Genomic DNA, 55,713 nt, shown 5'->3' on the forward strand with positions numbered 1-55,713 from the left:
CCTGATGCTGGTGCGAGCCTGCTTCTCGATCGATCCGTTCTTTCCGAACGTCGGACTGGGCCTCCGGCTGGTCTCCGGTCCGGACGGCGAGATCCGCATCGCCACCGCGTCGGCCTTCGTCCAGGAGCCGGAACTGCGGATGACGGGAACAGGCCGATGACGCCGCGTTTCACGCTGCGTCGCTTCCTTCGCTGCGAACGGGGGGCCCAGAACATCGAAGCGGTGGTGATGTTCCCCGCCCTGATCCTGTTCTTCCTGATCACCTTCACCTTCTACGACGCCTACCGCACGCAGACCGTCGTCACGAAGTCGGGCTATGTCATGGGGGACCTGCTGTCGCGCGAAACGGGCACGCTGGACACGACCGATCTGGACGGGATGCGGGACGTCTTCTCCTATCTGACGTTCACCCAAGGAGACGGGACGCAGATCCGCGTGTCGGAGGTGACGCGGCGCGTGGATGTCGTGAACGGAATAGACGAGTACATGATCTGCTGGAGCCATGGCACCGGCACGCTCGTCGATCTCCTGGACACGGACCTGCCGCAGATCATCGGACGCATCCCGGTGCTGACGCCCAACGAGCGCATCACTGTGCTGGAAACGTTCACCCCCTACCGGCCGCCCTTCAAGGTCGGCATCAGCCCCTTCGTGATGGAAAGCTTCGTGGTCACGCGGCAACGCTACGCCGGACAGCTTCGCTTCGGGGGCGGCGGAAGGACGGTGTCGCCCGGATGCACCTGATCGCCGCGCGTCGCTGGACACCGCGGCGGCGGGGACCGATATTCGGTCGATGCGCCTGCCGGATTCCTTTCTGGACGAATTGCGGAACCGCCTGCCCCTGAGCCAGGTGGTCGGCCGCAAGGTCATGTGGGACATGAAGAAGACCAACCAGGCCAAGGGAGACTGGTGGGCCCCCTGCCCCTTCCACCAGGAGAAGACCGCATCGTTCCACGTCGACGACCGCAAGGGGTTCTTCTATTGCTTCGGCTGCCAGGCGAAGGGCAACCTGTTCCGCTTCGTCCAGGACACCGAGAACGTGGGCTTCATGGAGGCGGTGGAGATCCTGGCGGGCGAGGCCGGGATGACCATGCCCGCCCGCGATCTCCAGGCGGCGCAGCGGTCGGACCGCAGGAAGCAGTTGTCCGACTTGTGCGAGGATGCGGTCCGGTGGTTCCGCCTGCAGCTGTCGCGCAACGGGGGCGCGGGCGCGCGCGACTATCTGCGCGGGCGCGGCCTGACCCCCGAGACGGCGAAGCGGTTCGAGATCGGGTTCGCGCCCACGGAACGCGATGGCCTGCGCCGGCATCTGATCGACAAAGGCGCGGCTCCCGACCTGATAGAGGCCGCAGGCTTAGCGACCCCCGCCGCCGACGGCGACGTGCGGGATCGGTTCATCAATCGCCTGATCTTCCCCATCCGCGACGGACGGGGCCGCGCCATCGGCTTCGGCGGGCGGGCGATGAACCCGAATGCCAAGGCCAAGTACCTGAATTCGCCGGAAACGGAACTCTTCGACAAGGGCGCCAACCTCTACAACCTGGGCCCCGCGCGGGAGGCCGCGGGCAAGGGTCGGCCCCTGCTGGTCGCCGAAGGCTACATGGACGTCATCGCGTTGGCGCAGGCGGGGTTCGAAGCCGCCGTCGCACCCTTGGGCACCGCGATCACCGAACGCCAGCTGCGTTTGCTATGGCAAGTGTCGCCCGAACCCCTGATCGCGCTCGATGGGGATGCCGCGGGCCGCCGTGCGGGCCTGCGCGTGGCCGACCTCGCCCTGCCGGCGATGGAAGCGGGGCAGGCGCTGCGCTTCGTGCTGCTGCCCGAAGGGCAGGACCCCGACGACCTGATCCGCGACGCGGGCGCCGATGCGTTCACTGCCCTGATCGACCGCGCGGTGCCGATGGCCACCCTTCTGTGGGAACGGGTCACGGCGAACCGCGTCCTGGACGCGCCGGAGCGCCGCGCCGCCTTCGATCGGGACCTGCGGGCGCTGATCAAGCAGGTGGCCGACCCCGCCCTGCGGCGCGCCTATGCCGATGACTTCGCCCGGCGGCGCCAGGAACTGCTCGGCCCACAGCCGCGGCGGGAGGTATCCGGATCCGATCGCCCCTGGCCCGGCAAGGGCCGCCCCTGGCAGCCCCGCGGTCCACTGCCCCCCAGCCCCACGGCGCGCGCGTCCGCGATGGCGACGGGCCAATCGCCTGACGCAATGATGGAGCAGGTTATCCTGGCGACCCTGGTCCTACGGCCCGCCCTGATCCCGTCCTTGCGCGACACGCTGGATGGGCATCCCTGGTCCCGCCCCGACCACGCCACTTTGGCCGCGGCCGTCCTGGCGGCGCCCGACACCGCTGACAGCGCGGCGTTAAGGAAGAATTTATCCGATCGGGGGGATACACCCTCCCTTGAACCGATGCTGTCGCTGCCTCATGTGCGCATCACTCCCGCGGGACGGCCCGGAACGGACGACGCGGCGGCGGCCGAGTGCATCGAGGACATGCTGAACCGGTTGGACGCTCGGCGAGGCGCGGACCGGGAGCGTCGGGAGGCGCTGGAAGATTACGACCTGGGTGGCGACGAGACCCTGACCTGGCGTTTGGCCGAAGCGAATCGCCGCCGCGATGCCGTCGCTCGCGCCGCCCGCGACGAGGGCGGTGACGAGGATGCGGACGAGGCGGAGCGATCCGCGCACTTGCAGCGCCTCCTGGACACACGTGTCTGGGAGAAATCGAAGACGAGGTGATTCGGGGTGCGGCCCCAGGTGATTCGCGGTATTGATTCGCGCGGATGACCCAAGAATCACTCCGAACCATGGAGCGGCCGATGGCGAAGGACACCGACGACCGGAAGGACGGGGAGGAGGAACACTCCCTCGACATGAGCCAAGCCGCCGTGAAGCGCATGATCGGCGAGGCCCGGACGCGCGGCTACATCACCTACGACCAACTGAACCAAGTCCTCCCCCCGGATCAGGTTTCCTCCGAGCAGATCGAGGACGTGATGTCGATGCTGTCGGAGATGGGCATCAACATCGTCGAGGCCGAGGAGGCGGAGGAGGATCCCGACGCCGCGGACGCGAAGGATGCGAAGTCGACCGCCGTGGTCGAAACGAAGGGCAGCCGCGACGTGGCCCTGGGCTCCGGCGAGACGGAGAAGCTGGACCGCACCGACGACCCCGTCCGCATGTACCTGCGCGAGATGGGCAGCGTCGAGCTCCTGTCCCGCGAGGGCGAGATCGCCATCGCCAAGCGGATCGAGGCCGGGCGCAACACGATGATCGCGGGCCTGTGCGAGAGCCCGCTGACCTTCCAGGCCATCACCATCTGGCGCGACGAGTTGCTGTCCGAGGACATCCTGCTGCGCGACGTGATCGACCTGGAGACGACGTTCGGCAACCAGATCGACGAGGACGACACCACGCCCGTCGTGGGCCAGCAGCCCCCTGCCAACGACAACGAGCCGAAGGACAAGGCCGTCGAGGTCGATGCCGACGGCAACCCGCTGTCCACGGACGACGACGAGGACGAGGACGACGGCGCCAACATGTCGCTGGCCGCGATGGAGGCGGCGTTGAAGCCCCGCGTCCTGGAGATCCTGGACCGCATCGCCGACGACTACACCCAACTTGCCGAGATGCAGGATCTGCGCATCTCCGCCACGTTGAACGAGGACGACAGCTTCGGCGACGGGGCGGAGGCGACGTACCAGAAGCTGCGGGGCGAGATCGTGGAGCTGGTGAACAGCCTCCATCTGCACAACAACCGGATCGAGGCGCTGATCGACCAGCTCTACGGCATCAACCGCCGGATCATGTCGATCGATAGCGGCATGGTGAAGCTGGCCGATCAGGCACGGATCAACCGGCGCGAGTTCATCACCGAGTATCGCGGCTACGAGCTGGATCCGGGCTGGGTCGATCGCATGGCGGACAAGCCGGGACGCGGCTGGCAGGCTTTGTTCGACCGCTCCCGCGACAAGGTGGAGGAGCTGCGTTCCGACATGGCGCAGGTCGGCCAGTATGTCGGCGTGGACATCAACGAGTTCCGCCGCATCGTCCAGCAGGTCCAGAAGGGCGAGAAGGAGGCGAGGCAGGCCAAGAAGGAGATGGTCGAGGCCAACCTGCGCCTCGTGATCTCGATCGCCAAGAAGTACACCAACCGCGGGCTGCAGTTCCTGGACCTCATCCAGGAGGGCAACATCGGCCTGATGAAGGCCGTCGACAAGTTCGAGTATCGCCGGGGCTACAAGTTCTCGACCTACGCGACATGGTGGATCCGTCAGGCGATCACCCGGTCTATCGCCGATCAGGCCCGCACGATCCGCATTCCGGTCCACATGATCGAGACGATCAACAAGCTGGTGCGCACGGGTCGCCAGATGCTCCACGAGATCGGCCGCGAACCCACGCCCGAGGAGCTGGCCGCCAAGCTCCAGATGCCGCTTGAGAAGGTCCGCAAGGTGATGAAGATCGCCAAGGAGCCAATCTCGCTGGAGACGCCGATCGGCGACGAGGAAGACAGCCAGCTCGGCGACTTCATCGAAGACAAAAACGCGGTGCTGCCGCTCGACTCTGCGATCCAGGAGAACCTGAAGGAGACGACGACCCGCGTGCTGGCGTCCCTGACCCCGCGCGAGGAACGCGTCCTGCGCATGCGCTTCGGCATCGGCATGAACACCGACCACACCCTGGAGGAGGTCGGCCAGCAGTTCTCCGTCACCCGCGAGCGCATCCGACAGATTGAAGCAAAGGCGCTGCGCAAGCTCAAGCACCCCAGCCGGAGCCGGAAGCTGCGGTCGTTCCTGGACCAATAGGATGGCGGGCTTCCTGTCCAAGCTGTTCGGCGGGGCCGGCGCGGCCAAGCCGAAGGCGCCCGCCTTCGACCCCGTCGAATACGAAGGCTTCACCATCACGCCGGCCCCCGAACCCCAGCCGGGCGGCCACCGCATCGGTGCGGTGATCGAGAAGGACGGGAAGTCCCATCACCTGATCCGCGCCGATGTGATCTCCGGGCGGGACGCTTGCGTCGACGCATCGGTATCGAAGGCGAAGCAGATGATCGACGAACAGGGCGACGGGATCTTTCGCTGAGGCATGGCGCCATAAGGCGGGGTGCGGGGCATTCCAGGGCTTGACGACTCGGGTCGCCGTGCCGGAACGATAAGGGAACGTGCACGTCCGGAGCTTTCTCCATGCCCGATCCCCTGATCCTCGCCATCGTCGGATGGGCCGCGGCCATCGTGTTGCTGGGGTTGTGGTTTTCCGCTCGCGCACACCTGCCCCGTGCGAATGCCGCCGAGGGGGCCTTGGCCGATGCGCGCCGCAAGGCGGACGCTGACGACGCCGAGTTGCGGCGCCTGACCGGCGAGGCGGGCGGCCTGCGGGAAGGGACGAGCCGATTGGAGGCGCAGATCGAATCGCTGCGCCAGGAACGCTTGCAGGCGGACGACCGTGCGCGGGCCGAACGCGCGGACCTGTCCGCCAAGCTCGACGCCGCCCGCGCGCAGGTGGAGGATCTGAAGGTCCGCAACGAAGGCCTGGACCAGGCCCTGATCGCGCGCGCCAAGCAGCACGACGACGAGGTGGCGCTGCTGACGCAGATCCGCGACGACATGACGGACCGCTTCAAGGCCCTGGCCGACGACACGCTGAAGGTCCACGGCGAGCGGTTCGGTGCCCTCAACAGGGAACGCATGGACGCGCTGATCGGCCCCATGCGCCAGCAGGTCGATCAGTTCCAGACCGAGCTTCGCGCCGCGCATACCGGGGCCAAGGCCGACCGCGCGGCGCTGAAGGCCGAGATCGACGGCCTGTCCCGACGATCCGAGCAGGTCTCGAAGGAAGCCGTCGCACTGACCAATGCGCTGAAGGGCGAGAAGCAGAAGCAGGGCGCATGGGGCGAGATGATCCTGGAACGCGTCCTGCAGGACAGCGGCCTGCGCGAAGGGTCCGAATACCGCACCCAGTTCTCCGTCACCGATGCCGACGGCCAGCGACGGCGCCCCGACGTCGTGGTGGACCTGCCCGGCGGCAAGGCGGTGGTGATCGACTCGAAGGTCTCGCTCAACGCCTACGAATCTGCCGTGAACGCGGAAACGGAAGACGACCGCACGCGGTACATGCGCGCCCACGTCCAAGCCATCCACAGGCACATCGACGATCTGCAGGCCCGCGACTATTCGGGCATGGTGGACGGCGCGGTCGATTACACGGTGATGTTCCTGCCCGTCGAAGGTGCACTTGCGGCAGCACTCGAACACGACCCCCGCCTGTCTGGCAACGCCATGGCCAAGGGCGTCACCATCGCCACGCCCACCACGCTGATGATGGCGCTTAGGACGGTCCACCACGTCTGGACCATCGAGCGTCGCGAATCGAACGCCGCCGAGATCGCAAAGCGTGCGGGTCTTATGTTCGACAAGATGGCCGGGGTGGTCGAGGCGTTCGAGAAGGTCGGCGCGCATCTGTCGTCGGCACAGAAGAGCCACGGGGACGCCTTCGACCGTCTGAAATACGGCAACGGCAACCTGATCGGCCAGTTCGACGAGCTCCGCAAGTTGGGCGCGCGAACCAAGAAGGCCATGCCAGTGACATTCGACCCCACGGACGACACCCCCGACGCGCCCCGCATCGAGGCCGCGGAATAAGCGTGCCCCGCCCCGCGATCCTGACCGTCCGCACGCATGGTCCGGGCCTTACCGACATCACCGACTGCGTCTCCGCCGCGCTTCCGCCGGGGGACGGGGTGGCGACCGTGTTCCTGCGCCACACCTCCGCCAGCCTGCTGATCCAGGAGAACGCCGATCCGGAGGTTCAGACCGACCTGCTGGCCTGGCTGTCCCGCCTGGTGCCGCCCACGACCGACCCGTCGATGGCCTATCTGACGCACACCTACGAAGGGCCGGACGACATGCCGGGTCACATCAAGGCGGCGCTGCTACCGACCAGCTTGTCCATCCCCGTGATCGACGGGCGGATGGCCCTGGGCACCTGGCAGGGGCTCTATCTGTTCGAGCATCGCGACCGGCCCCACGACCGCCAGATCGTCGTCGCCAAGACTTGACGGCCGACGCCGCCCGGATTCGATCCGGACGCCGGACCCGGGGGGCCGGACTCCCCCGGCAGGGCAAGCCTTGGAAGGACCTCGTTCCGTAGGCCCCTGTCCCATTCGACCGATCGGGTTGCATCCGCGTGGCCCCGCAACCCATAGAAGGCATCGACGGCCCAACCGGGGGATACGAATGCGCTGCCCGTTCTGCGGAAATACCGACACCCAGGTGAAGGATTCCCGCCCCGCCGAGGATCACGCCGTCATCCGCCGCCGCCGCCACTGCCCCGCCTGCGAGGGTCGGTTCACCACCTACGAACGGGTGCAGCTGCGCGACCTCGTGGTCATCAAGACCTCCGGCAAGCGGGAGGATTTCGACCGCGGCAAGCTGGAACGCTCGATCCGGATCTCGATGCAGAAGCGCCCGGTCGACCCGGACCGGATCGACCAGATGATCTCCGCCATCGTCCGGCGACTGGAAAGCATGGGCGACACGGACATCCCGTCCAGCAGGATCGGCGAGATCGTCATGGAACGCTTGGCGGGGCTCGACACCGTCGCCTATGTCCGCTTCGCCAGCGTCTACAAGAACTTCCAGGCCGCCGACGACTTCGACCGCTTCGTCGCCGAACTACGCCCCCCGCCCCGGACATGACCGATGACGGGCGCTGGATGGACGCCGCCCTGGCGCTCGGCGCGCGGGGGCTGGGTCGCGTCTGGCCCAATCCGGCGGTCGGTTGCATCCTGGTCCGGGACGGGCGCGTCGTGGGGCGGGGCCGCACGGCCGATGGCGGACGCCCCCACGCCGAAGCCGCGGCTCTTTCCCAGGCGGGGGACGCGGCGCGGGGGGCCACGGCCTACGTCACGCTGGAGCCTTGCGCCCATCACGGCAGGACGCCGCCCTGCTGCGACGCCCTGATCGCGGCGGGTGTGGCCCGCGTGGTGGTGGCCATGACCGATCCGGACGCTCGGACGGACGGACGGGGACTCGAACGCCTGCGCGCGGCGGGCATAGACGTGGCGGTCGGCGTTCGCGAAGGGCGCGCCCGTGCGCTGCAATCGGGCTTCGTGTCGCGCGTCACCCGGGGCCGCCCTGTCCTGACGCTGAAGCTGGCCACGACGCTGGACGGACGCATCGCCACCGCAACGGGGGAGAGTCGGTGGATCACCGGCCCCGCGGCCCGCGCCCATGTCCATGCCCAGAGGGGCAGGCACGACGCGGTGATGGTCGGCGCGGGCACGGCACGGGCCGACGACCCCCGCCTGACCGTCCGCGGTCTGGGCGACCGCCCGCAACCCGTGCGCATCGTTTGGACCACCGCGCTCGATCTGTCGGCGACCCTGAACCTGATCCGCACCGCTCGGGACGTGCCGACCTGGTTTCTGCATGCTGCCGGTGATCCGGCCCCGTTCCAGGACGTGGGCGTCCGAACGATCCTGACCGACACGACCGGTCCCGCCGCCGTCCTGGCCGCCCTCGGCCGGACCGGTCTGACTCGCATCTACTGCGAAGGGGGCGGCACGCTTGCCGCCATGCTGCTGCGCGCGGGGCTGGTGGATCGGTTGGACCTGTACACCGCGGGCGCGGCCGTCGGCGCGGATGGCGTGCCGGGCCTGGGGGGGTCGGGCATCACGGCCTTGGCGGACGCTCCCCGCCTGGCCCTGCGGGACGTCCGTCCCATCGGCCCGGACCTGCTGTCCGTCTGGGAGCCCTGATACCGCTCGCCGGTCAGCCGGTCATCGTTCGTCGCACCGCGTCCTGCCAACCCGCATACAGCCGGTCGCGCCGGTCGCCGTCCATCGCGGGCGCGAACCGACGATCGGCCTGCCACCGTTGCGCGAAGGTGGTCATGTCGGGGCACACCCCCGCCCGCATGCCGGCCAGCCAGCCGGCGCCCAGGGCCGTCGTCTCCAGCACGGCGGGTCGATCGACGGGCGCGTCGAGGATGTCGGACAGGAACTGCATGGCCCAATCGCTCGCCGCCATGCCCCCGTCGACGCGTAGCACCGCATTGCCCAGATCCGGCACGTCGGAACGCATCGCCTCCAGCAGGTCGCGGGTCTGGTAGCCGACGCTCTCCAACGCCGCGCGGGCCATCTCGGCGGGGCCCGTCCCGCGCGTCAGACCGAACATCGCACCGCGCGCATCGGCGTCCCAGTGCGGCGCGCCCAAGCCGGTGAAGGCCGGCACGAGATAGACCTGCTGTCCGTCGTCCGCCTCCTCGGCCAGGGTCTGCGTCTGCGCCGCGGACTCGATCACGCCCAGCCCGTCGCGCAACCATTGCACCACGGCGCCCGCCACGAAGATCGCCCCCTCCAGCGCATAGGTGGGCTTCCCGTCCAGTTGGTACGCCACCGTCCCCAGCAGCCGGTTCGTCGATCGGACCGGCGTGTCCCCCGTGTTCAGCAACGCGAAGCAGCCGGTGCCATAGGTCGACTTCAACATTCCCTTCGAAAAGCACGCCTGCCCCATCGTCGCCGCCTGCTGGTCCCCCGCCACCCCCAAAATCGGAATCCGCGGGCCCAGCACGTCCGTCGTGCCGAAGTCGGCCGCGCAATCCTTCACCTCCGCCAACATCGACATCGGAACGTCCAGCAGGCGGCAGACCTCCCGGTCCCAAGTGCCGTCGTGGATGTTGTACATCATCGTCCGGCAGGCGTTGGTGGCGTCGGTGACGTGGGCCGTGCCGCCGGTCAGGTTCCAGATCAGCCAGGTGTCCACCGTTCCAAAGGCCAGTTGGTCCGCCCGGTCGCGCGCACCCTCCTCCAGGATCCAGCGCAGCTTGGTGCCGCTGAAATAGGGATCGAGCAGAAGGCCCGTGCGATCCGTGACCATGTCCTCGTGACCCGCCGCCTTCAGGTCGCGGCAGTACCCGGCGGTCCGCCGGTCCTGCCAGACGATCGCACGATGCACGGGTTCGCCGGTCTCCCGATCCCAGACGACCGTCGTCTCGCGCTGATTGGTGATCCCGATCCCCGCGATGGCGGACACATCGATCCCGGCCTTTTCCACCGCACCCTTCATCGTGGCCACCGTCGTGTCCCACAGGTCGCCTGGGTCGTGCTCCACCCAGCCGGACCGGGGGAAGTGCTGCGGAAACTCGCGCTGATCGCTGCCGACGACGGTCAGATCCGCGTCGAACACGATCGACCGGGTCGAGGTCGTCCCCTGATCGATGGCGAGGATATAGGTCATGGCGCGGCCCTCCCGTGGCGTTTCGGATGTCGTAACCCGAAGGTCAGGACGCAGCCAGAGGCGCCCGGGACCGCGTTCGGACGGCCGATGTCGCCCGGTTGACATTTGTTAGTCTTGCGGCAACCGTTCGATTGGAACGTAGAAGTCGAAGGCGGACGATGACGCGCGTACTTTCCCATTAATTCAACGACACCACCCCATTGGGTTTCATCGAAACCCCGGACGATCTGGTGAAGAAGAAATACAAGCGCAGCTTCATCAGTTTCTTCGACAGCGAGAACTTCCTTTCGCAGGCCGCGATCGAGGACGTGCCCAGCACGGTGATCGGGCGCAGGGGCTCGGGGAAGACGGCGATTCTTTATCACCTGAAACACCAGGGCCCCTACCCCATCACGGTGGAGATCGAGACGTTCTCCATGTTCGACGAGGTGGTTTCCATCATCGACCGCAAGTTGCGGGAAGTCTCGAATACCCACGAAGCCTTCGTCGAGAATTACGCGAAGATATGGTCGGTGCTCCTTCACACGGCCGCCATCTGCCAGATCTACGATTACCTTCAACGTGATTCCCGCTTCGCGGCGGACCCGGCTCTCGACACGATCGAGGAGTTCCTGCGCGCCTCGGGCCTCGTCAACGTCCGCCGGCCCCACGCCGTGCTGCGAAGCTTGGTCGCCACGGCCAAGCGCGTGGCCAAGGTACAGTTCGACACCGATGCGGAGTTCGACTTCCTGTCGGACTTCATCAATGGCTACTACCTCGATGGCGCCGGATACAATCAAGCACGCGACGCAATGGAGGATCTGCTCGAACGCGCTCAGGTGAGGGCCCTAGTGCTGATGGACTCCCTCGAACAGTTCCCGATCAACCGCGTCGACATGGTGCATTGCTTGGGCGGCCTGCTGCACTTCGCAGGGAAGCTTAAGCGGGCCTTGATGCCGATGGACCTGTGCTTCGCCTTCGCCGCCGAGCTCCACGAGGACCTGAAGCGTTCCGCGAGCAACGACGAGAAGGATTTCAACGCCGTCCTCACACTGCACTGGGACGTTCAGGAGGTGCTGCACATTTGCGCTCATCGCTTTGAGGTGTACCGGGAGATTCACGACGGCGCATGGCAGGAAGGCTTCGCCAAGCTCCCGTTGCGTGCGACGCGTAACAACCTCTGGTCGTATTGGCATCAATTCCTGCCGTCGCGAATGACGAACCGCCTTGGCTTTCCGGAGGATTCGATCTCGTACATCTCGCGGCACACGCAACTGCTGCCTCGCCATTTCATCAACATCCTGAACGAGATCCTGTCCAGCGCGATCAAGTCGGGCGACAGGGAGTTCCCCGTCTCGTCGGACCGCGTCGTGGCCGGCGTTCGCGCGGTGGAGGACAACATCTGCGAAGGGATCCTCAGCGGCTTCGAGCAGAAATTCCCCCTGGCGGAGGAGATTTGCCGCGTCTTGATTCCACATCTGCCAAATGTGTTTACGCGCCAATTCCTCGCGAAGGTCATCCGGGATCATGGCAAGGGGATCGAGCGGGGGTCGGACGACGTGCTGGCCATGCTGATCCGCATCGGTGCCGTAGGCGCGGTTTCGCAGACCACCGACGTCTACGTCGAGTGCCGGTTCGACTACACATACAACGGTCAGATGCCCTATAACGTCGACGGCACATTCGGCCTTCATCCGGCCTTCGCGGGAAAGTTCCGCGGCGAGGCCTGGAACCCGACGGATCGGGACCTGGCGAAACCGATCTATCCTTTGGAGCAGTTCGTCGGGAAGCGACCGGGTGCCACCCGGCTGGCATGACCGACAGGCGTTCGGCCGGCGGGCGCGCGGCGAAGCCCGGACGTCGGATGCCTGCGGGGGCCGTCGGACGGGGACGCCTCCGGCCCCTCAGACCCCGAACGGCACCCAAACGGTCTGAACCTCCGTCGCGGCGGCGAGCCAGGGGGAATCGTCCGCGGCGGACCAGTCCCGCCCGCGCCCGTCGTTCACCCAGGTCCGCTTCAGGTTGCCCGCGGCCTCCCGCTCGATCGTGGCCGAGATGCCGGCGGTCGAGAACGACCACACGGCGTCCACCCCCAGATGTCCCGCGACGTGCGGTGCCAGTTCGGCGTGGTCACCCGTCAGGATGTTGACGACCCCGCCCGGCACGTCCGACGTGTCCAGCACCTGGTACAGATCGGTGGCCGACAAAGGGGCGTGCTCGGGCGCGATCAGCACCAGGCGGTTGCCCAGCGCCATCGACGCGCCCACGATCTGCGCGACGCCGGCCAGCGGCGACTCCTCCGACGCGAAGGCCGCCACCACGCCGACGGGCCGGTTCAGCGCCAACGCCAGACCGCCCATCGGCACGCCCACGACGCGGCCGTCGTGCTTGTCCGCCCAGGCCGCCCAGCGGAACAGGTGGCGGACAGCCAGATCCACCTCCGCCGCGCCCTCGGTTCCCGTCTGCGCGGCGACGCGGTCCACGAACTCGTCCCGCCGCGCGGACAGGTTCTCCGCCAGATAGAACAGGATCTGCGCCCGCAGATGCGCCGTCGTCGAACCCCAGGACGACGCCTTTTCAGCGGCTTCCACCGCGTTCCTCACGTCCTTGCGGTTGCCGACGCCGACGTGGCCCAGGACGGTGCCCTTCGGTCCCGTCACCGCGCGCGTGTATCCCCCGTCGGGCCGCGCCTGCTTTCCACCCACGTACATCTTCGGCGTCCGGTCCACCGGGTCGGACGCGCTGCCGGAGGCCGCCCGCCGGGGCGCGGGGGCCTTCAGCCGCGGTCCCCGAGCCGGCCGCAGATACGCCCCGAGCCCGGCCACGCCCCCTTCGCGTCCGAAGCCGGATTCCTTCATCCCCCCGAAGGGCGCGGCGGCGTCCAGCATGTTGGCCCCGTTGACCCAGATCACGCCCGCGCGGATCTTCGGCGCGATGTCCAGCGCGTGGTCGATGTCCTGGCTCCACACCGACCCGGCCAGGCCATAGTTCGTGTCGTTCGCCAGCTGCACCGCCTCCGCGGGCGTGCGGAACGTGGTCATCGCCAGGACGGGCCCGAACGCCTCCTCTTGCATCAGGGGGTCCGCGCCGTGCAGGCCCGTGACCAGCGTGGGCGGCAGGAAGCAACCGTCCGGCGCGGTGCCCCGATGCACGTCGCCCGACGTGCGCGCCAGCAGCGCCTCCACCCGGGCCTTGTGCTCGGGATGGACCATCGCGCCCATGTCGGTGGACTTGTCCAACGGGTCGCCCACGCGCAGCTTCGCCATTCGGTCGCGCAGCTTCGCGGTGAAGGCGTCCGCCACGCCCTCCTGCACCAGGGCCCTGGCACCCGCGCAGCAGACCTGCCCGCCGTTGAACCAGATCGCGTCGACCAGCCCTTCGACCGCGCTGTCGAGATCCGCGTCCTCCAGCACGACATAGGGGGACTTGCCCCCGAGCTCCAAGGTCAGGCCGATGCCGCGACCCGCCGTGTCGCGACGCAGGATGCGCCCGACCTCCGTGCTGCCGGTGAAGGCCAGCTTGTCGATGTCCGCCCGCGCCAGGGCCGCGCCCGTGGCGCCGTCGCCGGCGACGACGTTGACCAGCCCGGCCGGCACCCCCGCCCGGTCGCAGATGTCCGCGAAGGCCAGCGCCGTCAGCGGCGTCCATTCCGCGGGCTTCAGCACCACGGCGTTGCCCGTGGCCAGCGCGGGCGCGACCTTCCACGCCAGCATCAGCAGCGGGAAGTTCCAGGGCACGATCTGCCCGCACACCCCCCAGGGCGCCGCCCCCGGATGGGTCTGGTCCAGCAGCGCGGCATGGCCCGCATGGTGATAGAAGTGACGCGCCGCCAGCGCCACGTCGATGTCCCGCGCTTCCCGGATGGGCTTGCCGGTATCCAGGACCTCCAGCACCGCCAGCAGGCGCGCATCGCGTTGGATGCCCCGGGCGATCGCGTACAGCACGCGGGCACGCTCGTGCCCGTCCCGTTTGGCCCAGGCGGCCTGCGCGCGGCGCGCGGCCTTCACCGCCGCCGCCACTTCGGCCTCCGTGCCCTGCGTCACGCGCGCCAGCACCTCGCCCGTGGCGGGGTTCAGGACGTCGAACGCATCGCCGGGCGCCTGCCGCTTGCCGTCGATCCAGTGCCCGAAGGCCCGCCCGTGCCCATCCAGCCAGGCATCCGCCTCCGCCCGGCTTTCGGGCGCGGTGCCCCAGTCCATGCTGTCGAAGACCTCCCTGACGGTCATGCCCGCCTCCCTATCCGATCGCGTGCCGATAGGCCGCGGAATACCGCCCCGTGACGTGATGCTCCAATTGGCGCTCGATGTCGCCCAGCAGGGACGACGCCCCGAAGCGGAACAGGTCCGGGCGCAGCCAGCGGTCGCCCAGTTCCTCCTTCAGGAGCGCGAGATAGGTGATCGCGTCCTTGGCCTTCGATATCCCGCCCGCGGGCTTGTAGCCCACCTTCCGGCCCGTCATCGCGCCATAGTCGCGGATGGCCCGCATCATCACCAGCGACACGGGCAGGGTCGCGTTCACGCCCTCCTTGCCGGTGGACGTCTTGATGAAATCCGCGCCCGCCGCCATGCACACCATCGACGCCTTGGCCACGTTGCGCAGGCTGCCCAGCTCGCCCGTCGCCAGGATCGCCTTCATGTGCGCGGCCCCGCACGCGTCGCGCATGGCCCGCGTCTCGTCGTAGAGGGCCTGCCAATCCCCCGTCAGGACGTGGCGGCGCGAGATCACGATGTCGATCTCCGCCGCCCCCGCCGCGACCGAATCCTCGATCTCCGCCAGGCGGAGGCGCAGGGGCGACAGGCCGGCGGGAAAGCCCGTGGACACCGCCGCCACCGGGATCCGCCCCGCCACCGCGTCGACCGCCACGGGCACCATCTCGCCATACACGCAGACCGCCCCGCAGCGCAGATCCGGCAGGCCCAGCCCTTCCAGCAGGTCGGCCCGGACGGGGGCCAGCGCCTTGGCGCACAGGCGGCGGACGCGCATCGGCGTGTCGTCGCCCGACAGCGTGGTCAGGTCGATCATCGACACGGCGCGGGCCAGCCACGCGGCCTGGTGGTCCTTCTTCACGGATCGCCGGGCCGCGATGGTACCGGCCCGCCGCAGGATGGCGGGGGTGTTGATCCGGACGGCGTCGACCAGGGCCCGGTCGAACGGGATCCCCTCGTTCCGCGCCAGCGCCGGGTCGGCTTGGATGGTCTCGTCGCGCATGGCTCCAGCGTCGCATGGCGAGAGGTGCGGGGCAATGGCGACGTCGGGTTGCCACGGCCCGCCCCTCAACCGATCACCCGCACCTCCGGGGCATCGCGGGCCAGCGTCGTCCGGATCAGGTCCGCGATGGTTCCGAACGCGCTTCCCTGCACCGCTTGCCGGCGCCAGACCAGGCCGATGTCCCGTCCGGGCTGCGGGGCGGCCAGCGGTCGGGCCACCACGAGGGCCTCGCGCGCGACCTCCGACCGGACGTAGAGCGCGGGCAGGACCGACAGCCCGAGCCCCGTCGCCACCATCTGGCGCAACGTGTCCAGCGACGTCCCCTCGTAGTCCAGCGACAGGTGCGCCCCCGTCGCCTGCGCCAGTTCGGCCACGGTGTCGTGCAGGCGATGGCCGCTCTCCAAGGTCATCAGCACCTCGCCCGCCAGGTCGCCGGGGGCGATGACGTCTCGCCCCACCAGGGGGTGGTCGGCGGGCAGGACGACGTGCAGCGGCTCGTGGAACAGGGGCGCCGCGACCAGGTCCGCGGCCTCCACCGGCAGGGGCAGGAACAGCGCGTCCAGCGCCCCGTCTCGCAGCCGCGTCAGCAGGTCCGCGGCCCAGCCCTCGCGCACGTAGAAGGTCAGGCGGGGATGCGCCGCATGCAGGGCGGGGATCACCAGCGGCAGGAAATAGCCCCCCAGGCTGCCGACGACGCCGACCCGGATCGTGGACGACAGGGGGTCGGACCCCTGCTGCGCCAGCGCCACGATGTCGGCCACGTCGCGCAGCACGGCGCGGGCGCGGGCCGCGATCTGCTCGCCCGGCGGGGTCAGGCGCACGCCGCCGCGCGCACGCTCGACCAACTGCACGCCCAGCTTGCCTTCCAACTCGCGCAGCTGCGCCGACAGGGTGGGCTGCGTGACGTGGACGGCGTCCGCGGCGCGGCGGAAGTGCAGGTGGTCCGCCACCGCCACCAGATACCGAAACTGTTGCAATGTCGGCATGCCTGCCCCGATAGTGCGCCTCTATCGCCGGAAAGGTGAAGCGATTGGTTGATCTGTCAACACAGGCTGCTAACTGACGCGGGACGACGACGAGGGGATACATGGCCGGTTCATCGCACGACGCACCTGCCCTGGGCGGTCCGATCGGAATCGTGTCCATCCTGATCCCCGCCGCCCTGTTCGCCTGGCTGTGCACGCAGATCGGCGCCGTCACGCAGGGGCCGGTGCTTTGGACGATGGACTGGGTTCCTTCGCTGGGGGTCGAGATCGGGTTCCTCCTCGACGGGCTGTCCCTGACCTTCGCCTTGCTGATCACGGGGATCGGCACGCTGATCACCCTCTATTCCAGCAGCTACCTCGGCTATCAGGCGCATTACCCCCGCTTCGTGGCCTACCTGCTGGCGTTCATGGTGGGGATGCTTGGGCTGGTGCTGTCGGACAACCTGCTCGCCCTGTTCGTGTTCTGGGAGGTGACGACGATCAGCTCCTATCTGCTGATCGGCTACCTGGCGGACGACCCAAAGTCCCGGCGCAACGCGCTGCAGGCGCTGCTGGTCACCGGCACGGGCGGGCTGGCCTTCCTGGCCGGCATCATCCTGATCGCCGCCGCGGCGGGGACGTTCAACATCTCCGAGCTGCCCGACCTGACGCAGAGCCTGCTCTATCCCGGCATCTTCGTCCTCGTCGTCCTCGGCGCGTTCACCAAGTCCGCGCAGGTGCCGTTCCACTTCTGGCTGCCCAACGCGATGGCCGCGCCCACGCCGGTCTCGGCCTACCTTCATTCGGCGACGATGGTGAAGGGCGGCGTGTACCTCCTGGCGCGGATGAACCCGTCCATGGGCGGCACGGATGCGTGGTTCTGGACCCTGACGGTCTTCGGCGGCGTCACGGCCGTGTTCGCGTCGGTCGTCGCCTTGAAGCAGACGGACATCAAGCAGGTCCTGGCCTGGACCACGCTGATGGCGCTGGGCACGCTGGTCCTGTTCATCGGGGTCGGCACCCCCTACGCGATCGAGGGCATGGTCGTGTTCCTCGTCGTCCACGCCTTCTACAAGGCGGCTTTGTTCATGGTGGCGGGCCTGATCGACCACGGCACCGGCACGCGCGAGGTCGACCGCCTGCGGGGCTTGGCCGGCAAGATGCCGTTCACCTTCGCCGCGGCCCTCCTGGCGGGGGCCAGCATGGCGGGCCTGCCGCCCCTGTTCGGGTTCATCGGCAAGGAGTTCCTGTACAAGGGCGCGTTGGAATCGCCCGGAACGCTGTGGGTCGCGGGCTGCGCCTTCGCGGCCAGCGCGCTGATGTTCGCGGCCGCGGGCATCGTCGCGTTCCGGCCCTTCACCGGCCCCCGCAGCGTCCCGGCGGAGACCGCGCATGACGGCGACGCCGCGATGCTGGCCGGTCCCCTGCTGCTGGCGGCCCTGGGACTGGGCTTCGGCCTGTTCCCCGACGTGACGGAGCCGCTTCTGGGCGCGATGGCCGGCGCGGTGCTGGGCGAGCCGGTCGCGCTCGACCTCTACCTCTACGGCGGGGTCAACACCGCGCTGATCCTGTCGGGCGCGACCTTCGCCGTGGGCCTGGTCCTGTACCTGCTGCACGGTTCCATTCGCCGCGGGTTGCAGACCTTCGGCGAAGGGGCCGACCCGGCATGGGACCGCCTGATGGACGGCGTGGCCGCGGGCGCGAAGGGCCTGGCGAACTTCGTCCAGGGCGGGCGGCTGCGGGTGTACGTGTTCGTCACCTTCTCCACCCTGGCCGTCATGCTGGCCGCGACCCTGATCCGGGCGGGCACCCTGCCCGACCTGTTCGAGCTTGAGGAGCTGCGCATCAAGCACTGGGCCGTGCTGATCTTCATCGTCGCCGGCGCGGGGCTGGTCGCCGTCACCAACAGCCGCATGACCGCCGTCGCGTCGCTTGGCGTCGTGGGCGTGGGCGTGGCGCTGGTCTTCATCATCTTCGGCGCCCCCGACGTGGCCATCACGCAGCTGCTGGTGGAGGTGCTGCAGGTCGTCCTGGTCGCCGTCGCGATGCTGAAGCTGCCGCACATGAAGCCCGAGAACGTGAAGACCGTGCGCGGCAAGGACATGATCCTGTCGCTGTCGATCGGCGCCATGGTCACGCTCGTCGCGCTGCACGTCATGGCCACGCCGCTCGATCTGCGCATCACCGAATACTTCGAGGCGAACAGCGTCCCACAGGCCTTCGGGCGCAACATCGTTAACGTGATCCTGGTCGACTTCCGCGCCCTGGACACCTTCGGCGAGATCGCGGTCGTCCTGATCGCGGCCCTAGGCGCCTACGGCCTCCTGCGCGGTACGCGCTACAGGGGGGGAAGCCCGCGATGAGCTCCACCTCCCTGATCGTGCGGGCCGCCACCCGCGTGCTGACCGGCCTCCTGCTCGTGTTCAGCATCTACATGCTGCTGCGCGGCCACAACGAGCCGGGCGGCGGCTTCATCGGCGGCCTGATCGGCGCCACGGGCTTCATCCTCTACGCCATCGCGCATGGCTGCCGCGCCACGCGGCAAGCCCTGCGGGTGGAGCCGCAGATGATCGCGGCGGTCGGCCTGGGCGTGGCCCTTCTGGCCGGCGTGATCCCCCTGCTGATCGGGGACCAGCTGTTTCACGGCCTTTGGGCCTTCTGGCGGTACGAGGGCGGCTACGTGCCGTTCAGCACGATCCTGGTCTTCGACGTGGGCGTGTACCTCGTGGTGCTGGGGTCGGTCCTGACGATCGTCCTCGCCCTGGAGGAGGAGGTCTGATGGAACCCCTGGTCGCCATCATGGTCGGCGCGCTGACGGCGGGGGCGGTCTATCTGATGCTCGCGCGCAACGTCCTGCGCTTCCTGTTCGGCCTGATCCTGATCTCGAACGCCGCGAACCTGCTGATCTTCGCGTCCGGCCGCCTGACGCCGGAATCCCCGCCGCTGGTCCCCTATGGCGCCGACGTGCCGCCGCCCGGCGTGGCGAACGCCCTGCCGCAGGCGCTGGTGCTGACCGCCATCGTCATCGGCTTCGGCCTGTTCGCCTTCGCCCTGGTGCTGGTGTACCGGGGCTATCAGAACCTCGGGACCCTCGATTCCGACGAGATGCGGATCGCGGAGCCGAAGGAATGAGCGCCGACATAGCCCTCGTCCTGCCCATCGTGATCCCGTTCGTGGCGGCGATCCTGGCCTATCTGTTCCGCCGCAACGCCGAAGGGCGGTGGATCAGCGTCGTGGGTTCCGCCATCCACCTCGTCGTGGGCCTCCTGCTGCTGATGGCGGTCCTGCAGGAAGGACCCGTCGCCGCGCAGATGGGGGGCTGGCCCGCGCCGTTCGGCATCACGCTCGTGGCCGACACGCTGTCGGCCGTGATGGTGGTCATCACCGGCATCACCGCCCTGGCGGTCGCGATCTATGCCCTGGCCGAGATCGACCGCCCCATCGCGGAACTGGGCTATCACGCGCTGTTCCAGGTGCTGATCGCGGGGGTCACGGGGGCGTTCCTGACGGGCGACCTGTTCAACCTCTACGTCTGGTTCGAGGTGATGCTGATCTCGTCCTTCGGCCTCCTGGTGATGGGGGGCACGCGGGCGCAGCTCGACGCGGGCATCAAGTACGTCGCGCTGAACCTCATCTCCACGATCCTGTTCCTGTCGGCCATCGGCCTCCTCTACGGCGCGACGGGCACCCTGAACCTGGCCGACCTGCGGGGGGCCGTGGCCCTGGCCGATCCCGCGCTGATGACGATGATCGCGGGGCTGTTCCTCGTGGGCTTCGGGATCAAGGCCGGGGTCTTTCCGCTCTTCTTCTGGCTGCCCGCCGCCTACCACACGCCGTCCTTCGCGGTGTCCGCCGTGTTCGCGGGCCTGCTGACGAAGGTCGGCGTCTATGCCCTGATGCGCATGTTCACGCTGGTCTTCGTCCACGACGTCGGCTTCACCCATACCGTGATGCTGTGGGTCGCGGTTGCCACGATGGTGGTGGGCGTCCTGGGCGCGGCGGCGCAAACGGACATGCGGCGCATCCTGTCGTTCCACATCGTCAGCCAGATCGGCTACATGGTCCTGGGGCTGGCGCTGCTGACGCCCTTCGCGCTGCTGGGGGCCGTGTTCTACCTGGTCCACCACATCATCGTGAAGGCCAACCTGTTCCTCGTCTCGGGCGTGGCCGACCGGATCGCCGGCGGGACGGAGATCGACCGCATCGGCGGTCTCTATGCCGGGGCGCCGGTACTGGCGTTCCTGTTCCTGATCCCCGCCTTCAGCCTCGCGGGCTTCCCGCCCCTGTCGGGGTTCTGGGCCAAGTACGTGCTGGTGAAGGCGTCCATGGACCTGTCGATGTGGGTCGTGGCCTTCGCCGCGTTGGCGGTCGGCCTCATGACGATCTACTCGATGACGAAGATCTGGGGTCGCGCGTTCTGGAAGCCCCACCCCGGCGGGATCGAGCCCACGCTGACGTCCCTGCACCCCGCGCAGCGCGGCGCCATGATCGGTCCCATCGCGGGGCTGGCCGTGCTGACCGTCGTCATCGGCCTGTTCCCCGAACCGTTCGTCGCGGTCGCCGAACGCGCCGCGAACGAGCTTCTCGACCCGACCGCCTACGTCACCGCCGTGCTGGGGGCCCCGTCATGAGCGTCTTCCTACTCAACCTGCTGCTCGCCGTGGCCTGGGCCGGACTGACCGGCACGTTCAGCCTGACGGGCCTGGCGATCGGCTACGTCGTGGGCTTCCTGGCGCTGTGGGTCATCTCGCCGCTGTTCCAGGACCAGGGCGGCTACTTCATGCGGGTGTACCGCTGGATCAAGCTGCTCGTCCTGTTCCACTACGAGTTGATCGTCAGCAGCGTCCAGGTCGCCTGGGACGTCCTGACCCCGCGCCACCGCGCCCGCCCCGGCATCGTCGCGGTCCCCCTCGCCGCCAAGGGCGAGGCGGAGGTGCTGCTCGTCACCAACCTCATCTCGCTCACGCCCGGCACGCTGTCGCTGGACGTCACGGAGGATTGCAACACCCTGTTCGTCCACGCCATGTTCGCGGACGACCCCGATCAGATCTGCGCCGACATCCGCGACGGGATGGAGCGATGGGTCAAGGAGGCGCTGACCTGATGTTCGTCGAGATCGAAGGCTTCCCCATCCTGTCCGTGGCCGTGCAGCTGGCCTTCGTCCTGGTGATGGCGGGCGTCGTGCTGGCCTTCGTGCGCCTGATCAAGGGGCCCAGCCTGCCCGACCGGGTCGTGGCATTGGACACGATGACGGTGCTGATCGTGGCGTTCTGCGGCCTCTACACCCTTCAGACGGGCGTGCGGGCCTTCCTCGACGTGGCCGTCGTGCTCGCGCTGATCGGGTTCCTGGCCACCGTCGCGCTCGCCCGCTTCATCGAACGCCGCGTGGCCCGCGCCGCGCCCGACCGCCGGCAGGACGCGGCCTTCCCCTCGGGCGAGGACGCGCCGTGATCCTGGAACTGTTCCTGTCGGCGTCCGTCCTCCTGGGCGGGTTCTTCGCCTTCGTCGCGGGCCTGGGGATCCTGCGGCTGCCCGACGTGCTGATCCGCATGCACGCCACCACGAAGGCCGGCACCCTGGCCTCCGGCCTGATCATGCTGGCGGTGATCTTCGCGTTCGGGGACGCATCCACGGTCGCGCGCGGCGTGTCGATCGTGCTGTTCCTGCTGCTGACCGCACCCGTCGCGGCGCACATGATCGGGCGGGCCGCGTTCCGCGCCGACGTGCCGCTGTGGGGGAAGACCAAGATCGACCCCACCGCCCGGACCAAGCTGGGCGTCCCGCCCCGACCGGGGGGCAAGGTGCGCGCTCAGACCGCCTCCAGCACGGCGATCAGCCCGACCAGGAACACCAACGGCACCACATAAACGACCCCGATCAGCCAGCGCCGGTGGCGCGGCCGCGCCGCGTCCAGGCCGTTCTGCACGAAGCGGTCCCGCGGCAGGGGCGGACGCTCGCGCTCCCACCGCGCCTCCAGCCGCTCGCGCAGGGACGCGCGCAGATAGAAGCCGACGAAGGCGTACACGATCGTCTGCACGACCACGATCAACAGCAGCAGGCGGACCAGTCCAAGCATGGACGTCACATAGGGTGGACCGACCGGGCTGGCCATGGCCCCCGGGACGCGGCAGGGTCGCGCGCATGGACGCCCTCCTGCACCGCATCGCCGACCGCCGCGACGCCATCGTCGCGCTGACCCAGGCCCTGATCCGCATCCCCACCCTGAACCCGCCGGGCCGCCACTACCGCGACGTGTGCGAGGCGTTGGGCGACCGGATGCGCGGCGAGGGCTGGCGGGTCGAGCTGATCCGCGCCGAAGGCACGCCGGGCGACGGCGACGCCCATCCCCGGTGGAACATGGTCGCCCGCCTGGACGGACCCCGCCCCGGCCCCTGCGTCCACTTCAACGGCCATCACGACGTCGTGGCCGTGGGCGAGGGGTGGACCCACGACCCCTTCGCGGGAACGGTGGCGGACGGGCGCGTCTATGGCCGCGGGGCCTGCGACATGAAGGGCGGGATCGCCGCCAGCATCGTCGCGGCCGAAGCCTTCGCCGCCGCCTGCCCCGACTTCGCCGGCAGCATCGAGGTATCGGCCACGGCGGACGAGGAATCGGGCGGCTACGGCGGCGTGGCCTACCTGGCCGAACGGGGCCGCTTCGCCCATGTCGACCACGTCGTCATCCCCGAACCCCTGAACCCCGACCGCATCTGCCTGGGCCATCGCGGCGTCTGGTGGGCGGAGGTGGAAACGAAGGGCCGCATCGCCCACGGCTCCATGCCGTTCCTCGGCGACTGCGCCGTCCGCCACATGGGCGCCGTGCTGGAGGAGATGGAGGCATCGCTCTTTCCCCTTCTGGCCGGCAAGCGCACCGCCATGCCCGTCGTGCCCGAAGGGGCGCGGTCCTCCACGCTGAACCTGAACGCCATCCATGGCGGCGAGCCCGTGCAGGAGGACGGCTATACCGGCCTGCCCTCCGCCTGCGTCCCCGATCGCTGCGTCCTGACCATCGACCGCCGCTTCCTGATCGAGGAGGACATCGCCCAGGTGAAGCGCGAGGTGACGGACGTGATGGAGCGCGTGCGCGCTCGGCGCCCCGACTTCCGCTACGAGATCCGCGACCTGTTCGAGGTCATGCCGACCATGACCCCGCCGGACGCCCCCATCGTCGACGTCGTGCGCGGCGCCGTGCGCGACGTCCTGGGCCGGGAGGCCGAGTTCGTCGTCTCGCCCGGCACCTACGACCAGAAGCACATCGACCGGATCGGACGGCTGAAGAACTGCATCGCCTACGGCCCCGGCATCCTGGACCTCGCGCACCAGCCCGACGAATGGGTCGGCATCGACGACATGGTCAGCAGCGCGCAGGTCATGGGCCTTGCGCTGCACCGATTGCTGGCGCGTTGATCGGACGACGCCCCCGCCTTAGACTGCCCCGACCCCCCGCCCGGAGCGCGCCATGAAACTCGACGTCACCCACATGACCGAACTTTCGGAGGCGCTCGAAGCGATGGCACGGGGCGAGGAGGTCGCGCTCGTGAAGGACGGCCGGGAGGTCGCGCGATTGGCCGGGATCGAAACGACCGAGCATGAGCCGACGATCCTGCCGAACGGCGTGAAGATCGGCATCTTGCCGCCCGGGACACTGGGGAAGGGGCCCGACTGGTTCGAACCCATGGACGATGCGGAACTCGATCTTTGGGACGGTCGCGAAGCCGGATGATCCTGCTCGACACCCATGTCTGGGCATGGACGATTCACGATACGGACGAGTTGAGCGAAACCGCGATCGAACTGATCGGCTCCGCGGAAGTGTTCGTCTCGCCGGTGTCGTTCTACGAGATCGGAAACAAGGTCCGTATCGGCAAGTGGCCGGAGATGACGCCCTACGCCGAAAGGCTCCCGAGGATACTGCGGGAACAGGGCATGAGGGAATCGGTCCTGGATGCGAACGTCATGCAGTGGGCGGCATGCCACGGATGGCGCAACCGCGACCCCTTCGACCGGATGCTCGCGGCCACCGCACGATCGGCCGGGTATCGCTTCGTCACGAAGGACGCGGTCTTCCGCGAACTGCCGGGCCTCGACGTCATCTGGTAGCGCCGACCCGATGCCCTACCCTCGGGCCATGCTCGACGACACCCAGACCCGCGAAGCCTTCGACCGCATCCGGGACGCGTTTCCGGACGCGAAGGCCCCCACGGTGAAGAAGGGGCGCGACCCGTTTCGGTCGGTCGTGTCCTGCATGCTGTCCGCCCAGAGCCTGGACCGCAACACCGCCGCCGCGTCGAAGGCTTTGTTCACGCTCGCCCGCACGCCGAAGGGCATCCTGAAGCTCGACGACGCCGTGATCGCGCAGGCGATCCGGCCCTGCGGCCTCTACAACGTAAAGACCCGCAACCTGAAGAAGATGTGCCGGTTCCTGCTGGACGAATACGGCGGCCGAGTCCCCCGCGACCGGGCCGGCCTGATGTCCCTGCCGGGCGTGGGCCGCAAATGCGCGGACATCGTGCAGCACTTCACCTTCGGGGACGCGGTCGTCGCCGTCGACACCCATGTCCACCGCGTCTGCAACCGCATCGGCCTGGCCCGGGGCAAAACGGAGGCGCAGACCGCCGCGTCGCTCGAAGCGCGCATCCCCGACGGGTACCGCGCGCCCGGCCACGTCCTCCTGCTGACCTTCGGCAAGCGCATCTGCCGGTCGCGCGACCCGTCCTGCGGCACCTGCCCCGTGAACGAGCTGTGCGAGGCGTTCCAGTCCGGCGCGATGGCGCGGGCCCGGCCGCCGGGGAAATCGTGAATTGCCAGACGGCCCCCGCACGGGGCAGGCTTACCTCGCGTCGCAACACCTGGGGAGGAACGCCATGCTACGGACACTCGCACTTCTACTCGCGGTGACCCCCGCGGCCCATGCGGCCACGGGCGAACGCGTCCAGGTCACGGGCGAGGTGATCGACACCTGGTGCTATTTCTCCGGCGTCATGGGCGGGCCCGACGCCGTGGTCGGCAGCGCGCATCACACCTGCGCGCTGTGGTGCAGCGCGGGCGGCATCCCCGTGGGCCTCCTGGCGGAGGACGGGACCGTGTACATGGTCCTGAAGATGGCGGGCGACCCCGAAACGGCGGGCGGCGACACCAGCCTGCGCATCGCGTCTCACACGATAACGGCGGACGGGATGCTCTATGTCCGCGACGGCCTGAACTACCTGGTGGTCGAGGAGGTCCTGGCCGACCAGGACATCGTCAACGCGACCCACGACGATTTCGGGGTCATCCCCGGCTTCGCCATCCCCGAATCGGAGGCGCCGCAATGATCCGCCTCGTCCCCATCGTCGCCGCGGTCGCGGCCCTCGCCCTGCCCGCCGCGGCCCAGGACTTCTCCGAAGGGTCGGAAGCCCGCGAATGGGGCCTGTTCGGCGAACGGAAGGCCACCTTCGCCGCCCGCGTGGCCGACCCCCTGTGCGAGTTCACGGGCGAATGCGCCGCCGATTGCGGCGGCGGCGACCGGCAGGTCGTGCTGATCCGGCAGGCCGACGACGCCATGGTGTTCCCCCTGAAGAACGCGCAGACGGCGTTCAACGGCGCCGTGGCGGACCTGGCCCCCTATTGCGGCCAGACCGTGGACGTGGACGGGCTGCTGATCGAGGACGACTTCGTCGGCGCGACCAACGTCTATCTTGTGCAGCGCATCCGGCCCGAAGGCGGCGAATGGATCCGCGCGAACCGCTGGACGGACGACTGGGCCGAACGCCACCCCGACGCCGCCGGGCCCGGCCCCTGGTTCCGCCGCGACCCCCGCATCCTGTCCGAGATCGAGGACGAAGGCTATCTCGGCCTGGGCCCCGAGGTCGACGAGGCGTTCATCGCGGACTGGTTCTGATGCGCCTCGCCCTCCTTCTGTCGGCCTGCCTGGCCGTTCCCGGGGCGGCGCAGCAGGCGACCCTCCTGGCGCCCGGACCGGACACGGCGTTCCCCGCCGATATCGGCGGCGCCTATGCGCTGACCGACCATCACGGGCGGGCGCGCGACCGGACCGACCCCGACGGGCACGTCCAGCTGGTGTTCTTCGGCTATGCCACCTGCCAGGCGATCTGCACGGTCGCGCTGCCGATCCTGTCGCAGGTGGCGGCCGACCTGACCGAACGCGGCATCGGCGTCACGCCCCTCGTCATCACGGTGGACCCCGACGTCGACACCGTGGCCGCGATGGGCCCCGCCCTGGACGAGTACGCCCCCGGGCTCCTGGGCCTGACCGGCTCGCAGGATGCCCTTGCGGACGCCCGCGCGGCGTTCCACGTCGAGCGCACGGCGCTGTTCACCGACCCGGAAGGCAACGTCGTCTACGCCCACGGCGCGCATATCTACGTGATGGACGGCGACGGCGGGTTCCTGACGTTGCTGCCCCCGATCCTGCCTCCGGACCGGATGGTGGACATCGTCGCGGGCTACGCCGAAGCGCCCGCCTGAACCCGCTTGCCCCGGCCCGGTGCCGGGGCATACCCTCCCCCTCGCGACACCTTTGGGGGAGAACCGCACATGCTCATCCGCGGCACGATCATCGCCACGCTCCTGGCCGGGACGGCGATGGCGCAGGGGACCGACATCACCATCGGGATGCAGCTGGAACCCCCCAACCTCGACCCGACCGGCGGCGCGGCCGCGGCCATCGACGAGGTCGTCTATGCCAACCTGTTCGAAGGGCTGACCCGCATCGGGTCGGACGGCGCGGTGCAGCCGGCGCTCGCCCGCGACTGGACCACGTCGGAGGACGGCACCGTCTGGACCTTCACCCTCCGGGACGGGGTGACGTTCCACGACGGCACCGCGATGGACGCGTCCGACGTCGTGTTCAGCCTGGACCGCGCCCGGGCGGAGGACTCGATCAACGCCCAGAAGGCCCTGTTCGCGGGGATCCAGTCGGTGGAGGCCGTGGACCCGACCACCGTGCGCATCGTGCTCGACGCGCCAAACGGCAACCTGCCCTTCAACCTCGCCTGGGGCGACGCGGTCGTGGTGGCCCCCGAAACGGCGGACGGCAACGCCACGAACCCCGTCGGCACGGGGCCCTTCGCCTTCGGGCAATGGGTCCAGGGCGACCGGGTCGAGCTGGTCGCCAACCCCGATTACTGGGGCGAGGCGCCCGCGCTCGAGTCCGCCACGTTCAAGTTCATCTCCGACCCCAACGCCGCCTTTGCCGCCCTCATGGCGGGCGACGTGGACGCCTTCCCGAACTTCCCCGCCCCTGAAACCCTGGCGGCGTTCGAGGCCGATCCCCGCTTCAGCGTCATCGTCGGCAGCACGGAGGGCGAGACGATCCTGGGCATGAACAACGCCACCCTGGATCCGGACCTGCGCCGCGCGATCACGCACGCCATCGACCGGCAATCCATCATCGACGGCGCGATGTTCGGCTACGGCACGCCCATCGGCACCCACTTCGCGCCGCACAATCCCGACTACGTGGACCTGACCGCCGACAGCGCCTTCGACCCCGAAGCCGCCCGCGCCGCCCTGGAAGCATCCTCCTACGACGGACGGGCCCTGCGCCTGATGCTGCCGCCCCCCGCCTATGCCCGCCGGGGCGGCGAGATCGTGGCGAGCCAGCTGCGCGACGTCGGCATCGAGACCGAGATCCAGAACCTCGAATGGGCGCAATGGCTGGAACAGGTGTTCCGCGGCAAGGACTTCGACCTGACCATCGTCAGCCACACGGAACCCGCGGACATCAACATCTATGCCCGGCCCGATTACTACTTCCAGTACGACAACCCGGCCTTCCAGACCCTGATCGAGCAGTTGGACCGCGAAACGAACCCCGAACAGCGCAGCGCGTTGCTCCGTCAGGCGCAGCAGACGATCGCCGCGGACCACGTCAACGCGTTCCTCTTCCAGCTGGCCAAGACCGGCATCGCCGATGCCCGCATCAAAGGCCTGTGGGAGAACGCGCCGACCCAGGCCAACGACCTGACCGGGGTGCGCTGGACGGAATAGGGGGTCGGACCCCCACCTCGCATCACGCCCCCGCGCTCCCCGCGCGGGGGCCACCGCCCCCAACGGCGCATCTTCGTCCGACGCGGGGCAGACGCTCCGCAGACACGTCGCAGACAGGCCCGGCGAAGCGAATCACCGGCCCATCCGCGGGCCTTCGGATCGGCGACGCGACGCCCACGACCGTCCCGAACGCCAACCCCGCCTGGTCCCGGCCGCCCCGGTGCCCGCCGCTTGCCCCACGCCCCGCTCGGGGGCACACTGACCCCGACCGGCACCCGCCTCGTGACGACCGGCCGAAGGAACGTCGCCGCAGCGCAGCGAAAAGGTTGAGGATGCGGCGGACCCTAAAGCTCGCCTGCAAGGAACAGGTCGACGTCCCCGATGCGGTCCTGCCCCCAGAACCGTTCCTCGCCCACCAGGTAGAACGGCGCCCCGAACGCGCCCTTCGCCACCGCGTCCTCCAGGTTGCGCGCATACGCCTCCGCCCCGCTCAGCAGGCCCGAATCGGCCAGCCCCGGATCGAACCCGTTGGCTGCCAGCACGTCGCGGATCACCGCGTCGTCCGCGACGTCCCGCTCCTCCGCCCAGCAGGCGCGCGTGAACGCATGGGCCAAGGCGCCCACGTCGCCGCCCGCCTCCTTCGCCGCGATGATGGCATAGGACGACGGCGCGGGGTTGGTCGGCCAATGCGCGGGTCGCAGGTTCATGGGCATCCCCAGCTTCCTGGCCTGCCGCCGCAGCTCCTGCAGCCGCCAGGCCTGCCGGTTTGGGTGGCGGTCCTTCGGCGGCGTGCCCCCCGTGCGCGCGAACAGAGCCATGATGTCCAGCGGCCGGTACTCGATCGCCGCGCCGTGCTTGGCGGCCACGGCCTCCAGCCGCGTGCCGGCCAGGTAGGTATAGGGGGACACTGTGGCAAAGAAGTATTCGATGGTGCGCATGCGTAGGCCTTTCAGGTTCACGCGACGCTAGCGCGCGTGTAAGCCCGGGCGCAACGCGGACCGGCCCCGATGGAGCGTGCGGATGCAGAACCCCGACCCCAAGCTGATCTCCGGCAACGCCAACAGGCCCCTGTCCGACGGCATCGCGCGCCGCATCTCGATGCACCGCGGCATGAAGGTCCAGCTTCTGAACGCCCGGGTTGAACGGTTCAACGACCAGGAGATCTTCGTCGAGGTCTACGAGAACGTCCGCGGCGAGGACATGTTCATCGTGCAGTCGACGTCGAACCCCGCCAACGACAACCTGATGGAGCTCTTGGTCATCGCCGACGCCCTGCGCCGGTCGTCGGCTCAGCGCATCACCGCCGTGGTCCCCTATTTCGGCTACGCCCGCCAGGATCGCCGCACGAAGGCCCGCACGCCCATCAGCGCCAAGCTGGTCGCCAACATGATGGTCACGGCGGGCATCGAACGGGTGCTGACGATGGATCTGCACGCGGCCCAGATCCAGGGCTTCTTCGACATCCCCGTCGACAACCTCTACGCCTCGCCGATCTTCGCGCTCGACATCCTGCACCACTTCCCCGGCGCGATGGACGAGGTCATGGTCGTCAGCCCCGACGTCGGCGGCGTGGCCCGCGCGCGCGAGCTGGCCCAGCGCATCGGCGCGCCGCTGTCCATCGTCGACAAGCGCCGCGAGAAGGCCGGCGAAGTGTCCGAGATGACGGTGATCGGCGACGTCACGGGCCAGAAATGCGTGATCGTGGACGACATCTGCGACACCGCCGGAACGCTGTGCAAGGCGGCCGACGTGCTTCTCGACGCCGGCGCGCTGGAGGTTCACGCCTACATCACCCACGGCGTCCTGTCGGGCCCCGCCGTGGACCGGATCGAGGCGTCCAATCTCGCGTCGCTGGTCATCACCGACACGATCCAGGCCACCCCGGCCGTCCGGGACTGCGCCAACATCCGCATCATCCCCACCGCGCCCCTGATGGCCCAGGCCATCCTGAACATCTGGAACGGCACCTCCGTGTCCAGCCTGTTCGACCAGCAGACCCTGGAGCCGATCTACGAGAACCTGTATCCCGCCGGATACGACGGGCGCTCGCTGCTCGAACGGGCCTGACGCGACGGGGTCGGCCCCGGGCGTGGGCGGGCGTTAACCTCCCGTTTACCCCGTCCGCCTAGGCCCCCGCCATGGACGATCCCACCGCCTACCCCCTGCCGCCGCCCTTCGCCGTCGAACTGTTGGAGGACGCGGCCCCCCTGGCCCGGGCCGCCCCCGCGGACAGCCCGGCGGAACGCCTGGCGCGGCTGCGCCTGATCCGGTCCCGCCGCGTGGGGCCCGTGACATGGCGCCGCCTCATGGCCCTGCACGGCAACGCGGTGGCCGCGCTCGACGCGCTGCCCGACCTGGCCGCGCAGGCGGGCGACGCGCGCTATGCCCCCGCCCCCGAATCCGCCGTGCGCGACGAGGGCCGCGCCGCCCGCGCCCTGGGCGCGCGCCTGGTCACCCGCGGCGACCCCGACTATCCGACGCGCCTGATGGACCTGGACGACGCCCCGCCCGTCCTTTGGCTGGCGGGGGATGCGGACCTGTTGCGCCGGCCCTGCGTGGCCGTGGTGGGCACGCGCAACGCGTCCTCCGCCGGACGGCGCATGGCCCGCGACCTGGCGCGCGACCTGTCCCGCGCGGGCGTCGCGGTCGTGTCGGGCTTCGCGCGCGGCATCGACGCCATAGCGCACGACGCCGCCCTGCCCCTCACGGTCGCCGTCCATGCGGGCGGCCTGGACAAGCCCTATCCGCCGGAGAACGTCGACCTCGCCGGGCGCATCATCGTCGAAGGGCTGTCCCTGACCGAACGACCCTTCGGCCACGCCCCCGCCGCGCGCGACTTTCCCAGGCGCAACCGCATCGTGTCGGGCCTGTCCGACGCCGTCGTCGTGGTGGAGGCCGCGACCCGGTCGGGCAGCATGATCACCGCGCGGGACGCCCTGGACCAGGGGCGCGAGGTGATGGCCGTCCCCGGGCACCCGTCGGACGCGCGCCTGTCGGGCTGCAACGCGCTTCTGCGCGACGGCGCCACGCTGGTCCGCAACGCGGGCGACGTGCTCGACCTGCTCGACGCCCGGCCCGCCGCGCCGGCGCCCGAACCGCCCCCGGACCGCGTCCCGGCCCAGTCATCGGCCCCCATCGTCGCGACCGCGGACGACCTGTCCGCGCGCCTGCTGGACCTGCTCTCCGCCACGCCCGTGTCGGAGGATCAGCTGGCCCGCGACGCCGACGCGGCCCCCCACCGCGTCGCCGCCGCCCTGTCGGAACTGGAGCTGCGGGGCCACGTCAACCGCCGTCCCGGCGGGGGCCTGACGCGGACCTAGGGGCAGCCGGACGGCCCATTGACATCGCTCGGGCCGTCGCCACATTCCCCCGCCAGACCGCCGCCCGCCGCCCTGAAGGATCACGCCATGCCCGTCGTCGTCGTCGAATCCCCGGCCAAGGCCAAGACCATCAACGGCTATCTCGGCAAGGACTACACGGTTCTGGCCAGCTACGGTCACGTCCGCGACCTGGTGGGCAAGGACGGTTCGGTCGATCCCGACAACGGCTTCGACATGACGTGGGAGATCCCGACCGACAGCCGCAAGCACATCAAGGCCATCGCCGACGCGCTGGCACAGGACGGCAACCTGATCCTGGCCACCGGCCCCGACCGCGAGGGGCCGGCGATCTCGTGGCACCTGCGCGAGGCTCTGAGCAAGCGGAAGGCACTGAAGAAGGACATGCCCGTCAGCCGGGTGGCCTTCAACGCGAACACGAAGAAGGCCGTGCTCGACGCCATCGCCAACCCCCGCGAGATCGACACCCCCCTCGTGGACGCCTACCTGGCGCGGCGCGCGCTGGACTACCTCGTGGGCTTCACCCTGTCCCCCGTCCTGTGGCGCAAGCTGCCGGGGTCCAAATCGGCGGGCCGCGTCCAGTCCGTCAGCCTGCGCCTGATCGTCGACCGCGAGATGGAGATCGAGGCCTTCGTTCCCCAGGAATACTGGACGGTCCGCGCGACGCTGGAAACGCCGCGCGGCCAGACCTTCGAGGCGCGGCTGGTCACCCTGTCGGGCAGGAAGATCGAACGCCTGACCCTGACCGACGCCACCCAGGCGGAGATGGCCGTCCAGGCCGTCCACAGCCGCGACCTGTCCGTGCGGTCGGTGGAGGCGAAGCCGGGCACCCGCAACCCGTCGCCACCCTTCATGACCTCCACGCTGCAGCAGGAAGCCAGCCGCAAGTTCGGCATGGGCGCGCGCGCCTGCATGGGCACCGCCCAGCGATTGTACGAAGCGGGCCTCATCACCTACATGCGGACCGACGGCATCGACATGGCGCCCGAAGCGGTGGACGGGGCCCGCGACGCCGTGAGGGACCGCTACGGGCCGGACTACCTGCCCGAGAAGGCGCGTCTCTACAAGAACAAGGCGAAGAACGCCCAGGAAGCGCACGAATGCATTCGGCCCACCGACATGGGCCGGTCGGCGGAGGACGCCAAGATCTCCGACGCCGATCAGCGCAAGCTCTACGACCTGATCTGGAAGCGGACCCTGGCCTCCCAGATGGAGGCCGCGCGATTGGAGCGCACGACCGTCACCGTCGCCAGCCCGGACGGCGAGGTCGAGCTTCGCGCCACCGGCCAGGTCGTCGTGTTCGACGGCTTCATGAAGGTCTATACCGAAGGGCGCGACGACGTCGCGGACGATGGCGACGACAAGCGCCTGCCCGCCATCCACGAAGGCGATGCACTGAAGAAGGTCGCGGACGCCTACCGGGACGAGACGTCGGAGAAGGCGCTGCTCCGCTCGGACGACGCCGCCGTCCTGGGCCAGCAGAGCTTCACCCAGCCGCCGCCCCGCTACACCGAAGCCACGCTGGTCAAGAAGATGGAGGAGCTGGGCATCGGCCGTCCGTCGACCTATGCCTCCATCCTGTCCACGATCGTGGACCGCGGCTACGTCCGCAAGGAAGGCAACCGCCTGATCCCCGAGGACCAGGGCCGGCTCGTGACGACGTTCCTGGCGAACTACTTCCGCCGCTACGTCGGCTACGACTTCACCGCCGGGCTGGAGAACGAGCTGGACGAGGTGTCGGCGGGCGACGCAGACTACAAGGAGGTGCTCGCCCGCTTCTGGCGCGACTTCAAGGCCGCCGTGGACGAGACGGCGGAGCTTCGCATCACCGACGTGCTCGAGAAGATCAACGAGGTGCTGGAGCCGCACCTCTTCCCCGACAAGGGCGACGGCAGCGACCCCCGCCTGTGCCCGAATTGCGGGATGGGGCGCCTGTCGATGCGAACCGCGCGCTCGGGCGGCGCGTTCATCGGCTGCTCCAACTATCCGGATTGCCGCTACACCCGCCCCTTCGGCCCCCCGGGCCTGGAGGGCGAGGCCGCGGGCGCCGACCGGATGCTGGGCGTCGAGCCGGAATCGGGCCTGGAGGTGTGGCTGAAGACCGGGCGCTTCGGCCCCTACGTCCAGCTGGGCGAGGCGACGGAGGCGGACCCCAAGCCCAGGCGCGCCAGCGTGCCGAAGTCCTGGCCCACGGACGACGTGGACCTGGAGAAGGCCCTGCGCCTCCTCGACCTCCCGCGCGAGGTCGGGCCCCACCCCGAGGACGGGGAGATGGTCGTGACGAACTTCTACCGCTACGGCCCGGCGGTGAAGTGGAACAAGGTCTATGCCCCCATATCGGAGGACGACGTCTTCGAGCTGGGCATGAACCGCGCGGTGGAGGAACTAGCCAAGAAGCAGGCCGGCGGCGGGCGCGGGCGCGGCGCCGCCAAGCCCCCCCTGGCGGAATTGGGCGAGCATCCCGAACGCGGCGGCCCCGTGGTCGTGATGGACGGCCGGTTCGGCCCCTACGTCAAGTGGGACAAGGTCAACGCCACGATCCCAAAGGACGTCCAGCCCGCCGACCTGACCATGGACCGCGCCGTCGAGCTGATCGCCGAGCGCGAGGCCAAGTCGGGCAAGAAGCCCGCGACACGGAAGAAGGCCGCCCCGAAGAAGAAGCCCGCCGCGACGGCCAAGGCGCCCGCGAAGAAGAAGGCCCCTGCCAAGAAGGCGGGCTGACCCCCCGCCGGACCGCGACCCCCGCCCGGCGAAGTCGCCTTCCGGGCGGGCTGCCGGGCATCCGGGCGCGATGCGGTCCGGTGAACGGATCGTTGCCAGATCGCGCCTTCTCGGGCGATGCTCGGTGCTTTCAGAAGGAAAGCATCATGAGACATCTGCTTCGCTGCCTTTCGATCCTGCTCCTGACCCTGCCCGCCCGGGCCGAGCAACCCCTTCGCGGAGACCTCTTCGCACCGCCCGAGATGACCGCGGAATGGGGCTGCACGATTCCCGGGATGGACTACCACTGGCAGACCCTTTTCCCGGCACCGACCGTGGGGGCCGCGACCCAGTGCCGTCAGCTGTGCATGCGCGACCGCGACTGCGCCGCCTATTCGGTCACGCGCGCGGGCTCGCGTCCCGGTCCGGGCCGGCGCTATGCGGTCTGCTACCTGAAGGACCACCGCGCCCTTCGGCGTCCGAGCGTCGCCGACCCGGACGTGGTGAGCGGACGGAAGATCCGCATCAGCCGCGTGCTGCATCAGACCGATCTGCCCGGCAACGACCTGCCCGTTTCCCCCATCTCCTATGCCCGACGGTCGCATTCCGAAGCCGTCCACCTGTGCCGCAGCATGTGCGCGCGGCGAACCACGCTCTATGGCTATCGGCGCGCGGACACCTGCGGGGCCTTCACCGTGACCGAGCGGAACGCCTGCTGGCTGAAGGGGTCCGGCCTGCCGATCGGCGCCTATCTGCGGACCCGGCGGGCTGCCGGCGGCATGACGTCGGGCGTCATCACAACCTTCGTCGCGATGGAGGCTCCCCTCCCCGGCGGCTCCTACGTGCGGACCTGCGCGGCGTGCAGGTCCACGGGCACCCAGCTGCGCTGCCGCTGCCACGACGGAAGCCGATGGAAGGACACCAGTGTCCGCCTCGACGGGCCGTGCCGCGGCCGATCGATCACGAACCGGAACGGCGCCCTGCGATGTGACTGAAGGCGCGCCCGGACGGGTCCGCGCGGCCCCGGGGGCGCACGCGGTCCGTACGGGGGTGCACATTCCCTGCGCGCCCATCGGGGGGGTCCCCGGCCCGCGTCCGCGCTAACGTCCGGTCGAACCGGAGGGCACGACATGGGCAAGCTGATCGACGGGGTCTGGCAGGACCGCAACGACGTGGGACAAGGCAAGGACGGGGCGTTCGTCCGCGCGGACAGCAGCTTCCGCGACTGGATCGACGGGGACGGCGACCACCCGCCGGAGGCGGGGCGCTACCACCTCTATGTCGGCCTCGCCTGCCCCTGGGCCCACCGCGCCCTGATCGTCAGGGCGTTGAAGGGGCTGGAGGACGCGATCGACGTCTCGGTCGTCCATCCCGACATGCTGAAAGATGGCTGGACCTTCGACACGGACTTTTCCGGCGCGACAGGCGACCGCCTGATGGGCCTGCCCTTCCTGCGCGACGTCTATGTCCGCGCCGACCCCCATGCGACGACGCGCGCCACCGTTCCGATCCTGTGGGACCGCATGCGCGACACCATCGTGTCCAACGAATCGGCCGAGATCATCCGCATGTTCGGCACGGCCTTCGACGACCTGACGGGCAACCGCCTGGACCTCTATCCCCCCGACATGCGGGCGGAGATCGACCGCGTAAACGACCGCGTCTATCACGCCGTCAACAACGGCGTGTACAAGTCCGGCTTCGCCACGAGCCAGTCCGCCTACGACGACGCCGTCACCGCCCTGTTCGACGCCCTCGACTGGCTCGAAGGGCGCCTGGGGGAACGCCGCTACGTCGCGGGCGATTGCATCACGGAAGCCGACTGGCGGCTGTTCACCACCCTCGTCCGCTTCGACCTCGTCTATCACGGGCACTTCAAGTGCAACCGCCGCAAGCTGATCGAGTACCCCCGCCTCTGGGCCTATGCGCGCGAGTTGTACGGGGTCCCCGGCGTCGCCGGCACCTGCGACTTCGGCCACATCTCGCGCCATTACCACTACAGCCACGAATCGATAAACCCGTACCGCATCGTGCCGATCGGGCCGGAGCCGGACTGGACCGAACCGCACGGACGCGGCGACAGCGTCTTCGCGTATCGCGGCTAGGGACGCGCCCCCGACCCGGCCGGACCCGCCGCCCCGTTCAGGCGGCCCATTCCCAGGGCCGGGTGAACGCGCCCAGCGTCTCGGCCACCAGCGCCTCGTCCGCGCCGTCGCGCCCCGACAGTTGCGCCACCAGGCCGCGCTTGCCGTCCTCGACCACACGGGCCACGCGCGCGTCCGACCCCGCCTCCGCCAGCGCCGCGTCGTAGATCCGGGCGATCGCCATGCGGCGCAGGTCGGGCTTGAACACCTTGCCCACCGCGGTCTTCGGCAGCTCGTCCACGATCTCCAGGTGCTTGGGGCGTGCCGCGCGCTCGGGCACGCGCGCCTCGCACCACGCCAGCAACTCCTCCTCCGTCGCGGTGGCGCCCGCCACCAGCTCGACATAGGCGCAGGGCAGCTCGCCCGCGAAGGCGTCCGGCTGGCCGATCGCGCCCGCCACGGCGACGGCCTCGTGCCCGGCCAGGGCCTCCTCGATCAGGGCGGGGTCGATGTTGTGGCCGCCCCGGATGATCAGGTCCTTCGCCCGCCCCGTGATCCACAGGTATCCGTCCCCGTCCACCCGCCCCAGATCGCCCGTCCGCATGTAGCGCCCGTGATGGAACAGCGCCGCGTTCTTCGCCGGGTCGGTATAGGTCCGCCCGTCGTACACGCCGGGGCTGCTGACGCAGATCTCGCCAACCGTGTCGGGGGCGCAGTCGGACCCGTCCCCGTCCAGGATCCGCACGTCGGTGAACATGAACGGCAGGCCCACCGAGCCGATCTTCTTCTGTCCGTCCGTGGGGTTGCACGACACCAGACAGGTGGCCTCCGTCAGGCCATAGCCTTCGACGATGGTCACGCCGGTCGTCTTCTCGAACCGGTTGAACAGCTCCACCGGCAGGGGCGACGACCCGCTGAACGCCGTCTTCACGCTCGAGATGTCGGCATCGACCTTGCGCTGCATCATCGCGGCGATGGCCGTCGGCACGGTGATGATGAACGTCACCTTGTACCGCTCGATCAGCTTCCACAGGTTGTCGAACACGCCGTCGCCCCGATAGCCCTGCGGCGTCGGGAACACGACATGCGCCCCCGACGCGATCATCGCCATCAGGATCACGTGGCAGGCGAAGACGTGGAACAGCGGCAGGGGGCACAGCACGACCTCCCGCTCGTTGAAAAGAAGTTGCTGCCCGATCCACCCGTTATAGATCATCCCGTCATAGCGATGCTGCGCGACCTTGGGCATGCCCGTCGTGCCGCCCGTGTGGAAATAGGCCGCGACGCGGTCCTCGTCGGGATCCTCGAACGCCAGGTCGGTCGGCTGCTTCGCGATCTCGGTCGCCCAGTTCAGGACGCGCGCCTTGTGCGCGACCGGGTTCTTCGGACGGATCAACGGCACGATCAGCTTCTTGACGCCCGTCAGATAGCGGTGGAGGTCGACCTCGACCACCGTTTCCACGGCGGGGGCCTTGGCGACGGCGGCGGCGACCTTCTGGGCCACGTCCGTCTTCGGGAACGCCCGCAGGGTGACCACCACCTTGGCCTTCGTTTCGCGCAGGATCGCGGCGATCTGGTCGGCTTCGAGAAGCGGATTGATGGGGTTCGCGATGCCCGCGACCGTGCCGCCGACCAGCACGCAGGCGGTCTCCGTGCAGTTGGGCAGCACATAGGCGACGACGTCCGTGGGTCCCACGCCCAGGCTGCGGAACAGGTTGGCGGCCTGCGTCACGCGGCAATGGAACTCGTTCCAGGTCAGCGTCTCGGCGGCGTCCTTCGGCCCCGACGTCAACTGATACGAAAGGGCGGGCCGCGACCCGTGCGCGTCACGGGTCTGCGTCAGGAGGCGATGCAGCGTCCTGGCCGGGCGGGCCTCCTCCCACGGGGCGCGGCCCTCGATCTCGCGGACGTCGAATTCGCCTCTGAAGGCCATGGGCTCCCCCCCTCGTGTCGTTCGGCCCGATCCATCCCATCGGTGGGGGCAGGATGCAGACCCGCCCCCGGATCCACAAGCGTCGCGCCCCGCCGCCCGCCCGGAATGCCGTCACGGCAACGGGGCGCGGAACCGCGCGGACGCGTCGGTCACTCGGCGGCCAGACCTTCCGTGAACTGCAACCGCGCCAGACGCGCGTACAGGCCGTTCTGCGCGACCAGCTCGTCGTGCGTGCCCTGCGCTGCGACGCGGCCGTCCTGCATCACGACGATGCGGTCGGCCGCCTTCACGGTGGCCAGCCGATGCGCGACGATGATCGTCGTGCGGTCCCGCGCCAGCCGGGCGACGGCCTCCTGCACCGCGCGCTCCGATTCCGCGTCCAGGGCGGACGTCGCCTCGTCCAGCAGAAGGATGGGCGCGTCGCGCAGGATGGCGCGCGCGATGGCGACCCGCTGGCGCTGCCCGCCCGATAGCATCACCCCCCGCTCCCCCACATAGGTGTCGTAGCCGTCCGGCAGAGCCGCCACGAAGTCGTGCGCGGCAGCGGCGCGGGCGGCGGCCTCGACCTCCGCGTTGGTGGCGTCGGGGCGGCCGAAGCGGATGTTGTCGCGCGCGCTGGCGGCGAAGATCACCGGGTCCTGGGGCACCAGGGCGATCAGGGCCCGGAACGCGTCGCGGTCCATGTCCCGCAGATCGACGCCGCCCAGCGTGATCCGCCCCTCGTCGGGATCGTAGAACCGTTGCAGCAGCTGGATCACGGTAGTCTTGCCCGCCCCCGACGGACCCACCAGCGCCACCGTTTCGCCGGGGGTCACGGTCAGGTCGATCCCGTCCAGGGCCGCCACCTGCGGCCGGGTCGGATACCGGAAGGTCACCCCCTCGAAGGCGACCGCGCGGTTCAGGTCGGGCACCGGCACGGGCCGGTCCGGGTCGCGCACGTGGTCGTCCACGTCCAGCAGCTCGATCAGGCGCTCCGTCGCGCCCGCGGCGCGCTGAAGCTCGCCCCAAATTTCGGACAGGGCGGCCACGGACCCGGCCACCATGATCGCGTAGATCAGGAACTGGATCAGCTCGCCGATGGTCATAACGTCCGACCGCACGTCGCGCGCGCCGATCCACAGCACGCCCACGATGCCCACGAAGGTCAGCGCGATGACGATCACCGTCATCACCGCGCGGGTGCCGATCCGCTTGCGGGCGGACACGAAGCTGTCCTCCGTCACGCCGTCGAAGCGCCGCCGCGCCTCCCCCTCGAACGTATAGGCCTGGACCGTCTGCGCGCTCAGCAGCCATTCGGACGCGCGGCCCGACGATTCGGCGATCCAGTCCTGGTTCTCGCGGCTCAGGGTGCGAAGGCGGCGGCCAAGGATCACGATGGGCAGCACGACGGCGGGCACGATCAGCAGGACCAGGCCCGCCAGCTTCGGCGCGGTCCACAGCATCAGCGCCAGGCCACCCGCGAAGATCAGGACGTTGCGCAGTGCCACCGACACCGAGGACGAGATCACGGACAGCAGCAGCGTGGTGTCGGTGGTGATGCGCGACAGGACCTCGCCGGTCAGGATGCCGTCGAAGAAGTCGGGCGACATGCCGATCATGCGCGCGAACACCGCCTTGCGGATGTCCGCCACCACACGCTCGCCCACCCGCGTCACCAGATAGTACCGAAGCCCCGTGCCCAGCGCCAAGGCGGCGGCGATGCCCAGCGCGGCCAGGAAGTACTGGTCCAGCAGCGCCGACGTCTCCGTTTGGAAGCCGTCCACGACGCGGCGCACGGCCAGGGGCAGGACCAGGCTGACGCAGGCCGTCAGGACCAGCGCGGCCCCCGCGGCGGCGACCCATGCGCGATAGGGGCGGAAGAACGGCGCCAGGCGCGTCAGGTTGCCCACGCGCTTTGACTTGGCCCGGTCGGCCTCCTTCGCGATGTCGGCCATGGGTCCCCTCCGCGGCGTTCCGGGGCGCAGGGTTAGCGGGGGCGGGGGGGAAGGGCAACGCGGCCGAACGTCATGACCCGGGTCACGACCCAGGGGGCGACGTGGTCTTCTATGAAGGGATCGGAGCGGGCGGCGGGAATCGAACCCGCGTCATCAGCTTGGAAGGCTGAGGTCTTACCACTACACAACGCCCGCGCCCAACCATGTTATCAGCCGATGCGCCCCGGACGCAACCTTGCTATGCGCCATCCCCACGGCTAACGGGCGCCCATGCGCGTGTTCCGTGACCTGTCCGCCATTCCCGACGACGCGCGCGGGGCCGTCGCGGCCATCGGCAACTTCGACGGCGTGCATCTTGGCCACCGTCACGCCATCGACATGGCCCGCCGCCCCGGCCACCCCCTGGGCGTCGTGACGTTCGAGCCGCACCCGCGAGAGGTCTTCGCGCCCGACGCCCCGCCCTTCCGCCTGATGAACGCCGCCGCCCGCGCGTCCCGCCTGGCCAAGATCGGGGTGGACGTCCTGTTCGAGCTTCCCTTCCCCGCGGTCGCGCCCCTGACGGCCGAGGCCTTCGTGGCGGACGTCCTGCACGGCGCGCTGGGCCTGTCCGGCGTGGTCGTGGGCGCCGACTTCCGCTTCGGCAAGGCACGGGCGGGGGACGTGGCCCTCCTGCGGGCCGAAGGCGCGGCCAGAAACATGGACGTCGCGGTCGCCGACCTGCTGGCGCGCCCCGATGGGCCGATCTCGTCCACCGCGATCCGCCGCGCGCTGACCGACGGGCGCCCGCGGGATGCCGCCGCCATGCTGGGTCATTGGCACCGCATCGAGGGCCCCGTGATCCATGGCGAGAAGCGAGGCCGCGCCCTGAACTATCCGACCGCGAACCAGGCGCTGGACGGGCTGCACCTGCCCCGTTTCGGCGTTTATGCGGTCCTGGCCGACGTGTTGGACGGGCCCCATGCTGGGCGCCATCGCGCGGTGGCCAGCCTGGGCGTCCGGCCGATGTTCGGGCAGAACGTCCCCAACCTGGAAACCCATCTGTTCGACTTCGACGGCGACCTCTATGGCGCGTCCCTGTCCGTCGCGCTCGTGGACTTCCTGCGGCCGGAGGCGTCGTTCGACGGCCTGGACGCCCTCGTCGCGCAGATGGACGCCGACAGCGAACGCGCCCGCGCCGTGCTGGCCGGCCTCGCCGATGCCTAGGCTCCGCCCCCGCTTCTGGGAACGCCCCCTGTCCAAGCTGACCCCGGCGGAGTGGGAAGCGCTTTGCGACGGCTGCGGCAAGTGCTGCCTGAATAAGCTGGAGGACGAGGAGACGGGCGAGGTCGCGTTCACCGACGTCGCCTGCCGCCTGCTGGACGACGCGACCTGCCGCTGCGCTCATTACGCGCAGCGCAAGGTCTTCGTCCCCGACTGCGTGGTCCTGACGCCGAAGTCGCTGCCGGACGTCGCCTACTTCATGCCCACCACCTGCGCCTATCGCCGCCTGCACGAAGGCCGCCCGCTACCCCGCTGGCACCCCCTGCTGACCGGCGACCCGGACAGCCCCCACGACGCAGGCGCGTCCCTGCGTTGCCGCACGGCGTCGGAGATGGAGGTCGCGGAGGACGAATGGGAGGATCACGTCATCCCGGAACCGTTGGGCGACGGAAGCTGACGCGGTATGCGGGCCCGGATGGCCGAGCCCGCCATCCAAGCGCTTAGATACGGGCGCGTCGCCGCAAGGCGCCCAGCGCCACCAGTCCGCCCACCAGCAGCACTCCACCCGCAGGCAGGGGCACGACAGGAGGCATGTCATCGTCGTCGTCGCCGTTGCCGCCCATGCCACCACCACCGGTGCCCGGATCTCCTCCGCCAGTGCCAGGATCCCCCATACCGTCCCCCGGCGTGAACGTGTACTCGATCCCATAGACGAAATTCGCCTGGCCGAAGGCAGAAACCGCTTGCGCCGGTGTTCCGTCGACGGCGATGCCCTGGAAATTGATCTCGATCACGCCAGTCCCGACGACCGCATCGAGATCGGTGAAGATCGCCTCGCCTTGGGCCGATCCAGTCGTTCCGAAGAACCCATTGGCTCCGACCACATCGTTGTCACGCACCGCAAGCTCGACCGCGGTGAACGGATCGTCTCCAACGTCCGGGGTCGAGAAGAATGCTGCCTCGAGAAAGACGTTCTGCTGCAGGGAGTCGAGCGGCACCGTCGTGAAGTACTGCGACACGCCGGAGACCGAAACGCTGGCGAAGAACAGCGCCGACGTCAGTGCGCCTTGCGCTGGGTCGAACTGCGGAAGTCCGGCGGACGCCCGAAGCACCTGCAACCCAGGGGCGGCGGCCACGACCGGAATCGTGAAGGCGTCCGATACCGTGGTCGTGGCAGCAGACCCCGCCATGGGGGTCGCGACGGCGACCGCTATGGCGCCGGCGAACGGAAGTTGTTTCAATGACATCATCCTCTCCATCGCAATGAGCATTGCGACGATAGCCGGACGATTCCGGAGCGCCATTAACCTTTCCGCATCGTTACAGGGGATCCGGTCACCTTGGCAGGATCTCGCCGATATCGAAAACCGTCGCGTCACCCCATCACCACCGCGTACCGCGCCAGCCCATAGACGTAGAGCGCGGCGAACAGCACGTTGAGCCATTTCAATTGCGGCTCGCGGTGGAGCCAGGCGCAGTAGGTCCAGATCATGCAAAAGGGCAGGCTCAGGGCCATCGCGCCCAGTTGCCAGTCCTGCACCACGCAGATCGCGCTGCCCAGGCCCAGGAGGACGGCGATGTTCTTCAAACGCCGCTCATAGGCGGCGAATCGTGTCGGTTCCATTCATAGGGTCCATCTGATCGGCGCCGTTGACCCGGCGTTCCGATTGGCGTCGGATATCGCCGCCGGACGCGCGGATCAAGACTCGTTGCCCCCGTTCGGGCGCCGCGCTAGCCCCGGCGCCATGAACCTCAACTTCGCCTCCGACAACGCGGGCCCCGTGCACCCCGCCATCATGCAGGCCCTGGCGGATGCCAACGCGGGCGGGACCATGCCCTATGGCAACGACGACGCCACCGCCGCGCTGCGGGACCGGTTCCGCACCCTCCTCGCCTGGCCGGAGGCGGAGATCGCGCTGGTCGCGACCGGCACCGCGGCCAACGCCATCGCCTTGGCCGCGCTCGTGAAGCCCTACGACGCGATCCTGTGCCACCAGGCCGCGCATATCCAGGACGACGAGGCGGGTGCGCCGGAGTTCTATACCGGCGGCGCCAAGCTCGTCCCCGTGCCGGGACCCCACGGCCGCATCGATCCGGACGCCCTGCGCGCCGCCTGCGCGCGCATCGGCACCAGCGTCCACGCCGTGCAGCGCGGGGCCCTGTCGCTTACGGACGTGACGGAGGCAGGGACCCTCTACACCCCCGACCAGCTCGACGCGTTGACGGCCATCGCCCGCGACTATGGCATGGCCACGCACCTGGACGGCGCGCGCTTCGCCAATGCCTGCGCCGCTCTGGACTGCACGGCGGCCGACCTGGCGCGCGGGTTCGACGTCGTCAGCTTCGGGGGCACGAAGAACGGCTGCATGGGGGTGGAGGCCATCGTCCTTCGCGACCCGGCCGGCCACTGGGACGTGCAGATGCGCCGCAAGCGCGCGGGCCACCTGTGGTCCAAGCACCGCTACCTCGCGGCGCAGATGACGGCCTATCTGGCCGACGACCTGTGGCTGGACCTGGGCGGACGCGCCAACGCCGCCGCCGGGCGCCTCGCCGAAGGCCTGGCCCGGGCGGGCGCCGAAGTCGTCCACCCACCGCAGGCGAACATGATCTTCGCGCGCCTCGACCCTGCCGCCCACGACCGCGCGAAGGCCGCCGGCGCCGCCTACTACGTGATGGACGACGCCCCACGCCCCCTCTGCCGCCTGGTCTGCGACTGGTCCAAGACCGACGCGGAGGTGGACGCCCTGCTCCGCGCGCTCGCGGGCTAGGGCGGCGCCCCCCGGGCGCCTTCCCCTCCGCCACCCGCGCGGCTATGGGGCGCGGCCATGGACCACTTCCTCTATCGCGACGGCGTCTTGCACGCCGAGGACGTTTCCCTGCCCGCGATCGCCGCCGCCGTGGGCACGCCGGCCTATGTGTATTCCGCGGCCACGCTCCTGCGGCACTACCGCCTGTTCGACGACGCGCTGGCCTGGGGGCCGCATCTGGTCTGCTATGCGGTCAAGGCCGCCAGCAACGTCGCCATCCTGAAGCTCCTGGGCGATGCCGGCGCCGGCATGGACGTGGTCAGCGAGGGCGAGTACCGCCGCGCCCGCGCCGCCGGCGTGCCGGGCGAACGCATCGTCTTCTCCGGCATCGGCAAGACGGAAGGCGAGATGCGGCACGTCCTGGAAAACGGCGTCCGTCAGATCAACCTGGAATCGGAACCCGAGATGCGCGCCCTGTCCCGCATCGCCGCCACCATGGGGGTCGAGGTGCCCGTCACTGTGCGCGTGAACCCCGACGTCGATGCCAGGACCCACGAAAAGATCGCCACCGGCAAGGCGGAGAACAAGTTCGGGATCCCCATCGCCCGCGCCCGCGATGTCTATGCCGAGATCGCGGCCCTGCCCGGCCTGCGCGCCGTGGGCGTCGACGTCCATATCGGCAGCCAGCTGACCGACCTCGATCCGTTCCGCCAGGCGTACCGCAAGGTGGCCGACCTGACCCGTGCCCTGCGCGACGACGGCCATGCCATCGAACGCCTGGACCTGGGCGGCGGGCTGGGCATACCCTACGAACGCTCCAACCTCGCGCCCCCCGTGCCGGCCGAATACGGCGAAGTCATTCGACAGGAGGTGGGCGATCTGGGCTGCGAGATCGAGATCGAGCCAGGCCGCCTGATCGCGGGCAACGCGGGCATCCTGCTGTCGCGGGTGATCTACCTCAAGCACGGCGAGGGCCGCGACTTCCTGATCGTGGACGCCGCGATGAACGACCTGATCCGCCCCGCGATGTACGGGGCGCACCACGACATCGTGCCCGTCGCGGAACCCCCGGCCGGCGTGGACCTGTCCCCCGCCGACGTGGTCGGTCCGGTCTGCGAAAGTGGCGACACGTTCGCCAAGGCCCGCCCCCTGCCGCCCCTGGACGGCGGCGACCTGATCGCCTTCCGGGGCGCCGGGGCCTATGCGGCCGTGATGGCGTCCGAGTACAACTCCCGCCCCCTCGTGCCGGAGGTCCTGGTCCAGGGCGACGAATGGTCCGTGATCCGCCGCCGCCCGACCTGGGACGAGATGCTGGAACGCGAATCCATTCCCGACTGGCTCTAGCGGCCCGCCCCCATGGACCCCCGCCACGGGGAGGGCGGGGGTGGGGGCTCGAAGGAACCCGCCATGCGAAGGATCGTCCCGATCCGGGGCGATGGCCCCGCGACGTCCCCCGGGCATGGCCCCACCCCTCGGATCTGTGACCACCCGCCCCTCGCAATCGCCCGTGCCGGACGCTACGTGTCGGGGGACCGCATGACCTGGGGGGCCAGCGCATGACCCGGACGACCGACACCGAACCCGCCCGCCGCGCCCTGCGCCTCACCCGTCTGGGCCTGGGCGCGGAACGCGCCGTTCGCGCCTTCTGGCCCGCCTGGACGGCTGCCCTCCTGGGCGTCGCGGTCTGGTCCACCGACCTCCTGACCGGCACCGCCGCGACCGCCGCCCTGGCCGCCGCGGCCCTCGCCACGCTGGTGCTGCTGGCCTGGGGCCTGTGGCGCTTCCGTCTACCCGCCCGTGCCGACGCCGCCGCCCGACTGGACCGCACCCTGCCCGGCCGCCCCCTGCAGGGGCTGGCCGACGACATCGCCGTCGGGCGCGACGACGCGGACGCCCACGCGGTCTGGCGCGCTCATCGCGACCGGCTGTCGCGCACGCTGGCCGCCGCGCGCCCCGTGTCGCCGGACCTGCGCGTATCGCGCCGCGACCCCTTCGCCCTGCGCTACCTCGCCCTGCTCCTGGCCGCCGTCGGCATCCTGTTCGGCACGCTGCTGCGCGTCCCCGACCTGCCCGGCATCCCGGGGCAGTCCGGCACCGCGCAGGCGGCCGGACCGTCCTGGGAAGGCTGGCTGGAACCGCCCCGCCACACCGGCCTGCCGGGTCTCTACCTGCGCGACGTCGAACCCGGCCCCGTCACCGTCCCCGAAGGCACGCGGATCACGGTTCGCCTGTACGCCGCGCCCGGCGCGATCACCGTCCGGCAGGACGTGGGCGACCCCATTGCCGAGGGGACGGACGCGGCCGTGCAGCAGTTCACCGCCGAACGCGACGGCACCCTGACCATCGCGGGGACCGCCAACGACCCGACCTGGACGCTGGACGTCACGCCCGACGCCGCCCCCGCCATTGCGATGAACGGTGCGCCCGGGTTCGAGCATCCCGACGCGGGCACCCTGCCCTGGCAGGCCACCGACGATTACGGCGTGGCCGCGGCCGGGGTCGCCTTCGCCCTCGACCTGGCATCGGTGGATCGCCGTCACGGCCTCGCCGTCGATCCCGAACCCCGCGACGCCGTCACGCTGCAGATGCCGCTGCCCATCGCGGGGGACAGGGCCGACGTGGCCGATGTGTTCCGCTTCGACCTGACGAAGCATCCCTTCGCGGGCCTGCCCGTCCTGGCCACGCTGACCGCCACCGACGCGATGGACCAGTCCGGCACCACCACCGCGCCGATGATCCTGCCGGGGCGGTCCTTCTACGACACGGACGCCGCCGCACTGATCGAGATGCGGCGCGACCTCCTGTGGTCTCGCGCGAACGCCGAACGTACGGCTCGGTTGCTGCGCGCGGTGACCTGGAACGGGGCCGACGCGTTCGACCACCCCCCCGCCTATCTGCTGACCCGCACCGCGATCCGCCGCCTGGACCGCGCGGGCGACGCCCTGTCGGAGGCGGAGCGCGACCGCATCGCGGAGATGCTGTGGAAGGCCGCCCTCCGGCTGGAGGAGGACAGCCTCGATTCCGCGCTCGAACGCTTGCGCCAGGCGCAGGACCGTTTGGCCGAAGCCATCCGCCAGGGCGCCGACCCCGACGAGATCGCCCGCCTGATGGAGGAGATGCGCCGCGCCATGGACGACTACACCCGCCAGCTGGCCGAACGCGGCGAGCAGGACGGGTCCCAGGCGCAGCAGCAGGCCGAGAACGGCGAGATGCAGCAGGTCACGCCCGACATGCTGGACCAGATGATGCAGCGCATCGAGGAGTTGATGGAGCAGGGCCGCACCGCGGAGGCGCAGGAGCTGCTCCAGCAGCTGCAGGAGATGATGGAGAACCTGCAGGTCACCCAGGGCCAGCCGGGCGGGGGTCAGGGCCAGCAGGGCCAGGGCGGGCCGGGCGAACAGGCCATGGACGAGATGCGCGACACCCTGCGCGAGCAGCAGGGCCTGTCCGACGACGCGTTCCGCGAGTTACAGGAACGGTTCGACCCCAACGCCCAGGCCGGCGAGTCGCAGGAGAACGAGGGGCGCAACGGCGGCCAGGGCCGTGGGCAGGAGCACGAAGGCCAGGCCGGCGAAGGCCAGGCGGGCGACGGAAGCCAGGGCCAGCCGCGCCCCGGCCAGACCCCGGGCGAGTTGGCGCGGCGGCAAGGGGACCTGCGCGAACGCCTGGACGACCTGGATGGCCAGATCCCCGGCAACGAGGCCGGTGACGCGGCGCGCGACGCGCTCGGCCGCGCGGGTCGCGCGATGGAGCAGGCCCGCCGCGACCTGGAGGACGGCAACCTCGGTGGCGCGCTGAACGACCAGGCCCAGGCGATGGACGCCTTGCGCGACGGCATGCAGGAGCTGGGCCGCGCGCTATCGGACCAGCAGCCCGGCGGCGGCCAGCCGGGGGACCGCGACACGGCCGGCTTGCGTCCGGGCGAAGGGGGGCAGCGCGATCCCTTGGGCCGTCGCTCCGGCGACGGGGCGCGCTTGGGAACGGACGAGCAGTTCCTCGACGGACCGGACGCGGCCCGGCGCAGCCAGGAGTTGCGGGACGAGATCCGCCGCCGCTCCGCCGAACAGAGCCGCCCGGAACTGGAACGCGACTACCTCAACCGTCTGCTCGACCGCTTCTGATCGTGCCGCCGGGCCTCGGGGGCCGTCGGCTTCCGGCGGACGACGCGGCGCGCGCCCGCTCGCGGGACGGGTACTCGATCGTCCTATGCTCTTCCGGGGGATGGCGTCGGCACGGATGACGCACGTCCCGATGGAATCGCGCCGGACTGCCCCGACGCCCTGCGCCCCCACCGATCCGACGAAACGGGCGGCATCACGCCTGGAACGACGGCACCCCCTCCCCCCTCGGCGGAGGGTCGGGGTGGGGGCGACCCTTGCCCCTTACGGGCAAATATTGCCGAACACGACCGAAGCCGTCGCTATCATCCCGTCCCGTCGAACCACGCCGTCAGCGCCTGCGCCCCCCGGGCCAGGGCGGCGCGCTGCGTGTCCACGAAACCGACATAGCCCGTCAACGGATCGGCCAGCCCCGGAACCGCCGACGCGATGTCGGCGGCGAACAGGTACAGCGCCGCCAAGACGCCGATCACCGCCAACGCGGCCACGAAGCCCAGCCTGAACCCACGTCCCCGATCGGGCTCCGCCTCCACCGGACGCCGGTCGCGCGCCACCGGCCGCGCGCGGGCGGGCGGATCGGTCCGCACGGCCTCGATCTCGGGCAGGGCATCGCCGCGCCCCTCGCGCGGGGCGGTCGCAGGCGTGACGGCCACGGTCCCCACCGGCTCGACCTCCGCGGGATCGGCGTTCTCGGGCGCGTCGGGATCGGACGCCCCCCCCTTGCGGCGCGCCCGGGCCAGGGCGGCGGCGGCGGCCATGCGCGCGCGCTCCCGCTCTCCCTTCGAGATGGCGGCGTCGCGCTCGGACGGCGGGTCCGCCGCGCCCGCGTCGTCCCCGTCCACGTCCACGTCACCGTCTACGTCCCGCCGGCCGGCCTCCGACGCAGGACGTCCGTTCCGTTCCGCCGCGCGCGCCCGGCTCTCGAAGGCCCGCTCCTCGCGCAGGATGCCCATGACGTCCTCGCCTCCGACGGGGTCCGCGGCCAGGTCCGCGGGGTCCGGTCCCGCCCCGCCCCGCGCGGACCGCGCGGCCTTCAGGTCCGGGAACGATTCGACCGGCGCCGGGCGCTTCGGCTCCCCCAGTTGGAACCACGTCGTGCTACAGTTGGAGCATTGCACGTCCCGCCCGCCCGCGGGGATCATCTCCGACGCGATCTCGTACTTCGCTCCGCAGGAGGGGCAGGTCAGGCGCATGGGGGTTCCGCGTCATACAGATCGCGCGCAACCTGACCCACGCGGCCCCGGTGGGCAAGCCCGCGGCCGCAATTGCGACCGGTCCCGCCCGCTGGCATAGGCACGCGCGGGGGTGCGCGATGATCGAGCTTCGGGACGCGGCATACGATTACGGCGGCGGGGGCCTGGCGCTGCGCGGGCTGGACCTGTCGCTGGCGCCCGGCTCGTTCCACTTCCTCACCGGCCCGTCGGGGGCGGGCAAGACCACGCTCCTGAAGCTGCTCTACGGCGAGTTGCGGCCCACGGGCGGGGCGGCGCTCCTGTTCGGGTCCGACACGCGCGCGATGGACCGCGACGGCGTGTCCGACGCGCGCCGCCGCATCGGCGTGGTCCACCAGGACTGCCGGTTCCTGGACCACCTGCCGGTCCACGACAACGTGGCCCTGCCCCTGCGCGTGGCCGGGGGCGACGTCGCGTCCCGCGCGGACGACGTGGCGCAGCTGCTGGGCTGGGTCGGGCTTGGCGCGCGCATGCACGCCCGCCCGCCGGAACTGTCGGGCGGCGAACGCCAGCGCGCCGCCCTGGCCCGCGCGCTGGTCATGGACCCCGACGTGCTGATCGCCGACGAACCCACGGGCAACGTCGACTGGGACATGTCCCAGCGCCTGCTGACCCTGCTGGCGGAGCTGAACCGCATGGGCAAGGCCGTGATCGTGGCCACCCACGACCTGGCCCTGATCCGCGCGGCGAAGGCCCAGGTCGCCGCGCGTGTCCTGCGCCTGTCGGGCGGCGCGCTGTCCGCGGCGGGGGCGGATCTGTGACCCCCCGCGACCGCCTGGCCGCCTGGGCGGAGGCATGGCTGGGCGACCGCGACGCCGACCGCGTCGTGCCGCCCTCCGGGCAGACGGCGTGGCTGACTGTGGCCTCCGCCGGCGCGATGGCGTTTCTGGCCGTCTTCGCCCTGGCCCTCGCCTTCGCGGCGGGCACCCTGGCCGACCGCTGGTCGCAGGGGCTGTCGGACGCGCTGACGCTGCGGATGCCAACGGACGCCACCGACGCGCAGGTGGACGCGGCACTGACGATCCTGCGGACCACGCCCGGCGTGGCGGGCGCCACCGTGCTGGACGACGCGGCACAGGCCGCGCTGCTGGCGCCCTGGCTGGGCGACGGGGTGCCGGTGGACGACCTGCCGCTGCCCCGCCTGATCGACGTGGCCCTGGGCGATCCCGGCCCCGACGTCGAGGGCCTGCGTCTGCGCCTGGCGGGCGAGGCGCCGCGCGCCGTGCTGGACGACCACGGCCGCTGGCGCGCGCCCCTGGTGGACGCCGCCGCCCGCCTGCGCCTGCTGAGCTGGGCCACGCTCGGGCTGATCGCCGGCGTGACGGCGGCCATCGTCACGCTGGCCGCGCAGGCCGCGCTCGCCGCCAACGCGGAGGTCATCCGCGTCCTTCGCCTGATCGGCGCGCGCGACGCCTTCGTAGTGCGCGCCTTCGCCCGCCGCTTCACCCTGCGCGCCCTCGCGGGGGCCGTTCTGGGCACAGGGCTGGGCGCACTGGCGCTGGCGGCCTTGCCCGGCGCGGGCGACAGGATCGGCCTCCTGGCCGGCATCGGCATCCGCGGCGCGCAGTGGACGGCCCTGCCGCTGGTGCCCATACTGGCCGCTGCCGTCGCGGCCCTGGCCACGCGGGGGGCGGCCGCCCGCATGTTGCGCCGCATCGACTGAAGGACGGACCACCCCATGCAGACGATCCGCTCGCTGATCTTCAACACGGCGATGTACCTGTGGATGGCCATCATAGCCGTCGGCTTCGCCCCCTGGGCCCTGGTCTCGGACCGGGGCGCGCGCGCCGCCTGCCGCGCCTATTGCCGCGGCGTGCTGGCGATGATGACCCCCCTGACCGGCATCGCGCCCGACATCCGCGGCACGCCGCCCGCGGGCCAGGTCATCGTCGCGGCCAAGCACCAGTCGTTCTTGGACATCCTGATGCTGTTCGACGCCCTGCCCCACGCCTTCTTCATCATGAAGGACGTCCTGCGCTTCGTTCCGCTGATGGGCACCTACGCGGTCCGCATGGGCTGCATCCCCGTCAAGCGTGGGCGCCGGGCGGAGGCGATAAAGGGAATGCTCGACGACCTGCGCCGCGGCGACCGCGAGCCGGGGCAGCTGGTGATCTATCCCCAGGGCACGCGCACGGCACCCGGCGCGCGCATGCCCTTCAAGGCGGGCATCTTCGCCATCTACGAGCAGACGGGCCAGCCGGTCGTGCCCGCGGCCACCAATGTCGGCCTGTTCTGGCCCCGCGGCGGCATCCGCCGACGCCCCGGCCGCGCGGTGGTCGCGTTCCTGGATCCGATTCCCCCGGGCCTCGACCGCCCCACCTTCATGGCCCGGCTGGAGGAAGCGGTGGAGGGGGCGTCCAACCGCCTGATGGTCGAAGGCGGCTTCCCCGCCGACCGCCTGACCGCGCCCGACCCGGATGCCATCGCCGCGAGGGAGGCCGTGCGCTGACCGGACCTCGCTTGCCGTTCGGGCCACGATAACTATTCTATGATCGAAGGCTTCCGGAACGAAGCGGAGCGACGAGCGATGACCAAGGCGGAACAATCCCTGGCGGACGACAAGATGCGCGCGGAGATCGCGAACCTCGCGGCGCAGACGGCCCGCATCCAGCAGCAGATGCGCTGGCAGATGCCCATGTGGATGATCGGCTTCATCGGGGCCATCGTCGCCATCGTCAACGTCTACGGGAACTGACCCCACCGCACACGCCATGCCCCGAACGAAGGAGCGCCGCCCGTGGCAGCGGGCGGCGCTATCGCGGTCCGGCGCCCGTCAGGGCAATCGACGGACCACGGTCTCGGGGGGCAGGCGGACGGCTCCGTCCGGCGGCCTGACCCGTTTTCCCACCGGCGCCAGCGCGGGCGTCCGGGCGAAGACGTCCAGCAGGGCGTCCAGCTCCCCCTCCATCGCGGCGCCCAGCGCCACGGGCCGGTCGCCCCAGGACGCCTTGGCCGAGATCACGGACACGATGCGCACCTCGCCGTCCACGTCGGCGAAGACCGGCGCGCCGGACGATCCGAAATCGACCGTGCAGTCCAGCACTAGGACGTCCTGGTCGCGCGTCAGCACCGCGCAGCCGTCCTGCCGGGCCGGCGCGTCGGCCCGGTTCCGAGCATAGCTGACGACCTGCACTGCCTGCCCCGCATCGACCTGCGGCGCGGCCCGGAACGGGCGGACGTGACGCAGCCGCACGGGGCGGTCCAGCTCCAGCAGCGCCAGATCCGCGCCGATGGTGGCCAGGGCGTCGGGCTCGTGGCGGTCGTATCCGGGATGGATCACGATGCGCCGCACGCCGCGCCGCGCCTCCGCGCGGCCGTGGCGCAGGCCGACCTGGAACGCGATGTCGCGGGCGACCACGGGGATCCCGCTCGCGGTGTCGAACAGGCAGTGGGCGGCGGTCAGGACGATCTCCTCCGTCACCAGGGCGGCAGTGCAGAAGCCGGCGCGTCCGAAGTCCAGCCGCCCCACCGCCTCCCACCCGCGCGCCTGGTCGGCCGTGCCCAGCGCCTGCAACGGCGCCGTGTCGGCCCAGGCGGCCGCGGCCAGCCAGGACGCGGCCAGCGCGGCGCACATGCGAACGGGATTGCCGGATGGCATCTGTTTCTCACCCCTCGTGGTCGGGTCGCTTCCGGACCCTTGCGCCACAAGTGGGGCGGATTCGGGGCGCGGCGCTAGCGCAATCGCGGAACGGCCCCGCGATCGCCCCCGGTGCGATGCGCCGGGGACACGAGAGCGGGCGGCACCGGCCCGCCCGTGGCCCAGTCCAGCAGCTCGACCGTGTGGACGACCGGCACGCCCGCCGCGGACCCGATCTGCATCATGCAGCCGATGTTGCCGGCGGCGATCACGTCGGGCTCGCGCTCCATCAGCGTGGCGACCTTGCGCGCCTTCAACTGCGCGCTGATCTCGGGCTGCATCAGGTTGTAGGTGCCCGCCGATCCGCAGCACAGATGCGCGTCGCGCGGCTCCGTGATCTCGAACCCCGCGCGCTTCAGCAGGTCCTTGGGATGGGTCTTGATCTTCTGGCCGTGCTGCAGGCTGCACGCGGCGTGATACGCCACGCGGATCGGCCCCGAACCCACATCGTCCGGCACCCGCCCGGTCGGCACGCCCCCCACGCCATCGCGCGCCGGGCGCGGCGCGCGAAGCAGGTCGTGCCCCTCGGGCAGCAGGTCCATCAACACCTCCGACACGTCCTTGGCGATGGCCGACACCTTCGCCGCTTTGTCCGCCATGGCCGGGTCGGCGCGGAACATGTGCCCGTAATCCTTCACCGTGGTTCCGCAACCGGACGTGTTGATGACCACGGCATCCAGCCCGTCGCCATCCATCTCGCGCGACCAGGCTTCAATGTTGGCGGCCGCGAAGCGGTGCGACTCGTCGGTCTTGCCCATGTGGTGCGTCAGCGCCCCGCAGCAGCCCATTCCTTCAGGAATCACCACCTCCGCCCCCAGCCGCGTCAGCAACCGGATGGTCGCGTCGTTGATGTCGGTGTTCAGCGCCTTCTGCGCGCAGCCCGTCATCAGCGCCACGCGCATCTTCCGCTCCGGCACGGCGAAGACCTGCGGGTCGTCGTTCCGGCTGACCGGCGGCACGGTCGCGGGCGCCATCGCCAGCATCGCGCGCAGACGCGCGTCCGGCATGGCCCAGGCGAAGGGCCGCCCGATCTTCGCCCCCAGCAGCGCCAGGCGGAACCGACCCGGATAGGGCAGCACCTTCGACAAGACCCAGCGCAGCGCCCGGTCGGTGAACGGCCGCTTGTACGTCTTCTCGATATGCTCGCGCGCGTGATCGACCAGATGCATGTAATGCACCCCCGACGGACACGTCGTCATGCAGGCCAGGCAGGACAGGCAGCGGTCGATATGCTTGACCGTCTTCTCGTCCGCCGGCCGGTCGTTCTCCAGCATGTCCTTGATCAGGTAGATGCGCCCCCGCGGGCTGTCCAACTCGTCCCCCAGCACCTGATAGGTCGGGCACGTCGCCGTGCAGAACCCGCAATGCACGCAGGCCCGCAGGATCTGGTTCGACCGCGCGGTCTGCGGATCGGCCAGTTGTTCGGGGGTGAAGGTCGTTTGCATCCTAAGCGTCCCTGTCCGTCCAGCCGCCCACACGCCCCCGCCCCGCGCGGGGGCCTCTTTCACCACACTCGCTTCGCGAACGGGCGGAACGCGGTGAATGCAACCAGCCGAGTCCCCCGCGCACGATGGGGGCGTTGACACACCAACCGCCCATCACGCCGCGAACACCCCCCGCGGATCGAACTTCGCCCGGATCCCATCCGTCAGCGCCGCGACGGCCGCCACCTCCGGCACCACGTCCAGCGCCCCCGTGACCCGCGTCGCGTAGCCCGGCACCCCGTCCAACCACGCCCGCAGGTCCGTCCCCGCCGGCACGGCCAGCCAAACCAACCCACCGCCCCAATCCATCAGCGCCGCGTCCAGGCCCACGGCATCTAGCACCCGGACAGCATGGCTGGGACGGCAATGCACCCGCCAGACATCGCGGCCCGATCCGGCCAGCACACGCACGTCGCGGACCGCCGACCAGATCATGGCGCTCTCGCCCGCATCCAGCCGGGCCACGTCGCCATGCCGCGACAGCACCCCGCCCAACTCGCCCGCCCGATAATCGACCGACCCCTCCAACCCTTCCAGCCGGATCCAGGTCGTGCGCCCCGCGACGTCGTGCGCGGCACCCGTCACGTCGAAGGGCGAGCCCAGCGCCGCCGACATCGCGGCCACCGCGTCCGTCGGGTCCAGCCCGTCCAGCCGCAGCGTCGCCTGCGTCGCCGCCGCGGGCAGCACCTTGAACGCCACCTCCGTCAGCACGCCCAAGCTGCCCCGCGACCCGGCCATCAGCTTGACCAGGTCGTAGCCGGTGACGTTCTTCATCACCCGCCCGCCGTTCTTGATCACTTCGCCCGACCCGTCCACGAACCGCACCCCGATCAAGCTGTCGCGGCACGCCCCCGCCTGCACCCGGCGCGGCCCGCTGACGTTCATCGCCACCGCCCCGCCGATCGTCGGCGTCCCATCGGT

Annotated in this window: 53 protein-coding genes and 1 tRNA gene (2 of these 54 running past the window's edge); 39 read left to right on the forward strand and 15 right to left on the reverse strand. The window is 70.2% G+C overall.

Annotation, left to right across the window (positions count from 1 at the left end):
• The 9 genes from P0084_RS03185 to ribD all read left to right on the forward strand — a co-directional run.
• Positions 1 to 160 carry the 3' portion of a TadE/TadG family type IV pilus assembly protein gene (locus tag P0084_RS03185; RefSeq protein ID WP_308915358.1) on the forward strand. 395 nt of this gene lie to the left of the window's left edge, so only the last 160 of its 555 coding nucleotides appear in the window; its start codon lies off the left edge, out of view; the stop codon is at positions 158 to 160.
• On the forward strand, positions 157 to 744 hold the full coding sequence (locus P0084_RS03190; protein WP_308915359.1) for a TadE/TadG family type IV pilus assembly protein: 588 nt from the start codon (positions 157 to 159) through the stop codon (positions 742 to 744). The genes P0084_RS03185 and P0084_RS03190 overlap by 4 nt, the downstream gene beginning before the upstream one ends.
• Positions 745 to 793: 49 nt before the next feature.
• The gene (gene dnaG / locus P0084_RS03195) at positions 794 to 2,743 is read left to right on the forward strand and encodes a DNA primase (RefSeq protein WP_308915360.1); all 1,950 of its coding nucleotides are present in this window, start codon (positions 794 to 796) and stop codon (positions 2,741 to 2,743) included.
• A gap of 80 nt (positions 2,744 to 2,823) precedes the next feature.
• Positions 2,824 to 4,812, forward strand: coding sequence for an RNA polymerase sigma factor RpoD (gene rpoD, locus P0084_RS03200; RefSeq protein WP_308915361.1), 1,989 nt, complete (start codon positions 2,824 to 2,826; stop codon positions 4,810 to 4,812).
• Position 4,813: 1 nt separating this feature from the next.
• The gene (locus P0084_RS03205; protein ID WP_308915362.1) at positions 4,814 to 5,089 is read left to right on the forward strand and encodes an HlyU family transcriptional regulator; all 276 of its coding nucleotides are present in this window, start codon (positions 4,814 to 4,816) and stop codon (positions 5,087 to 5,089) included.
• A gap of 101 nt (positions 5,090 to 5,190) precedes the next feature.
• Entirely contained in the window at positions 5,191 to 6,645 is a 1,455-nt protein-coding gene (locus P0084_RS03210; protein WP_308915363.1) for a DNA recombination protein RmuC, read from the forward strand.
• Between the two features lie 2 nt (positions 6,646 to 6,647).
• A complete protein-coding gene (locus P0084_RS03215) occupies positions 6,648 to 7,061 on the forward strand; it encodes a secondary thiamine-phosphate synthase enzyme YjbQ (RefSeq protein ID WP_308915364.1) in 414 nt (137 codons plus the stop codon).
• Positions 7,062 to 7,239: 178 nt separating this feature from the next.
• Positions 7,240 to 7,701 carry a transcriptional regulator NrdR gene (gene nrdR / locus P0084_RS03220; RefSeq protein WP_308915365.1) on the forward strand — a complete coding sequence of 154 codons (462 nt, stop codon included), beginning with the start codon at positions 7,240 to 7,242 and terminating at the stop codon, positions 7,699 to 7,701.
• Positions 7,698 to 8,762, forward strand: coding sequence for a bifunctional diaminohydroxyphosphoribosylaminopyrimidine deaminase/5-amino-6-(5-phosphoribosylamino)uracil reductase RibD (gene ribD, locus P0084_RS03225; RefSeq protein WP_308915366.1), 1,065 nt, complete (start codon positions 7,698 to 7,700; stop codon positions 8,760 to 8,762). The genes nrdR and ribD overlap by 4 nt, the downstream gene beginning before the upstream one ends.
• A gap of 13 nt (positions 8,763 to 8,775) precedes the next feature.
• Here the strand turns inward: ribD and glpK are convergent, their stop codons facing one another.
• Positions 8,776 to 10,242 carry a glycerol kinase GlpK gene (gene glpK / locus P0084_RS03230; RefSeq protein ID WP_308915367.1) on the reverse strand — a complete coding sequence of 489 codons (1,467 nt, stop codon included), beginning with the start codon at positions 10,240 to 10,242 and terminating at the stop codon, positions 8,776 to 8,778.
• Between the two features lie 200 nt (positions 10,243 to 10,442).
• Here glpK and P0084_RS03235 point away from each other — a divergent pair, with 200 nt between their 5' ends.
• On the forward strand, positions 10,443 to 12,038 hold the full coding sequence (locus P0084_RS03235) for a P-loop ATPase, Sll1717 family (protein WP_308915368.1): 1,596 nt from the start codon (positions 10,443 to 10,445) through the stop codon (positions 12,036 to 12,038).
• An 87-nt stretch (positions 12,039 to 12,125) separates the two neighbouring features.
• On the opposite strand, the gene P0084_RS03240 is transcribed toward P0084_RS03235, so the two are convergent.
• From P0084_RS03240 to P0084_RS03250, 3 genes are all read right to left on the reverse strand, one after another.
• A complete protein-coding gene (locus tag P0084_RS03240; RefSeq protein WP_308915369.1) occupies positions 12,126 to 14,447 on the reverse strand; it encodes an aldehyde dehydrogenase family protein in 2,322 nt (773 codons plus the stop codon).
• A 10-nt stretch (positions 14,448 to 14,457) separates the two neighbouring features.
• The gene (gene deoC / locus P0084_RS03245) at positions 14,458 to 15,429 is read right to left on the reverse strand and encodes a deoxyribose-phosphate aldolase (RefSeq protein WP_308915370.1); all 972 of its coding nucleotides are present in this window, start codon (positions 15,427 to 15,429) and stop codon (positions 14,458 to 14,460) included.
• Between the two features lie 65 nt (positions 15,430 to 15,494).
• Positions 15,495 to 16,415, reverse strand: a complete 921-nt coding sequence (locus P0084_RS03250; RefSeq protein WP_308915371.1) for a hydrogen peroxide-inducible genes activator — start codon at positions 16,413 to 16,415, stop codon at positions 15,495 to 15,497.
• A 101-nt stretch (positions 16,416 to 16,516) separates the two neighbouring features.
• Between P0084_RS03250 and mbhE the strand changes: the two genes are divergently transcribed.
• From mbhE to mnhG, 7 genes are read left to right on the forward strand one after another with little or no spacing between them, the layout of a single operon-like run.
• Complete coding sequence (gene mbhE, locus P0084_RS03255) at positions 16,517 to 18,757, forward strand: hydrogen gas-evolving membrane-bound hydrogenase subunit E (protein ID WP_308915372.1); 2,241 nt, start codon at positions 16,517 to 16,519, stop codon at positions 18,755 to 18,757.
• Positions 18,754 to 19,173 (forward strand): Na+/H+ antiporter subunit B, encoded by a 420-nt coding sequence (locus P0084_RS03260; protein WP_308915373.1) that lies wholly within the window; start codon positions 18,754 to 18,756, stop codon positions 19,171 to 19,173. Before mbhE ends, P0084_RS03260 begins: the two co-directional genes overlap by 4 nt.
• Positions 19,173 to 19,526: a Na+/H+ antiporter subunit C gene (locus P0084_RS03265; RefSeq protein ID WP_308915374.1), complete on the forward strand. Its 354-nt coding sequence runs from the start codon at positions 19,173 to 19,175 to the stop codon at positions 19,524 to 19,526. Before P0084_RS03260 ends, P0084_RS03265 begins: the two co-directional genes overlap by 1 nt.
• A complete protein-coding gene (locus P0084_RS03270) occupies positions 19,523 to 21,025 on the forward strand; it encodes a Na+/H+ antiporter subunit D (RefSeq protein WP_308915375.1) in 1,503 nt (500 codons plus the stop codon). The genes P0084_RS03265 and P0084_RS03270 overlap by 4 nt, the downstream gene beginning before the upstream one ends.
• Positions 21,022 to 21,498 carry a Na+/H+ antiporter subunit E gene (locus P0084_RS03275; RefSeq protein WP_308915376.1) on the forward strand — a complete coding sequence of 159 codons (477 nt, stop codon included), beginning with the start codon at positions 21,022 to 21,024 and terminating at the stop codon, positions 21,496 to 21,498. Before P0084_RS03270 ends, P0084_RS03275 begins: the two co-directional genes overlap by 4 nt.
• Positions 21,498 to 21,845: a cation:proton antiporter gene (locus tag P0084_RS03280; RefSeq protein ID WP_308915377.1), complete on the forward strand. Its 348-nt coding sequence runs from the start codon at positions 21,498 to 21,500 to the stop codon at positions 21,843 to 21,845. The genes P0084_RS03275 and P0084_RS03280 overlap by 1 nt, the downstream gene beginning before the upstream one ends.
• A complete protein-coding gene (mnhG, locus tag P0084_RS03285; RefSeq protein ID WP_308915378.1) occupies positions 21,842 to 22,261 on the forward strand; it encodes a monovalent cation/H(+) antiporter subunit G in 420 nt (139 codons plus the stop codon). Before P0084_RS03280 ends, mnhG begins: the two co-directional genes overlap by 4 nt.
• Here the strand turns inward: mnhG and P0084_RS03290 are convergent.
• Positions 22,204 to 22,470, reverse strand: coding sequence for a hypothetical protein (locus P0084_RS03290; RefSeq protein WP_308915379.1), 267 nt, complete (start codon positions 22,468 to 22,470; stop codon positions 22,204 to 22,206). The genes mnhG and P0084_RS03290 overlap by 58 nt on opposite strands.
• A 65-nt stretch (positions 22,471 to 22,535) precedes the next feature.
• Between P0084_RS03290 and P0084_RS03295 the strand changes: the two genes are divergently transcribed.
• The 8 genes from P0084_RS03295 (at position 22,536) to P0084_RS03330 (ending at position 28,385) form a co-directional block, all read left to right on the forward strand.
• On the forward strand, positions 22,536 to 23,801 hold the full coding sequence (locus tag P0084_RS03295) for an acetylornithine deacetylase/succinyl-diaminopimelate desuccinylase family protein (RefSeq protein ID WP_308915380.1): 1,266 nt from the start codon (positions 22,536 to 22,538) through the stop codon (positions 23,799 to 23,801).
• A gap of 52 nt (positions 23,802 to 23,853) precedes the next feature.
• Complete coding sequence (locus P0084_RS03300; protein WP_308915381.1) at positions 23,854 to 24,117, forward strand: hypothetical protein; 264 nt, start codon at positions 23,854 to 23,856, stop codon at positions 24,115 to 24,117.
• On the forward strand, positions 24,114 to 24,494 hold the full coding sequence (locus tag P0084_RS03305) for a type II toxin-antitoxin system VapC family toxin (protein WP_308915382.1): 381 nt from the start codon (positions 24,114 to 24,116) through the stop codon (positions 24,492 to 24,494). Before P0084_RS03300 ends, P0084_RS03305 begins: the two co-directional genes overlap by 4 nt.
• A 28-nt stretch (positions 24,495 to 24,522) precedes the next feature.
• Positions 24,523 to 25,194 carry an endonuclease III domain-containing protein gene (locus P0084_RS03310; protein WP_308915383.1) on the forward strand — a complete coding sequence of 224 codons (672 nt, stop codon included), beginning with the start codon at positions 24,523 to 24,525 and terminating at the stop codon, positions 25,192 to 25,194.
• 64 nt (positions 25,195 to 25,258) lie between these two features.
• Positions 25,259 to 25,708, forward strand: a complete 450-nt coding sequence (locus P0084_RS03315) for a hypothetical protein (RefSeq protein WP_308915384.1) — start codon at positions 25,259 to 25,261, stop codon at positions 25,706 to 25,708.
• Complete coding sequence (locus P0084_RS03320) at positions 25,705 to 26,274, forward strand: hypothetical protein (protein WP_308915385.1); 570 nt, start codon at positions 25,705 to 25,707, stop codon at positions 26,272 to 26,274. Before P0084_RS03315 ends, P0084_RS03320 begins: the two co-directional genes overlap by 4 nt.
• Positions 26,274 to 26,861: an SCO family protein gene (locus P0084_RS03325; RefSeq protein WP_308915386.1), complete on the forward strand. Its 588-nt coding sequence runs from the start codon at positions 26,274 to 26,276 to the stop codon at positions 26,859 to 26,861. Before P0084_RS03320 ends, P0084_RS03325 begins: the two co-directional genes overlap by 1 nt.
• A gap of 69 nt (positions 26,862 to 26,930) precedes the next feature.
• On the forward strand, positions 26,931 to 28,385 hold the full coding sequence (locus P0084_RS03330; RefSeq protein ID WP_308915387.1) for an ABC transporter substrate-binding protein: 1,455 nt from the start codon (positions 26,931 to 26,933) through the stop codon (positions 28,383 to 28,385).
• A 344-nt stretch (positions 28,386 to 28,729) separates the two neighbouring features.
• Here P0084_RS03330 and P0084_RS03335 read toward each other — a convergent pair whose 3' ends face one another.
• A complete protein-coding gene (locus P0084_RS03335; RefSeq protein WP_308915388.1) occupies positions 28,730 to 29,323 on the reverse strand; it encodes a 2-hydroxychromene-2-carboxylate isomerase in 594 nt (197 codons plus the stop codon).
• Between the two features lie 82 nt (positions 29,324 to 29,405).
• On the opposite strand from P0084_RS03335, the gene P0084_RS03340 reads away from it, so the two are divergent.
• The 5 genes from P0084_RS03340 (at position 29,406) to P0084_RS03360 (ending at position 36,528) form a co-directional block, all read left to right on the forward strand.
• Positions 29,406 to 30,452 (forward strand): ribose-phosphate pyrophosphokinase, encoded by a 1,047-nt coding sequence (locus P0084_RS03340; protein ID WP_308915389.1) that lies wholly within the window; start codon positions 29,406 to 29,408, stop codon positions 30,450 to 30,452.
• A 71-nt stretch (positions 30,453 to 30,523) separates the two neighbouring features.
• Positions 30,524 to 31,705: a DNA-processing protein DprA gene (gene dprA, locus P0084_RS03345; protein WP_308915390.1), complete on the forward strand. Its 1,182-nt coding sequence runs from the start codon at positions 30,524 to 30,526 to the stop codon at positions 31,703 to 31,705.
• 87 nt (positions 31,706 to 31,792) lie between these two features.
• Entirely contained in the window at positions 31,793 to 34,444 is a 2,652-nt protein-coding gene (gene topA / locus P0084_RS03350; RefSeq protein ID WP_308915391.1) for a type I DNA topoisomerase, read from the forward strand.
• Between the two features lie 146 nt (positions 34,445 to 34,590).
• On the forward strand, positions 34,591 to 35,418 hold the full coding sequence (locus P0084_RS03355) for a PAN domain-containing protein (protein WP_308915392.1): 828 nt from the start codon (positions 34,591 to 34,593) through the stop codon (positions 35,416 to 35,418).
• A 135-nt stretch (positions 35,419 to 35,553) separates the two neighbouring features.
• Positions 35,554 to 36,528: a glutathione S-transferase family protein gene (locus P0084_RS03360; protein ID WP_308915393.1), complete on the forward strand. Its 975-nt coding sequence runs from the start codon at positions 35,554 to 35,556 to the stop codon at positions 36,526 to 36,528.
• Between the two features lie 37 nt (positions 36,529 to 36,565).
• On the opposite strand, the gene P0084_RS03365 is transcribed toward P0084_RS03360, so the two are convergent.
• From P0084_RS03365 to P0084_RS03375, 3 genes are all read right to left on the reverse strand, one after another.
• Positions 36,566 to 38,440, reverse strand: coding sequence for an acyl-CoA synthetase (locus tag P0084_RS03365; RefSeq protein WP_308915394.1), 1,875 nt, complete (start codon positions 38,438 to 38,440; stop codon positions 36,566 to 36,568).
• Positions 38,441 to 38,589: 149 nt separating this feature from the next.
• On the reverse strand, positions 38,590 to 40,374 hold the full coding sequence (locus P0084_RS03370) for an ABC transporter transmembrane domain-containing protein (protein ID WP_308915395.1): 1,785 nt from the start codon (positions 40,372 to 40,374) through the stop codon (positions 38,590 to 38,592).
• A 124-nt stretch (positions 40,375 to 40,498) separates the two neighbouring features.
• Positions 40,499 to 40,569 (reverse strand) — tRNA-Gly (locus P0084_RS03375).
• A 75-nt stretch (positions 40,570 to 40,644) separates the two neighbouring features.
• Between P0084_RS03375 and P0084_RS03380 the strand changes: the two genes are divergently transcribed.
• Together P0084_RS03380 and P0084_RS03385 are read left to right on the forward strand one after the other, a co-directional pair.
• On the forward strand, positions 40,645 to 41,577 hold the full coding sequence (locus P0084_RS03380) for a bifunctional riboflavin kinase/FAD synthetase (RefSeq protein ID WP_308915396.1): 933 nt from the start codon (positions 40,645 to 40,647) through the stop codon (positions 41,575 to 41,577).
• The gene (locus P0084_RS03385) at positions 41,570 to 42,031 is read left to right on the forward strand and encodes a YcgN family cysteine cluster protein (protein WP_308915397.1); all 462 of its coding nucleotides are present in this window, start codon (positions 41,570 to 41,572) and stop codon (positions 42,029 to 42,031) included. Before P0084_RS03380 ends, P0084_RS03385 begins: the two co-directional genes overlap by 8 nt.
• 43 nt (positions 42,032 to 42,074) lie before the next feature.
• Here the strand turns inward: P0084_RS03385 and P0084_RS03390 are convergent, their stop codons facing one another.
• The gene (locus P0084_RS03390; protein WP_308915398.1) at positions 42,075 to 42,833 is read right to left on the reverse strand and encodes a VPLPA-CTERM sorting domain-containing protein; all 759 of its coding nucleotides are present in this window, start codon (positions 42,831 to 42,833) and stop codon (positions 42,075 to 42,077) included.
• 116 nt (positions 42,834 to 42,949) lie between these two features.
• Complete coding sequence (locus P0084_RS03395; RefSeq protein WP_308915399.1) at positions 42,950 to 43,198, reverse strand: peptidase; 249 nt, start codon at positions 43,196 to 43,198, stop codon at positions 42,950 to 42,952.
• 121 nt (positions 43,199 to 43,319) lie between these two features.
• On the opposite strand from P0084_RS03395, the gene P0084_RS03400 reads away from it, so the two are divergent.
• From P0084_RS03400 to P0084_RS03410, 3 genes are all read left to right on the forward strand, one after another.
• Positions 43,320 to 44,342 (forward strand): threonine aldolase family protein, encoded by a 1,023-nt coding sequence (locus P0084_RS03400; RefSeq protein WP_308915400.1) that lies wholly within the window; start codon positions 43,320 to 43,322, stop codon positions 44,340 to 44,342.
• Positions 44,343 to 44,399: 57 nt separating this feature from the next.
• A complete protein-coding gene (gene lysA / locus P0084_RS03405) occupies positions 44,400 to 45,665 on the forward strand; it encodes a diaminopimelate decarboxylase (protein WP_308915401.1) in 1,266 nt (421 codons plus the stop codon).
• Between the two features lie 212 nt (positions 45,666 to 45,877).
• Complete coding sequence (locus P0084_RS03410; RefSeq protein ID WP_308915402.1) at positions 45,878 to 48,442, forward strand: DUF4175 domain-containing protein; 2,565 nt, start codon at positions 45,878 to 45,880, stop codon at positions 48,440 to 48,442.
• 302 nt (positions 48,443 to 48,744) lie between these two features.
• On the opposite strand, the gene P0084_RS03415 is transcribed toward P0084_RS03410, so the two are convergent.
• Positions 48,745 to 49,632, reverse strand: coding sequence for a zinc-ribbon domain-containing protein (locus P0084_RS03415; RefSeq protein ID WP_308915403.1), 888 nt, complete (start codon positions 49,630 to 49,632; stop codon positions 48,745 to 48,747).
• A gap of 119 nt (positions 49,633 to 49,751) precedes the next feature.
• Between P0084_RS03415 and P0084_RS03420 the strand changes: the two genes are divergently transcribed.
• From P0084_RS03420 to P0084_RS03435, 4 genes are all read left to right on the forward strand, one after another.
• Positions 49,752 to 50,432 carry a cell division ATP-binding protein FtsE gene (locus P0084_RS03420; protein ID WP_308915404.1) on the forward strand — a complete coding sequence of 227 codons (681 nt, stop codon included), beginning with the start codon at positions 49,752 to 49,754 and terminating at the stop codon, positions 50,430 to 50,432.
• Entirely contained in the window at positions 50,429 to 51,334 is a 906-nt protein-coding gene (locus P0084_RS03425) for a cell division protein FtsX (RefSeq protein ID WP_308915405.1), read from the forward strand. The genes P0084_RS03420 and P0084_RS03425 overlap by 4 nt, the downstream gene beginning before the upstream one ends.
• 15 nt (positions 51,335 to 51,349) lie before the next feature.
• Positions 51,350 to 52,120, forward strand: coding sequence for a lysophospholipid acyltransferase family protein (locus tag P0084_RS03430; protein ID WP_308915406.1), 771 nt, complete (start codon positions 51,350 to 51,352; stop codon positions 52,118 to 52,120).
• 78 nt (positions 52,121 to 52,198) lie between these two features.
• Positions 52,199 to 52,366 carry a hypothetical protein gene (locus P0084_RS03435; protein ID WP_308915407.1) on the forward strand — a complete coding sequence of 56 codons (168 nt, stop codon included), beginning with the start codon at positions 52,199 to 52,201 and terminating at the stop codon, positions 52,364 to 52,366.
• A 78-nt stretch (positions 52,367 to 52,444) separates the two neighbouring features.
• Here P0084_RS03435 and P0084_RS03440 read toward each other — a convergent pair whose 3' ends face one another.
• The 3 genes from P0084_RS03440 to P0084_RS03450 form a co-directional block, all read right to left on the reverse strand.
• Positions 52,445 to 53,245 (reverse strand): trypsin-like serine peptidase, encoded by an 801-nt coding sequence (locus tag P0084_RS03440; RefSeq protein WP_308915408.1) that lies wholly within the window; start codon positions 53,243 to 53,245, stop codon positions 52,445 to 52,447.
• A 98-nt stretch (positions 53,246 to 53,343) separates the two neighbouring features.
• Positions 53,344 to 54,753 (reverse strand): glycolate oxidase subunit GlcF, encoded by a 1,410-nt coding sequence (glcF, locus tag P0084_RS03445; RefSeq protein ID WP_308915409.1) that lies wholly within the window; start codon positions 54,751 to 54,753, stop codon positions 53,344 to 53,346.
• A 153-nt stretch (positions 54,754 to 54,906) separates the two neighbouring features.
• Positions 54,907 to 55,713 carry the 3' portion of an FAD-binding protein gene (locus P0084_RS03450; protein WP_308915561.1) on the reverse strand. 267 nt of this gene lie beyond the right edge of the window, so only the last 807 of its 1,074 coding nucleotides appear in the window; the start codon falls outside the window, past its right edge; its stop codon occupies positions 54,907 to 54,909.

It is taken from the genome of Jannaschia maritima (assembly GCF_030973515.1).
In the GTDB taxonomy this organism is placed as follows: Bacteria; Pseudomonadota; Alphaproteobacteria; order Rhodobacterales; family Rhodobacteraceae; genus Jannaschia; species Jannaschia maritima.

Bases quoted from the DNA above. Each gene is read 5' to 3' on its own strand.
- deoC (WP_308915370.1), bottom strand. From the start codon at position 15,429: ATGCGCGACGAGACCATCCAAGCCGACCCGGCGCTGGCGCGGAACGAG.
- P0084_RS03420 (WP_308915404.1), top strand. From the start codon at position 49,752: ATGATCGAGCTTCGGGACGCGGCATACGATTACGGCGGCGGGGGCCTG.
- nrdR (WP_308915365.1), top strand. From the start codon at position 7,240: ATGCGCTGCCCGTTCTGCGGAAATACCGACACCCAGGTGAAGGATTCC.
- P0084_RS03310 (WP_308915383.1), top strand. From the start codon at position 24,523: ATGCTCGACGACACCCAGACCCGCGAAGCCTTCGACCGCATCCGGGAC.
- P0084_RS03440 (WP_308915408.1), bottom strand. From the start codon at position 53,245: ATGTGCGCCGCGCTGGCCGCGTCCTGGCTGGCCGCGGCCGCCTGGGCC.
- P0084_RS03365 (WP_308915394.1), bottom strand. From the start codon at position 38,440: ATGGCCTTCAGAGGCGAATTCGACGTCCGCGAGATCGAGGGCCGCGCC.
- P0084_RS03335 (WP_308915388.1), bottom strand. From the start codon at position 29,323: ATGCGCACCATCGAATACTTCTTTGCCACAGTGTCCCCCTATACCTAC.
- P0084_RS03410 (WP_308915402.1), top strand. From the start codon at position 45,878: ATGACCCGGACGACCGACACCGAACCCGCCCGCCGCGCCCTGCGCCTC.
- P0084_RS03190 (WP_308915359.1), top strand. From the start codon at position 157: ATGACGCCGCGTTTCACGCTGCGTCGCTTCCTTCGCTGCGAACGGGGG.
- P0084_RS03300 (WP_308915381.1), top strand. From the start codon at position 23,854: ATGAAACTCGACGTCACCCACATGACCGAACTTTCGGAGGCGCTCGAA.
- lysA (WP_308915401.1), top strand. From the start codon at position 44,400: ATGGACCACTTCCTCTATCGCGACGGCGTCTTGCACGCCGAGGACGTT.
- P0084_RS03305 (WP_308915382.1), top strand. From the start codon at position 24,114: ATGATCCTGCTCGACACCCATGTCTGGGCATGGACGATTCACGATACG.
- P0084_RS03380 (WP_308915396.1), top strand. From the start codon at position 40,645: ATGCGCGTGTTCCGTGACCTGTCCGCCATTCCCGACGACGCGCGCGGG.
- dprA (WP_308915390.1), top strand. From the start codon at position 30,524: ATGGACGATCCCACCGCCTACCCCCTGCCGCCGCCCTTCGCCGTCGAA.
- P0084_RS03355 (WP_308915392.1), top strand. From the start codon at position 34,591: ATGAGACATCTGCTTCGCTGCCTTTCGATCCTGCTCCTGACCCTGCCC.
- P0084_RS03390 (WP_308915398.1), bottom strand. From the start codon at position 42,833: ATGGAGAGGATGATGTCATTGAAACAACTTCCGTTCGCCGGCGCCATA.
- P0084_RS03295 (WP_308915380.1), top strand. From the start codon at position 22,536: ATGGACGCCCTCCTGCACCGCATCGCCGACCGCCGCGACGCCATCGTC.
- P0084_RS03330 (WP_308915387.1), top strand. From the start codon at position 26,931: ATGCTCATCCGCGGCACGATCATCGCCACGCTCCTGGCCGGGACGGCG.
- P0084_RS03260 (WP_308915373.1), top strand. From the start codon at position 18,754: ATGAGCTCCACCTCCCTGATCGTGCGGGCCGCCACCCGCGTGCTGACC.
- P0084_RS03290 (WP_308915379.1), bottom strand. From the start codon at position 22,470: ATGCTTGGACTGGTCCGCCTGCTGCTGTTGATCGTGGTCGTGCAGACG.
- P0084_RS03275 (WP_308915376.1), top strand. From the start codon at position 21,022: ATGAGCGTCTTCCTACTCAACCTGCTGCTCGCCGTGGCCTGGGCCGGA.
- ribD (WP_308915366.1), top strand. From the start codon at position 7,698: ATGACCGATGACGGGCGCTGGATGGACGCCGCCCTGGCGCTCGGCGCG.
- P0084_RS03270 (WP_308915375.1), top strand. From the start codon at position 19,523: ATGAGCGCCGACATAGCCCTCGTCCTGCCCATCGTGATCCCGTTCGTG.
- P0084_RS03205 (WP_308915362.1), top strand. From the start codon at position 4,814: ATGGCGGGCTTCCTGTCCAAGCTGTTCGGCGGGGCCGGCGCGGCCAAG.
- P0084_RS03325 (WP_308915386.1), top strand. From the start codon at position 26,274: ATGCGCCTCGCCCTCCTTCTGTCGGCCTGCCTGGCCGTTCCCGGGGCG.
- mbhE (WP_308915372.1), top strand. From the start codon at position 16,517: ATGGCCGGTTCATCGCACGACGCACCTGCCCTGGGCGGTCCGATCGGA.
- rpoD (WP_308915361.1), top strand. From the start codon at position 2,824: ATGGCGAAGGACACCGACGACCGGAAGGACGGGGAGGAGGAACACTCC.
- P0084_RS03240 (WP_308915369.1), bottom strand. From the start codon at position 14,447: ATGACCGTCAGGGAGGTCTTCGACAGCATGGACTGGGGCACCGCGCCC.
- P0084_RS03400 (WP_308915400.1), top strand. From the start codon at position 43,320: ATGAACCTCAACTTCGCCTCCGACAACGCGGGCCCCGTGCACCCCGCC.
- P0084_RS03370 (WP_308915395.1), bottom strand. From the start codon at position 40,374: ATGGCCGACATCGCGAAGGAGGCCGACCGGGCCAAGTCAAAGCGCGTG.
- P0084_RS03360 (WP_308915393.1), top strand. From the start codon at position 35,554: ATGGGCAAGCTGATCGACGGGGTCTGGCAGGACCGCAACGACGTGGGA.
- glpK (WP_308915367.1), bottom strand. From the start codon at position 10,242: ATGACCTATATCCTCGCCATCGATCAGGGGACGACCTCGACCCGGTCG.
- P0084_RS03210 (WP_308915363.1), top strand. From the start codon at position 5,191: ATGCCCGATCCCCTGATCCTCGCCATCGTCGGATGGGCCGCGGCCATC.
- glcF (WP_308915409.1), bottom strand. From the start codon at position 54,753: ATGCAAACGACCTTCACCCCCGAACAACTGGCCGATCCGCAGACCGCG.
- P0084_RS03265 (WP_308915374.1), top strand. From the start codon at position 19,173: ATGGAACCCCTGGTCGCCATCATGGTCGGCGCGCTGACGGCGGGGGCG.
- P0084_RS03435 (WP_308915407.1), top strand. From the start codon at position 52,199: ATGACCAAGGCGGAACAATCCCTGGCGGACGACAAGATGCGCGCGGAG.
- P0084_RS03340 (WP_308915389.1), top strand. From the start codon at position 29,406: ATGCAGAACCCCGACCCCAAGCTGATCTCCGGCAACGCCAACAGGCCC.
- P0084_RS03395 (WP_308915399.1), bottom strand. From the start codon at position 43,198: ATGGAACCGACACGATTCGCCGCCTATGAGCGGCGTTTGAAGAACATC.
- P0084_RS03430 (WP_308915406.1), top strand. From the start codon at position 51,350: ATGCAGACGATCCGCTCGCTGATCTTCAACACGGCGATGTACCTGTGG.
- P0084_RS03385 (WP_308915397.1), top strand. From the start codon at position 41,570: ATGCCTAGGCTCCGCCCCCGCTTCTGGGAACGCCCCCTGTCCAAGCTG.
- P0084_RS03280 (WP_308915377.1), top strand. From the start codon at position 21,498: ATGTTCGTCGAGATCGAAGGCTTCCCCATCCTGTCCGTGGCCGTGCAG.
- P0084_RS03250 (WP_308915371.1), bottom strand. From the start codon at position 16,415: ATGCCGACATTGCAACAGTTTCGGTATCTGGTGGCGGTGGCGGACCAC.
- dnaG (WP_308915360.1), top strand. From the start codon at position 794: ATGCGCCTGCCGGATTCCTTTCTGGACGAATTGCGGAACCGCCTGCCC.
- P0084_RS03415 (WP_308915403.1), bottom strand. From the start codon at position 49,632: ATGCGCCTGACCTGCCCCTCCTGCGGAGCGAAGTACGAGATCGCGTCG.
- P0084_RS03320 (WP_308915385.1), top strand. From the start codon at position 25,705: ATGATCCGCCTCGTCCCCATCGTCGCCGCGGTCGCGGCCCTCGCCCTG.
- topA (WP_308915391.1), top strand. From the start codon at position 31,793: ATGCCCGTCGTCGTCGTCGAATCCCCGGCCAAGGCCAAGACCATCAAC.
- P0084_RS03315 (WP_308915384.1), top strand. From the start codon at position 25,259: ATGCTACGGACACTCGCACTTCTACTCGCGGTGACCCCCGCGGCCCAT.